41 protein-coding genes (2 of these 41 cut by a window edge) are annotated in these 57,671 nt (G+C 44.6%); 29 read left to right on the top strand and 12 right to left on the bottom strand.

Annotated features, from left to right (window positions below; all coding sequences use genetic code 11):
• Both AAE02nite_RS10705 and AAE02nite_RS10700 read left to right on the top strand, forming a co-directional pair.
• Nucleotides 1-281 carry the final stretch of a P-loop NTPase fold protein gene (locus AAE02nite_RS10705; RefSeq protein WP_146897719.1) on the top strand. It extends 715 nt beyond the left edge of the window, so the window shows 281 of its 996 coding nt (coding positions 716-996); the start codon falls outside the window, past its left edge; the stop codon is at nucleotides 279-281.
• A 155-nt stretch (nucleotides 282-436) separates the two neighbouring features.
• Nucleotides 437-1,843, top strand: a complete 1,407-nt coding sequence (locus tag AAE02nite_RS10700; RefSeq protein WP_146897718.1) for a hypothetical protein — start codon at nucleotides 437-439, stop codon at nucleotides 1,841-1,843.
• 77 nt (nucleotides 1,844-1,920) lie between these two features.
• Here the strand turns inward: AAE02nite_RS10700 and AAE02nite_RS10695 are convergent, their stop codons facing one another.
• Nucleotides 1,921-2,232, bottom strand: coding sequence for a hypothetical protein (locus AAE02nite_RS10695; protein WP_146897717.1), 312 nt, complete (start codon nucleotides 2,230-2,232; stop codon nucleotides 1,921-1,923).
• A 182-nt stretch (nucleotides 2,233-2,414) separates the two neighbouring features.
• Here AAE02nite_RS10695 and AAE02nite_RS10690 point away from each other — a divergent pair, with 182 nt between their 5' ends.
• Nucleotides 2,415-4,850 (top strand): TonB-dependent receptor, encoded by a 2,436-nt coding sequence (locus AAE02nite_RS10690; protein WP_146897716.1) that lies wholly within the window; start codon nucleotides 2,415-2,417, stop codon nucleotides 4,848-4,850.
• A 224-nt stretch (nucleotides 4,851-5,074) separates the two neighbouring features.
• A complete protein-coding gene (locus AAE02nite_RS10685) occupies nucleotides 5,075-5,461 on the top strand; it encodes an endonuclease domain-containing protein (RefSeq protein ID WP_146897715.1) in 387 nt (128 codons plus the stop codon).
• A gap of 112 nt (nucleotides 5,462-5,573) precedes the next feature.
• Here the strand turns inward: AAE02nite_RS10685 and AAE02nite_RS10680 are convergent, their stop codons facing one another.
• From AAE02nite_RS10680 to AAE02nite_RS10670, 3 genes are all read right to left on the bottom strand, one after another.
• A complete protein-coding gene (locus AAE02nite_RS10680) occupies nucleotides 5,574-7,076 on the bottom strand; it encodes a RagB/SusD family nutrient uptake outer membrane protein (protein ID WP_146897714.1) in 1,503 nt (500 codons plus the stop codon).
• A gap of 27 nt (nucleotides 7,077-7,103) precedes the next feature.
• Nucleotides 7,104-10,169, bottom strand: coding sequence for a SusC/RagA family TonB-linked outer membrane protein (locus AAE02nite_RS10675; RefSeq protein ID WP_146897713.1), 3,066 nt, complete (start codon nucleotides 10,167-10,169; stop codon nucleotides 7,104-7,106).
• An 821-nt stretch (nucleotides 10,170-10,990) separates the two neighbouring features.
• Complete coding sequence (locus AAE02nite_RS10670; RefSeq protein ID WP_170252573.1) at nucleotides 10,991-12,910, bottom strand: alginate lyase family protein; 1,920 nt, start codon at nucleotides 12,908-12,910, stop codon at nucleotides 10,991-10,993.
• A 710-nt stretch (nucleotides 12,911-13,620) separates the two neighbouring features.
• Here AAE02nite_RS10670 and AAE02nite_RS10665 point away from each other — a divergent pair.
• The 9 genes from AAE02nite_RS10665 to AAE02nite_RS10625 all read left to right on the top strand — a co-directional run bounded on the left by AAE02nite_RS10665 (nucleotide 13,621) and on the right by AAE02nite_RS10625 (nucleotide 24,785).
• Nucleotides 13,621-16,101, top strand: a complete 2,481-nt coding sequence (locus tag AAE02nite_RS10665; RefSeq protein ID WP_146897711.1) for a TonB-dependent receptor — start codon at nucleotides 13,621-13,623, stop codon at nucleotides 16,099-16,101.
• Nucleotides 16,102-16,719: 618 nt separating this feature from the next.
• Nucleotides 16,720-17,589, top strand: a complete 870-nt coding sequence (locus AAE02nite_RS10660) for a helix-turn-helix domain-containing protein (RefSeq protein WP_146897710.1) — start codon at nucleotides 16,720-16,722, stop codon at nucleotides 17,587-17,589.
• Between the two features lie 70 nt (nucleotides 17,590-17,659).
• Entirely contained in the window at nucleotides 17,660-18,448 is a 789-nt protein-coding gene (locus tag AAE02nite_RS10655) for an MBL fold metallo-hydrolase (RefSeq protein ID WP_146897709.1), read from the top strand.
• Nucleotides 18,449-18,461: 13 nt separating this feature from the next.
• Entirely contained in the window at nucleotides 18,462-18,869 is a 408-nt protein-coding gene (locus tag AAE02nite_RS10650) for an ester cyclase (protein WP_146897708.1), read from the top strand.
• A gap of 531 nt (nucleotides 18,870-19,400) precedes the next feature.
• The gene (locus tag AAE02nite_RS10645) at nucleotides 19,401-20,852 is read left to right on the top strand and encodes an MBL fold metallo-hydrolase (RefSeq protein WP_146897707.1); all 1,452 of its coding nucleotides are present in this window, start codon (nucleotides 19,401-19,403) and stop codon (nucleotides 20,850-20,852) included.
• A gap of 315 nt (nucleotides 20,853-21,167) precedes the next feature.
• Nucleotides 21,168-21,659, top strand: a complete 492-nt coding sequence (locus AAE02nite_RS10640; RefSeq protein ID WP_246150952.1) for a helix-turn-helix domain-containing protein — start codon at nucleotides 21,168-21,170, stop codon at nucleotides 21,657-21,659.
• A 364-nt stretch (nucleotides 21,660-22,023) separates the two neighbouring features.
• Nucleotides 22,024-22,236, top strand: coding sequence for a heavy-metal-associated domain-containing protein (locus AAE02nite_RS10635; RefSeq protein WP_146897705.1), 213 nt, complete (start codon nucleotides 22,024-22,026; stop codon nucleotides 22,234-22,236).
• Between the two features lie 57 nt (nucleotides 22,237-22,293).
• A complete protein-coding gene (locus AAE02nite_RS10630; protein WP_146897704.1) occupies nucleotides 22,294-23,811 on the top strand; it encodes an MFS transporter in 1,518 nt (505 codons plus the stop codon).
• A gap of 119 nt (nucleotides 23,812-23,930) precedes the next feature.
• A complete protein-coding gene (locus AAE02nite_RS10625; protein WP_146897703.1) occupies nucleotides 23,931-24,785 on the top strand; it encodes a DUF8832 domain-containing protein in 855 nt (284 codons plus the stop codon).
• Between the two features lie 289 nt (nucleotides 24,786-25,074).
• On the opposite strand, the gene AAE02nite_RS10620 is transcribed toward AAE02nite_RS10625, so the two are convergent.
• From AAE02nite_RS10620 to AAE02nite_RS10600, 5 genes are all read right to left on the bottom strand, one after another.
• On the bottom strand, nucleotides 25,075-26,133 hold the full coding sequence (locus tag AAE02nite_RS10620; protein WP_146897702.1) for an L-rhamnose/proton symporter RhaT: 1,059 nt from the start codon (nucleotides 26,131-26,133) through the stop codon (nucleotides 25,075-25,077).
• 67 nt (nucleotides 26,134-26,200) lie between these two features.
• Nucleotides 26,201-26,662, bottom strand: a complete 462-nt coding sequence (locus tag AAE02nite_RS10615) for a MaoC family dehydratase (RefSeq protein WP_146897701.1) — start codon at nucleotides 26,660-26,662, stop codon at nucleotides 26,201-26,203.
• A gap of 304 nt (nucleotides 26,663-26,966) precedes the next feature.
• On the bottom strand, nucleotides 26,967-28,229 hold the full coding sequence (locus tag AAE02nite_RS10610; RefSeq protein ID WP_146897700.1) for an extracellular solute-binding protein: 1,263 nt from the start codon (nucleotides 28,227-28,229) through the stop codon (nucleotides 26,967-26,969).
• A gap of 2 nt (nucleotides 28,230-28,231) precedes the next feature.
• On the bottom strand, nucleotides 28,232-29,395 hold the full coding sequence (locus AAE02nite_RS10605; protein WP_218033467.1) for a CaiB/BaiF CoA transferase family protein: 1,164 nt from the start codon (nucleotides 29,393-29,395) through the stop codon (nucleotides 28,232-28,234).
• Nucleotides 29,396-29,489: 94 nt separating this feature from the next.
• Nucleotides 29,490-30,641 carry a CaiB/BaiF CoA transferase family protein gene (locus tag AAE02nite_RS10600; RefSeq protein ID WP_146897699.1) on the bottom strand — a complete coding sequence of 384 codons (1,152 nt, stop codon included), beginning with the start codon at nucleotides 30,639-30,641 and terminating at the stop codon, nucleotides 29,490-29,492.
• A gap of 460 nt (nucleotides 30,642-31,101) precedes the next feature.
• Here AAE02nite_RS10600 and AAE02nite_RS10595 point away from each other — a divergent pair, with 460 nt between their 5' ends.
• The 7 genes from AAE02nite_RS10595 to AAE02nite_RS10565 all read left to right on the top strand — a co-directional run bounded on the left by AAE02nite_RS10595 (nucleotide 31,102) and on the right by AAE02nite_RS10565 (nucleotide 37,604).
• Nucleotides 31,102-31,869 carry an IclR family transcriptional regulator gene (locus tag AAE02nite_RS10595; RefSeq protein ID WP_146897698.1) on the top strand — a complete coding sequence of 256 codons (768 nt, stop codon included), beginning with the start codon at nucleotides 31,102-31,104 and terminating at the stop codon, nucleotides 31,867-31,869.
• A 179-nt stretch (nucleotides 31,870-32,048) separates the two neighbouring features.
• Nucleotides 32,049-33,254 (top strand): hypothetical protein, encoded by a 1,206-nt coding sequence (locus AAE02nite_RS10590; RefSeq protein ID WP_146897697.1) that lies wholly within the window; start codon nucleotides 32,049-32,051, stop codon nucleotides 33,252-33,254.
• A 2-nt stretch (nucleotides 33,255-33,256) separates the two neighbouring features.
• Nucleotides 33,257-34,318 (top strand): sensor histidine kinase, encoded by a 1,062-nt coding sequence (locus AAE02nite_RS10585; protein WP_146897696.1) that lies wholly within the window; start codon nucleotides 33,257-33,259, stop codon nucleotides 34,316-34,318.
• Between the two features lie 65 nt (nucleotides 34,319-34,383).
• Nucleotides 34,384-35,151, top strand: coding sequence for a LytR/AlgR family response regulator transcription factor (locus tag AAE02nite_RS10580; RefSeq protein ID WP_146897695.1), 768 nt, complete (start codon nucleotides 34,384-34,386; stop codon nucleotides 35,149-35,151).
• A gap of 60 nt (nucleotides 35,152-35,211) precedes the next feature.
• Nucleotides 35,212-36,138 (top strand): hypothetical protein, encoded by a 927-nt coding sequence (locus AAE02nite_RS10575; RefSeq protein WP_170252572.1) that lies wholly within the window; start codon nucleotides 35,212-35,214, stop codon nucleotides 36,136-36,138.
• A gap of 91 nt (nucleotides 36,139-36,229) precedes the next feature.
• Entirely contained in the window at nucleotides 36,230-36,775 is a 546-nt protein-coding gene (locus AAE02nite_RS10570; RefSeq protein ID WP_307725534.1) for a GNAT family N-acetyltransferase, read from the top strand.
• Nucleotides 36,776-36,980: 205 nt separating this feature from the next.
• The gene (locus tag AAE02nite_RS10565; RefSeq protein ID WP_146897693.1) at nucleotides 36,981-37,604 is read left to right on the top strand and encodes a TMEM175 family protein; all 624 of its coding nucleotides are present in this window, start codon (nucleotides 36,981-36,983) and stop codon (nucleotides 37,602-37,604) included.
• A gap of 24 nt (nucleotides 37,605-37,628) precedes the next feature.
• Here the strand turns inward: AAE02nite_RS10565 and AAE02nite_RS10560 are convergent, their stop codons facing one another.
• Nucleotides 37,629-38,696: a Gfo/Idh/MocA family protein gene (locus tag AAE02nite_RS10560; protein WP_146897692.1), complete on the bottom strand. Its 1,068-nt coding sequence runs from the start codon at nucleotides 38,694-38,696 to the stop codon at nucleotides 37,629-37,631.
• A gap of 113 nt (nucleotides 38,697-38,809) precedes the next feature.
• Nucleotides 38,810-39,973 carry an ABC transporter substrate-binding protein gene (locus AAE02nite_RS10555; RefSeq protein ID WP_146897691.1) on the bottom strand — a complete coding sequence of 388 codons (1,164 nt, stop codon included), beginning with the start codon at nucleotides 39,971-39,973 and terminating at the stop codon, nucleotides 38,810-38,812.
• A gap of 313 nt (nucleotides 39,974-40,286) precedes the next feature.
• Here AAE02nite_RS10555 and AAE02nite_RS10550 point away from each other — a divergent pair, with 313 nt between their 5' ends.
• The 3 genes from AAE02nite_RS10550 to AAE02nite_RS10540 all read left to right on the top strand — a co-directional run bounded on the left by AAE02nite_RS10550 (nucleotide 40,287) and on the right by AAE02nite_RS10540 (nucleotide 44,341).
• Entirely contained in the window at nucleotides 40,287-41,891 is a 1,605-nt protein-coding gene (locus AAE02nite_RS10550) for a sodium:solute symporter family protein (RefSeq protein ID WP_146897690.1), read from the top strand.
• 69 nt (nucleotides 41,892-41,960) lie between these two features.
• On the top strand, nucleotides 41,961-42,893 hold the full coding sequence (locus tag AAE02nite_RS10545; RefSeq protein WP_146897689.1) for a dihydrodipicolinate synthase family protein: 933 nt from the start codon (nucleotides 41,961-41,963) through the stop codon (nucleotides 42,891-42,893).
• 110 nt (nucleotides 42,894-43,003) lie between these two features.
• Nucleotides 43,004-44,341 carry a DUF3748 domain-containing protein gene (locus AAE02nite_RS10540; RefSeq protein ID WP_146897688.1) on the top strand — a complete coding sequence of 446 codons (1,338 nt, stop codon included), beginning with the start codon at nucleotides 43,004-43,006 and terminating at the stop codon, nucleotides 44,339-44,341.
• Here AAE02nite_RS10540 and AAE02nite_RS10535 read toward each other — a convergent pair.
• Entirely contained in the window at nucleotides 44,330-45,202 is an 873-nt protein-coding gene (locus tag AAE02nite_RS10535; protein WP_146897687.1) for an AraC family transcriptional regulator, read from the bottom strand. The genes AAE02nite_RS10540 and AAE02nite_RS10535 overlap by 12 nt on opposite strands.
• 388 nt (nucleotides 45,203-45,590) lie before the next feature.
• On the opposite strand from AAE02nite_RS10535, the gene AAE02nite_RS10530 reads away from it, so the two are divergent.
• The 6 genes from AAE02nite_RS10530 to AAE02nite_RS10505 all read left to right on the top strand — a co-directional run.
• Nucleotides 45,591-46,304: a DUF3826 domain-containing protein gene (locus AAE02nite_RS10530; protein ID WP_146897686.1), complete on the top strand. Its 714-nt coding sequence runs from the start codon at nucleotides 45,591-45,593 to the stop codon at nucleotides 46,302-46,304.
• Nucleotides 46,305-46,563: 259 nt separating this feature from the next.
• Nucleotides 46,564-49,737 carry a SusC/RagA family TonB-linked outer membrane protein gene (locus tag AAE02nite_RS10525; RefSeq protein ID WP_146897685.1) on the top strand — a complete coding sequence of 1,058 codons (3,174 nt, stop codon included), beginning with the start codon at nucleotides 46,564-46,566 and terminating at the stop codon, nucleotides 49,735-49,737.
• 17 nt (nucleotides 49,738-49,754) lie between these two features.
• Complete coding sequence (locus AAE02nite_RS10520; protein ID WP_146897684.1) at nucleotides 49,755-51,503, top strand: RagB/SusD family nutrient uptake outer membrane protein; 1,749 nt, start codon at nucleotides 49,755-49,757, stop codon at nucleotides 51,501-51,503.
• Between the two features lie 606 nt (nucleotides 51,504-52,109).
• A complete protein-coding gene (locus AAE02nite_RS10515) occupies nucleotides 52,110-53,783 on the top strand; it encodes a pectate lyase family protein (protein ID WP_218033466.1) in 1,674 nt (557 codons plus the stop codon).
• A gap of 250 nt (nucleotides 53,784-54,033) precedes the next feature.
• Nucleotides 54,034-55,710, top strand: a complete 1,677-nt coding sequence (locus tag AAE02nite_RS10510; RefSeq protein WP_146897683.1) for a pectate lyase family protein — start codon at nucleotides 54,034-54,036, stop codon at nucleotides 55,708-55,710.
• 178 nt (nucleotides 55,711-55,888) lie between these two features.
• A protein-coding gene (locus AAE02nite_RS10505) for a DUF6298 domain-containing protein (protein ID WP_218033465.1) crosses the window boundary here: on the top strand, nucleotides 55,889-57,671 show its 5' portion. It continues 1,367 nt past the right edge of the window; the window shows 1,783 of its 3,150 coding nt (coding positions 1-1,783); it begins with the start codon at nucleotides 55,889-55,891; its stop codon lies off the right edge, out of view.

Genomic DNA, 57,671 nt, shown 5'->3' with positions numbered 1-57,671 from the left:
AGTACTACTCTTCATTAGCTCACGAGTTAAGAAAATATTCTGACAAGTTAATTGCATTAAGTGATAATAATATAACTCAATCGATTAAAGCAACCGCAGGCATTCTAATAGGTGACAACTCTATAAATAGTCTTCATCAAGAAATTAATATTAAATTAAAAAAAATTGATAAGAAGATAATAATATTTGTTGATGACCTAGATAGATTGGATAAAAGCGAGATTATTGAAGTGATGCGATTAATTAGGAATACTGCTAATTTTTATAATACAATATTTTAGTTGCTTATGATAGGGATTATGCACTACAAGCAATAAGTGAATATAACCCACATAATTTCCAATCCTTTTTAGAAAAAATATTTCAACTTGAGATCAATCTTCCATACTTTGAGCCTGAAATTTTTAAGGAGAGATTATTAAAAAATTTAAAAGAATTGTTACCAGAACAGATTCATGAAACAGTTCAAAATACCCTACACCCTGTATATTATGGACTAAATAAAGATATTAATTTTTTTTACTGGATTTCAAGTATTAGAGATGTAACGCGACTTTCTAATTCATTATCCGTAACAATGAAGGCACTTTATGAAGAAGTTTTTTTTAAAGATTTTTTACATTTGCAACTTCTACGATTAAAGTTTCCTTCTGTTTTTGAGCATATCTCTAAAAACTTTTATATCTACTTTACTACAAAACCAGTCAACAAGTATAAACATCAATATATTTTAAAAACTGTTGAGAAAAGATCTAACAATAGCAAATCCAATAATTATGAACTTGGAAGTTACTTGAGTAAAAATAGAGATTGCCTTTTCATAGATGAAGAAGATATTGAAAATATTGTGGACTTATTGGTTCATATATTTGATAAACATAAATATGATAATAATGGAAAGCAAGACCATCTATCAGTAGTTTTTCCACTGCAATATAGGAAGTATTTTAGTTATAACCTTGGTGAATCAAGTATTTCAGAGGTTGCTTTTACAAAGGCTAGAACATCAACTCAAGAAGAGTTCAATTCTTTAATTCAACGTTATGTTGAAGCTGGTATGGAGCATGAGTTATTAAATAGATTTAATGATATTAGAGATTTTAATAATAAAGAAGACTTTGAGAAAGTTATTACAGCTATATTCTTCTTCGGTAAACAAAAGTCAAAGCGAAATTATAATGACCTTTACAATGTTGGTTATGATGCAAGTGATTTAATGGATAAGCTTTCAGATTATGATCATTCTATCAGTAGAAAATACTATAATTCTAAAACGCAATCGGAAGAGTATAAATCCTTTCTTGCTAAATTACTTAATGATGCTGAGTATCCGTATGCTTTTGAAAGCACAATAATAAGTGAATGGTTAAAAAAGCCTTCGGATAATTTACCGTTGTCAAAGGATGAGTTGAATAGTATTGTTGTTAATCTATTTGAAAAATATTGTAAGGTTGCAGAAAAGCTCGACGATTACTTGTGGAGTTTTTTTAATGATTGTAAAATATACAAGTATGATGCAGGGAATGAGGTAGAAGTTTTCTCTGAAAAAGCAAAAGAAGTGTTTAGAGATTTTATTCTTCAAAAAGATATTGATGCTTTTTTACGCGATCTTATTTCTGTTAATAGAAGGGAAGAAGGAAAATATACCTTAAATGACTATGTTTTAAGAATTTGGGATACTTGGGAAAACTTTATTGCTATGCTTGAAGAGAATAGAAATAAGGGCTGGAAATATATACCAGAATTTTTACAGTTCTACCAACAAGTAGCAAGCGAAGGGTTTGGAAATTACATCAAATTCAATTTTAAGACCATACCAATTAAAAGAGAAGCTATATTTTAATATTTAATTCACCTTCAGGCACAGTTCATCGCCTCATGATATTTCATTCTTCGGGTAAATGGTTTTTGTTCCTTCTGCTAAATTATTTTAGGCATTCGTTGTAATAAGAATGCTTCGTTGAAGCTTGGATCTTGCACGTCTGATTTTACATACTGCCTAACTCTTTGTCCTGAAAATTGTTTATAACAATTGGTTTTAAAACCAATAATAAGTAAAACAGCAAGCCCGAACTCCAAATTACCCCCAAAACAATTTAACCCAATTTTCCGGAATTTCACCCTGCTTTTTATGCTGTTCACACCGCTGCTTTTTCTTTTGCCCGCCCCGTTTTGCACTTTTGTTTTGTAACTATTAATAAAAACCCAAGTGCTCCTGAGTTTAATAGTCATAATATTATTTAAAGGACAGGCAACTAGCATTACCGGTTCGGCATCTATTGTTTAGCCGGGCTGGCCTACGGGTTCCGAACAGGCAGGAAACAGGAAGAGATAGCGAGCAGGAAAAAAGTTTCTGTCGGCGTGCAGTTTTGATTTACCAGGTTAAGCATTAACTAAATTATCTGCCACATACTATGAAAATCTTTTTTACCCTGTTGCTGCTACTGGTTCTGGTGGGCAACGCTGCGGCCCAAACTGCCCGGCCCGGCAAAATTACCGGTGTTACCGCCGATTCCCTCACCACCAAACCAGTGCCGTACGTAACGGTGGCCCTGAAAGAAGGTACCAAAATTATTACCGGCACCACCGCTGATGGGTCCGGCATTTTTGAATTGCCCAACCTGCCTTTGGGTAGTTTTACCTTGGAGCTTACGTTTATCGGGTACCGGGCAAAAAAAATACCCGTAAACCTGACCGCCGATAAGCCCAACCTGCATTTAGACCAGATTGGGTTAAGCCCCGCCGCCAAAATGCTAAGGGCCGTGGAAGTAACCGGCCAGAAGGCTTTGGTAGAAGACAAAGGCGACCGGCTGGTGTACAACGCCGAAAAAGATATTTCGAACGCGGGTGGTACGGCCGCCGATGTGCTGCGCAAGGTGCCTACCTTAACGGTAGATTTAGACGGCAACGTGCAGATGCGGGGCAACAGCAATATTCGGGTATTGCTGAACGGCAAACCTTCGGCCATGATGGCCCGCAACCTGGCCGATGCCCTGCGCCAGATGCCGGCCAACACCATTAAAAGCATTGAAGTAATAACCAGTCCGGGGGCTAAATACGATGCCGAGGGTTCGGCGGGCGTAATTAATATTATTACCAAAAAAGGTTTGCAGGGCTTTAGCGGCACCACCAACGTAACGGCGGGTAATTTTAACCGAGGCCTGGGCACCAGCCTGAACTACCGGAAAAAGAAAATTGGTTTTTCGATGTCGGCCAACGGCTACCAGTACCGCAATTTGTGGGAAGACCAGGTTACCCGTACTAATTTACGGGATGGCGTGCCGGTAAATATTTTAACCCAGCGCAACCACGCCGATAATACCGGCACGGGCGGCTACGGCGAAATGAGTCTGGATTATGATATTGATTCTACGAGCCGGGTTAACTTTTCGGCCAATGTTTGGGGCGGCCATTACCCCAATAACCGCACCCAAAATACCTGGCTGCGGAGCCCGACTGGAATTGAGCTAGCTGCTTTCCGGAACGAGAGCCGGTTTTATAACCCTTTCGGCAACGGCCAGTTAGATATAGGTTATACCAAAACCTTTAAAAAGCCCGAACAGGAGTTGGCCATACTGGGGCAGTTTAGCCGCATGCCCGATAATTATTTTTATGATACCGATACCTACGGCGACGACGACGTAATGACGTTCCGGCAGCACAACAGCAACTACAGCCGCAACAAAGAATATACCGTCCAGACCGATTACACGCATCCGTTTAAAATAACCGGTCGCCGCGATACCACCAGCCTGAAACTGGAAATCGGGGTGAAAGCCATTCGCCGGGACATTGGCAGCGAGTACGCCGTAGAAGAAGCCGCCGGCTCCGATGCGCCTTTATTGTTAAACCCCACGCTGTCGAACGAATTTGATTATTTTCAAAGGGTATATTCGGGTTATACGTCGGTGCGCCTCGAAACCAAAAAGAAATGGCGTTTGAACCTGGGTGCCCGGCTGGAGCAAACCGATATTAACGGCCGTTTCTTAAACATCACCACCGACGAATCGAAAATTAAAGATGCTTACACCAACCTGATACCCAGCATTACGCTTTCGAAAACTTTTGGTACCCATACCTTAAAAACGAGTTATACCCAGCGCATTCAGCGGCCGCTGGTGTGGTACCTGAACCCCTGGGTAAACCGCACCGATACCCTGAACCAATCTACCGGCAACCCTTACCTGAATCCCGAACTGAACCATGCCACCGAACTGGCCTACAGCCTGAGCACGAAGAAAAATTTATCCGTCAACACGTCGGTGTACTGGAACTACACCGATAATGCCATTGAATATTTGGGAACGGTGAACGAAGAGGGGGTATCGGTGTTTAAACCGCAAAATATTGCCCAGCGCCAGCTATACGGCTTAAACCTGAACGTATCGGGGCAACCTAACAAGAACTGGAATTTGAGTGGCGGCGGCAATTTGCGTTACGTAGACCTGCGCAGCCCCGCTTTAAACCAGGGCAACAACGGCTGGGTCTGGAATTTAAACCTGAACACGACGTATAAACTGCCCAAAAATTACTCAGTGCAGGTCAACGGCAATTTCAACTCCGGCTGGATTAGCTTACAAGGTGAAAATTCAGGTTTTTACTGGTACGGGGCGGCCCTGAAGAAAGAGTTCTGGGACAAAAAAGCCAGCCTAAACCTGGGCCTGAATAATCCGTTTACCCGGGGCGTCCGCCAAACCCGCACTCAATCCGCGCCTACTTTCGAATCCCATTCCCGCTCCATGTTTGTGAACCGCTCGTTGCGTTTAACCTTTGAGTGGCGTTTCGGGCAAATGACGGCCGGCGGCAAGCAAAGTAAAAAGATTAGTAATGATGATAAGGGAGGTAGGTAAGACCTCATCCCTAGCCCTTCTCCTCTGGGAGAAGGGGACTTGCCAGAGTAAGCTGATTTGTGACTTGAAACGTTTCTGCTTCGATTAAAGTAGAATATTTTATAAGAAGTTAACAAAAGAAAATGAAGCTCTTAACTGGAGGGGAAAGGACACAACGGAATAGCCGGGAAGTCCCTCGCCTTCAGGTGGCGTCCACCCGGGAGAGGGATTTAGGGTGAGGTGCTATGGAAGATAACCTACACAAAGGAGCAGCCAATAAATTATTCGGCTATGCCCGCGATAACCGCAAAAAGCAAACACCCGCCGAAGAAGTGCTCTGGCAACACCTCCGCAACCGGCAATTAATTGGCCATAAGTTTAGACGGCAGCACCCCCTGGGAAATTTTATCGCCGATTTTTACATGCACGAATTTAAGCTGGCCATTGAACTGGATGGCGAATACCATAACGAAGCCGAAATAAAAGAATACGATGTTGGCCAGACTTATGAATTAGTAGAGCTGGGTGTGAAAGTGCTGCGGTTCCGAAATGAAGAAGTTTTAAATAATATTGGAGGTGTTTTAGAAACTATAAGAAAGCACCTCACCCTAAGTCCCTCTCCCGGGTGGTAACCACCTTTCGAGAGAGGGACTTCCGGCCTAACTTCATTCTTTTATCTAACAGATAGACTTATCAAGTTGGACCGCTCCCTTCTCCCAGAGGAGAAGGGCCGGGGATGAGGTGCTAATACCCCGGATTCTGGTCTTCCGGACCCAAAGCCGGATTATTATCCATTTCCACTTTTGGTATTGGGAACAGCAGGAAATTATCTGTTACATCAGTTCCTTTGGCTGCCTTAATTACCTGTTTCACGGTTTTGGTCCGTACCAAATCAAACCACCGCTTAAACTCGCACAGGAACTCGTAAGCCCGTTCCTGCAGCACCAGATTTCGGAATGCCTGGGCCGTAGGAGCCGTACTTAAGGTGTAATCAACCGGAGAAGGAGACGTTGGGTTATAGCCGTAACCGCGGCGGCGTACCATATTCAGGCGTTCTACGGCCAGCGCAGTAGGGCCGTTATTGACCTGATTGGCGGCTTCAGCGTAAATTAACAAAGCATCGGGGTAGCGGTAAATCGGGAAATCGTTGCCATGGCTGGGTGCAAAACCAGCATCTTTAAATTTGCCAAACAACAAAGGCTGGTCAGGACTGGTTTGCACAATGGTGCCGGATTTAGTGGGGTAAGAAGTATAAATATTAAACTTGTACCGCAAATCGTTTTTGTCCCAATCTCTTAACAGCGGGAAAGTAGGCAAACCGTAAAAAGAACCGTAACCGCCCGACGAATAGGCACTATTGGACATGGAATATTGCTGCGCAATTTGGGAGCCGCCCAACGACCGGGAATATTTAAAGGAAAAAACATCTTCGGTGGAAGTAAGGGCCGTTGGCCCGAATATTAATTCAAAATCGTTGGGCTGGGTAACCGGTACCAAAGCGTAAGCGCCGGATTTAATTACTTCGTCGGCTTTGTCCCGGGCTTCGGGCCATTTTTCGGTATACAAATAAATATCGGCCAGCATGGTTTTGGCGGCCCACTTAGAAGGCTTACCGGCTAAGGCTTGCTTGTTCGGCAGGTGGGTTTCGGCAAATTTTAAATCCTCAATTATCAAATTATAAACATCGGCAGCCGAAGCCCGCTCCGCGGAAATGGCGCTGGCACCCAGACTTTCGGTAGGCTCGGTACGCAACGGCACGCCCCCCCAGCTCCTAACCAAATCGCGGTAGGCCAGGGCTCTTAAAAAGCGGGCTTCTCCCAGGAAAGCATTTTTTTCGGTTTCGTCCATGGCAATGGGCGGAATATATTTTAAGGCCATGTTCGCGTTCCGGATGGTCTGGTAAAAGGCCCGCCAGGCGGCATCAGTCCGCGCAATGGCCGAGCTGTTCATCACGTACTGCGACAAAGGCAAATAAATGCCGGTGCCCATGGCGTAATCTTCGGCCCCGGTAAATTGTCCGCCCCAGTCGGTACCGCTGTAGGTACTGCGAATAGGCTGGTAAATGGCATCAATGGCAGCCTGCGCGTCGGCCTTGGTTTTGTAAAAATTAACGGTGGCTAAGCGGTCCTTCGGATCTTCGCGCAGCATGTCGTCGCCGCAGGCCGTGAGCAGGAAACCGGCAAATAAAGCAACTATAATTTTCTTCTTGTCTGACAGGTTGAAAATATTAAATATTAATTTTTTCATATCTGGATTTTTATGAAAAGTGCTTAACTAAAGGGTAAACCGGACGCCGAACGTGTACATTTTTGCATTGGGATAACCGGCATTGTCGATACCCATGGAAATAGAATTGCTGCCACCCCGGGTGTTTACTTCGGGATCGTACCAGGAATATTTGGTAATGGTGAGCAGGTTCTGGCCGCTGACGTAAACATTTAAGTTTTTGAGCCAGGTAATACCCAGTTGGGCCACCGGCAAATTATAGCCCAACTGCACATTCCTTAATTTAAGAAAAGAGCCATCTTCCACAAAGCGGTCCGAAGCCGAGAAAATGGTTTTGGAGCTTACCTTCGGATATTTGGCGTTGGGATCGGGATTGGCCGGCGACCAATGGTTGTTGAAGAAATCTTTTAACTGATTTTCGCCCCAGTAAAAGCTGTTGGCCACGGCGGTAGTGTTTACGTTAAAAATATCGCCGCCCTGTTTGCCCTGGAATATAAAATTTAAATCGAAGTTTTTGAAAGACATATTCGAAGTAAAATTGTACAGAAAATCGGGGTTCGGGTCGCCGATAATGGTGCGGTCGTTGGCGGTGATGCCAGGCTGTCCATCAATGTCTTTGTACTTAATAGCGCCTTTTTCATCCAGGCCATCTTCGAGGTAGCCATAGAAAACCCCTACCGGCTGGCCCACCCGTACCAGGTTTATGGCCACGGCCAAAGGTTGCGGAATTACTTCTCCGAACACATCGCTGTTACTGGCTAACTGAATAACCTCGCTGCGGTTCCGCGAGAAATTTACCCCCAAATCCCATTTAAAGGCAGTATTAAAAATGGCGGTATTTAAACCGAGTTCCACCCCGGTATTCCGGATTTTACCAATATTGCTGATGGTGCTGGCGTAACCGGTAGAAGTAGGCAGTTGCACAAAGGCGAGCAAGTCGCGGGTATCTTTCCGGTAAACATCAAACGTCAGGTTTAAACGGTTCTGGAATAATCCTAAATCTAAACCGGCATTATACTGGGCGGTGGTTTCCCATTTTAAATCGGGGTTTGCCAGACTGTTGGCATTTGGGGCATACCCAATGTAGCGGGCATCGTTAAATACGGTCCGGTAAGAGGTTAAGCTATTCAGGGTTTGGTAAGGATCAACGGCGGTACTACCGGTTATGCCCCACGACAAGCGTAGTTTCAGGTCGGATAGTTGGGAAATATTCTTCGCAAAATCCTGGTTAATTACGCGCCAGGCAAAAGCGGCCGATGGAAAATAGCCCCATTTATTGCCTACGCCAAACCGGGAAGAACCGTCGCTGCGGATACTGGCGGTTAACAGGTAAGTGCCTTTGTAGGCGTAATTCACCCGGCCCAGGTAAGAAGCCAGTACCCATTCAGACGTACCGCTTTCGGGCGTACCGGGCACACTGCCCGATTGCAAATTATTTGTTTCCAGCTGATCGGTTAAGAAGCCGGTTACTGTACCCGAATTAAAGTTGCGTAAGCTGTTTTGCTGGTAAGTAGCTCCGGCTAATAAATTCAAATCGTGGTCCTGGTTAATTTGCTTATGATAAGTTAAGGTATTTTCATTCAGAATATTCAGCCAATCGGCCGAAGAAATAATTGCCCGGCCGGTAGGGGTATTATCCAGCACCCGGGAAGAATAATTATCCTCGCGGGTAAAAGAAGTTTCAATACCCACCGAAGTCCGGAATATGAAATCTTTATGGGGCTCGTAGGTAAGAGCGGTCCCGGCTAAAATATATTTAGTGTTAAAATCCTGCTTGCGCTCTTTGGCCATGGCCAGCGGGTTCCGTAGTTCGTTCGGACTGAAGACATAGCGCCGGACATTGCTATAACTGCCATCGGCCTCGTACGGGGCCACGGTAGGCGGCCCTACCAGCACGGCCGATAAAACGGTGCCGCCTTTCTGGCCGTTAATATCAATTTGGGATTGATCAATATTTGCTAGGGTAGAGTTGTACGACAGGTTGAATTTATTACCCAGCTTTTGGTTAATATTGGCCCGGAGCGAAATCCGCTGGTGGTCGGAATTCGGAATAATGCCTTGTTGGCCCAAATAGCTGCCCGAAATAGAATACTGGGTTTTCTCGCTGCCGCCGGCGGCATTAATGGAGTGGTTTTGCATGGGGGCCGACCGGAATAATTCTTTTTGCCAGTCGGTGCCTTCCCCAAAAGAATTTACCTGATCCTGCGTAAAGTACGGCGGAAAACCATCATTGATGGCCCGCTCATTAGCAATTTCGGCAAATTCCCGGGCGTTCATCAATTCGATGGTATTGGTTACCTGCTGAACCCCATAATAACTATCGAAAGTAACCTGTGTTTTGCCGGCTTTGCCGCTTTTGGTGGTAATCAGCACCACGCCATTGGCGCCCCGCGAACCGTAAATGGCGGTAGCCGATGCATCTTTCAGCACTTCAATGGATTCGATATCGTTGGGGTTAATGGCGTTGGGATTACCCGACAATGGAAAACCATCTATCACGTAAAGCGGCTCGTTGTTGCCGAGTAAAGAATTGCCCCCGCGAATCCGGACACTGACGTTTACGCCCGGCGCGCCGGAATTTTGCATCACGTGGACGCCCGGTGTTTTGCCCTGTAACCCCATTACGGGGTTAGGCACCGGAAATGCGGTTAATTCTTCGGACGAAACGGAGCCAACCGACCCGGTAACATCACTTTTCTTGACGGTTCCGTAACCAATTACCACCACTTCGTCCAGGGCCTTGGCATCGCCGGTTAAAGCCACGTTTATAGTGGTTCGGTTACCTACCGGAACTTCCTGTGGTACAAAACCAACAAACGAGAAAACCAGGGTGCTTTGGTCGCTAGGCACTTCAATGGTATAATTGCCGCTGGGGTCGGTAGTGGTGGCTTGGCTGCTGCCTTTAATTAAAACGGTAACGCCCGGTAAGTTGGTGTTATCCGTTGCATCGGTCACTTTTCCGCGAATTTCTCGTTGGGCAAACGCGGTGGTGGAAGCACCTAAAAGAAGCGTTAAGAGCAAGGTGCATGTTAAAAGCCGGGTTAAACGCCGGGGATTATTATTAACCAGCAGGAGGTGGTGCTGTTTTTGGATAGGGGGTATATTATTTTTCATAAAACAGATTAACAGTTGCGTTTTGTAATTTAAAAACAAGCGGAATAAATTAGCGGCATAACCAGCTAAGATAGAGAGTAGTTGAACCAGGTTAAAGAACCAGGTTAATTTCCTTGCTTCCCAGGTAGAATAGGGTTAAATGCAAGCAGCAGCGGCATTGGTGTTAAAGAAAATAGCTATTTAAAGCTATCAGGGTGGCGTAATAGTGTGGTTTTGTTTCATATAGCCGATTATAATAATTCAGTGGTATCCGAACCCCGCTAATCTCCTGAAACGCCTCACCCCCGGGTATTTAATAAACTGGGGTAAGGCTAATCAATTTAAATAAAAGTTTAGCATTAGCCAATATTTTTATAAAAAATATTATTTAGTTACAATAATAATGAGGAAGCAGCTTTAGCAGTAAGAAGCTGTTTACCATTTAAAAGTTGGAATAAATCGTTATCCTTGCGGCGGACGCACCAGCCACTAGTCAGGCGGTTATTTTAATATTGGCGGTAATAAAATAACATAACCCATGATACCAGATGCTGTAACGAACAGAAATACGAAACAGCTTCTGAATTCAGCTTGGTGGGACCTCACCCTAAATCCCTCTCCTAAAGGAGATGGACTTAGATTACCTGTCTGATAAATTAATGGTCAGGTAAACTTTCTGGGTCTTTAGATAAATTATGCCTTATTTACTTTCTGGCCAGTTCCTCTTCGGCTATAGGGAATGAGACTATGGTGTGGTCAGCCTATGTAACAGCCAATAATTAGTTTAGACTAGAAAAGCCAGGTTCTAATTATGGAAATAATCCAGCAGTACTTATCAAGGATTATTCTTTTAGGTTAAAACTAATTTTTTTAGAACGGCCATTTGCGCCTACTGTTAATCTTAGTTGGGAGGTACCTATTTCGGGGTTGCCCATTACTTTTGCTTTTACTTTAGGAAGCAAGCCGGTATAAGGCGCGACTACGGTTACAAACCGGATTCCTTTCTGGCCTGCTACTTTGCGGACCCGGTACCGGAAGGCCGGGCGAGGTTCTTTTTTGGTGTAAACGAAAGAGACTTGTCCTTCTTCCTCTTCTAAATTTATTCCGGGTTGGCTATTGGTCTGTACCAGTACATTCCAGCCTTCGGTAAAATCGGTGCGCACGGCTAATTTTTCGTTATCAAAAATTGCCTTACCAGGGGCCAGTTGAAAATGAAGATCTATCTCGCCGGCACCTTCACCCACGGCCTCATCTACAATTATAAAATATTGCTTATCTACAAAAAATACAGCCCGCCGGTGAGTTAGGTTAGGATAGCTCGCGTTCTCTACCACCAGCACATCCAAATCTTTTCCGGGTTGCCACAGCAATTGTTTGGGAGCATAAGCCGAATTGGCACCGTTTAAAGTGAGCGTCTGATGCACTTTGGTCTGCCGGAACCAGGCACGGTTTACCGGATCGCCGCTGTAAATATAGCTGCCCGCATCGGGCATTAAATGACGGCCACCGGCGTAAAGCTCAAAGGTGCCGTTGTCGGGTTGCGAATGGCCGCCACCGTTGGGGCCGCACTTCAGTACCAAACAAATATCATCCGGGCTCCAGCCACTGCGCATCGAATAAAGGCCACTTTTTTCTAAAGCAAAAGCGGTTTGGGCAGGCATGGTGCCGGCTTTGCCTTCGGTGGCTACGTACAGAAAATCTGGGCGGTTAAATAACTGGGCCCAAGTTTTTAATTTGGGGTAATATTGGCCCGGTTTGCCCGACCAGGAATCGCCGAACTGGGGGGTGGTGCCATCGCCAAAAGACAGCTTCATCGGCACTTCGCACATTTTTTGGATTACCTGGGTGTAAGCCGGTGAAAATTGCTGCTGCCGGCCGTTCAGGCCGGCCAGGTTATAAGTCCGTAAAAACCAATCGATGCAGCCCATGTGGTACCCAAAAGCCAGTTCGCGCTGGTGCCCGTCGGCGTAAACCTGGTTCTGAATTTCCTGGTTCAGGCGTTTGATGCCTTCGGCGGTCCAGTTTTCCGCCTCTTTAAACTCCGGAAAAGTAATGGCAATGAAAGCCAGCCCTTCGGCCTCCATTAAACCCCAGTTGCTGCCTTTGGTGTACTTGGTGGTTAAATATTCGGAATGGTCGTAGCAACTGTTCAGGAAGGCTACTAAAACGGCTGGGGTAAACGAAGGTGCATACAAAAATCGCTGAAAAAGCCCGGTCCAATGGTAACCCCGGATGCCGGCTTCGATGGACCGCCAGGCGTATTGGTGCGCTTCGTCACGGGGATTTTTCCGGGTCCAGTCTACTAATTGGGCGCACCATTCCTGCGCGTATTTTTCCTCGCCGGTATGCCAGTAGGCCAGCCCCATAGCGTCCCAGAAAGTCATGCGGTTTAGTTGCCAAATCCATTCTTTATCGGGGTAAGGGTTCGTAGCCCAGTTAATATCTTCTCCGCAGAAATGAGCAGGATAAGCGGGTTGGCCTACAAAAATGTGCTGCAAGGCATCGTTGGCTATTTTTAAATCTTTTTCGCTGGCGCATTTACCGAGTTGGCCGGCTTTGTCCCGGGGATTGATTGGGTGCTTTACCGAACTGCGGCTCCGATAATACGCCAGGAGCGCTTCTGCGGCTAAAAGCGGGCTTTTTTCCTGTGCTTTTACTTTTTCCAGACCGGTTGCGTTTAAATCCAGGCGGCTCAACAGCTTTTGCGCTGCCTGTAACGCCGCTTCCGGATTATTTAAAGTTTGGCCGGTTACCAGGTTCACCTTTAAAAGGCTTCCAAATAAGAATAAGCTTAAAGTCAAATAAAAATGTAATTGGCGGTAGAAACGTAGAGCCATAGCTGGTATAAAGAAAGGCTAGTATATAGGATTTAGGCAAAATATAGCCAGTAGGAAATTAATAGCCAAATTATCTTATTTCTGTTCCTGCCTTAAACACTTTTGTCGTAAAGCAGCAGTTTCGGACTAAGACAAAAAGCAGTGTTGCTAGCAATTTGTATTATTACGGTAAATTTGGAAGTTAATGCTCCACTACTTCCCGGTAAATACCTCCGGTGAGTACTCCCCAGCAACCTATTTTAATCTATCCAGCTTATTTATGACAAACTGGTAAATGCACAGAATGCCGAATGTGGAAAAGTTTTTTAAATTTTTTTATGGAAAATTCGCCACCGGCTGCTCTTATTATTTAATAGAAATGGGAGAGCACCATTCAAATTGTGCGGTATTTAACTTTATTGATTCAGTATTAAAAAACTTCTTTGAATAATTAAATTACTGTTAACCCGTTATAATCCAGAATTGCTTTCCTAATTTTGGCTTTGTTTTAGTAATGCCGCTTACCAGTTCTTTAAACTGGTTTTTACGCTTTTACCCACCCAGGTATTTTGAATTGAATTTTTCGTGGCTTACCCTTACCGAGTAAATGGTTACCAAAAATTGTATCTATTTTATTTTCTGACTAAATCTACCCTATGAAAAAACTTTTTCTGTTTCTACCTTTCTGTTGTATTATTTTAACTCACGTAGCCGCGCAGGTACCAGCCGGCAACGCTGTCATTAAAGGCGTTGTCATAGATTCAGCTAAAGTAGCGCCGCTGGGGTATGTTACGGTTGGGGTACGCGAAGCCGGCAAAAAAGAACCTATTAAAAGTACTTATACCCAGGACAATGGTTCTTTTGAAGTGACCGGTTTACCGCCCAAAGCCTATGAAGTAGTGATTAATTACGTAGGCTTTAAAAGCCGTATACTAAAAGTTACAGAGTTTCCGGTAGGTAACCCGGTGGTTAATTTAGGCCGGATACAACTAAGCCCCACTTCGAGCCAATTGAAAGAGGTTGAAGTGGTAGCCCAAAAACAACTCATAAAACAAGACATTGATAAAATTACTTACGACGTAGAAGCAGATCCCGAAAGTAAAACCATGACGGCCCTGGACATGCTGCGCAAAGTGCCCCTCATTACCGTAGACGCCGAAGATAACATCCAGTTGAAAGGCAGCGGCAGTTACCGGGTATTGGTAAATGGCAAAACCTCGTCGTTATTTGTGCGGGATCCCAAAGAAGTACTGAAAAGTATGCCGGCCCACACCATTAAAAATATAGAGGTAATTACCAATCCGCCGGCTAAATACGAAGCCGAAGGAGTGGGCGGAATTATAAATATTATAACGGTAAAGAAAACCCTGGGTGGCTATAATGGCTCCATTAATTTGGGTGCCCGTACGCCCGTAGGTTATAATGCTGGGGGCTACTTAACGGCCAAAATCAAAAAATTTGGTTTTTCGGGATATTACGGGCATAACTACAACGAGTCGCCGTCTGCTGAAAATAATTTATTCCGCGATGATTACATTCGCAAAATACGCCTGAACCAAAGAGGCATTAACAATAACCACGGCACTTTTAATTATTTAGACGGCAACTTGAGTTACGAGCTCGATTCTTTGAATTTAATAACCGGTAACTTCAGCTTCAACGTCAGTAACAGCCGGAACAACCTAACGCAACAGGTTTTAAATACCAGTTATACCGGCGAGCCGGGATTGTCTTACAACCGGTACAACAAAGGAGCCTTTGAGTGGCACGGGTACGATGTAGGCCTCGATTATCAGCGCAGCTTCCGGAAAAACAAAGAACAACTTTTTACATTGTCGTATAAATTTAACAACGGCGGCAACGACAGCGACACTGATTTCCGGCTGGAATATACCGATCGGCCCCTGGTGTACAGCACCACGCAAAACAACGGCACCTCGGCCGAACATACCGTGCAGGCCGATTATGTGCACCCCATTGGGAAGAATAACCTGGAAATGGGCCTTAAAACGATTACCCGCCTGAACAGCAGCGATTATTTTTATGCCAACCTGAATCCTGATAATGGGCAATACGAAATAGACCCGGCTCAAAGCAATAATTTTGATTACCACCAGGATATTTTTGCCGGTTATACTTCGTACAGCTTTAAGAAAAAAGACTGGGGCCTGAAACTGGGTGCACGACTGGAACAAACCCGCATCAACGCCGACTTTGCCTCTTCGGGTACCGTGGCAGACCAGGATTATTTTAATTTAATTCCCTCCATTGCTTTGTCGCGGAAACTGAAGGAGATGAAGACCATGCGGCTAAGCTATACCCAACGCATCGAACGGCCGGGCCTCTGGTACCTGAACCCTTATGTGAACCGCACCGACCCCCGTAATATCTACTTTGGTAATCCCAATTTAAGAGCCGCCACCAACCACTCCTTCGATTTATCCTATAGCACCTTTGTCAAAAAAACATCGGTGAATACCAGTTTGTTCTACAATTTCACGAACAATTCTATTCAGCTGTTCACTACCTTGGGCGCCGATTCGGTTGCCCGCACCACTTACGGCAATATTGGCAAAAATCAGCGGCTGGGCTTATCGTTCAACACTAACATGAATTTAACCAAAAACCTGAACCTGAGTTTGAATGCCAGTACCAATTTTGTACAGCTTAACGGCGTAATTACCGTGGCCGATACCGTAACCAAAACCAATACCTTAACGCCCGTGAGCAATAATGGTATTACGGCCAATGTTTTTGGCTATGTGAATTATAAGTTCGGGACTAAATGGCGGGCCAGCGGTAATATCGGGTACAATTCGCCCCAGATTTTGCTGCAAGGTACTTCTGCGGGTTGGGCCTATAATAGTTTTTCGGTTACCCGGATGCTCTTTAAAAAAGACAAAGGCAGTCTCAATTTATCTATCAGCAGTCCTTTCCAACGTAACCGCCGCTTTTTCAACGAACTTCAGGATACTCGTTTTTACCAGAATTCCGAATCGTTTTACGTGATGCGCCGGCTGAGCCTATCGTTTAACTACCGTTTTGGCAAATTGCAGGGCGATATTGCCCGGAAAAAACGCGGTATTAAAAACGATGATGTTTCCGGCGGAGGCCAGGGAGGTGGGGCTACCAATTAGCAATTGGTTTGTTTTAAAACAGCACGACCAACCATTTGCTTATTGCCAGCGGTAAATAACAGATAGTAAAAAAGCCAGCTTTGGGTGAGGAGCTGGCTTTTTTATTTTAACTGTTTGTGTGTGAACGGAAAGAAGGAATTGCTAATATCTGAGCACATTAAATATTAGCCTATCCTCCATAAGCATGTGCTTGCTTACCGCGACTTTTAACAAATTCTAATTGAGTGTGCTATCAGCGGCCTCTCGGTCGCTAAAAATTATCACCATTACCGCTCAACCTCGAATTTGTGTAGCCAATATAGAAATAAGTTTTTAAATACAATATAATGTAATAACTATATTTTTAAAATTAATGGAACCCTACACTATACTGGAATCGTTAGGATAAGCTGGTGTGAAATTGGAGAAAGTAATAGCTGGTAAGAATATAGAAGATTGCTTAACTAAACCAAAAGTCCTTGGGCAGAGCTTTATACCATCTTTCCTTTCAAACAAAACAAGCCATGACGCTTCACTCACGAAACTGCCGTAAGTCCTAATTTCGAAACAACCCAGTAAAAGCAGCAGGGCCAGGATTAATGACACTTAAACCTTTCATGTAAATCAGAAAACCAGAAATTGAAAACGATTAAATTTGATAAGGCGGCGTGTGGCGTAGATGTTTTACTCAGAGTCGGTTTAGGCGAGGACCTAAAGGAAGCTTATATAGACACAGAAGTATACAAAACGGATTATTTTGAAATCCTATTTTTCAAAAAAGCTAGTGGCTATCTGGTATTGAACGGAGGAAAGATTGCTATAACCTACAATACGATTGTTTTTATTTCTCCTTTTCAGAAACGACAATGGAAATTAAACCCTCTCGACTTAGATTTCACGTTTCTTATTTTTCAGGAAGACTTCTTGAATGACTTTTTTGCCGACAAGCTATTTACTTACCGTTTATTATATTTTTACCAACTGGATTACTCCTTGAGCCTGCTAGTTTCGGATGAAGCTATTCAGAAGGCTTGCGGCATTCTTTCCGAAATCAACGTTGAACTGAAAAAAACAAAGTTAGACAGTGAGCATATCATCCGTTCTCTGCTCTATTACTTATTGCTTACCCTAAACCGGGATTATGCCCTGCAAAACGAGCTGCCCCTCGACAAACCCGAGAACACCTATGCTTACGAGTTTAAGAAGCTGATGGAAATTCATATTAAAGAAAAGCAACGGGTGAGTGAGTATGCTGCGCTGCTGGGCATCAGCCGAATTACGCTGAATAAAGCGGTACAAGCCCAGTTTGGTGTCACGGCCACCCATTTATTAAAACAACGCTTGCTGTTCGAAATCAAGAATTATCTCCTGCACGCTAAACTTACTGTTGCCGAAATAGCCCACGAACTCAATTTTTCAGAGCCCAATCATCTGATGCGGTTTTTCAAAACGCAATCCGGCCAGACAACCACTGCATTTGTGGCTGATTATCAAAATGGTAGTAATTGAGTGATAACGGGTAGGGAGCTCTTTTAAAGGATTAAGGAACTTTGCATTTATAAATAAAAATAGCAAGGTTATGCCATCAAATATTCAGTTTATCAGAAATGCAACTGTAGTTTTAAACTATGCCGGCAAAAAATTATTAATTGACCCCATGTTTGCCGAAAAGGGGAGATATCCTGGATTTCCAGGTACAGCTAATTCACACTTGAGCAATCCCCTGGTGGACATGCCTGTTAAGCCGGAGAGCCTGCTTGACGTGGATGCTGTTCTTGTTTCACACTTGCATCCAGATCATTGGGACGAAGTGGCCGTGCAAACCCTCCCCAAGGACATAAAGATTTTGGCACAGAATGAAGATGATGCCCAAGTCATCCAATCACAAGGTTTTACTAATGTAGAAGCATTAGGAACGGACGCAAACTTTGAAGGCCTGAACTTCAAGAAAACTTATTGCCAGCACGGAACAGATGTTGCCTATTCCATTCCAGAACTAGCTGAGGTGTTAGGAAAGGCTTCTGGCTTCTATTTCAATGCAGAAGGCGAAAAATCAATCTACTTTCTAGGTGACACTATCTGGATCGATGAAGTAGAGAGCAACCTGAAAACATGGCAGCCAGATGTTGTAGTGGTGAACGCAGGTAATGCAAGCTTTGAGAATGAAGCTTTAGGGGCTGTCATCATGGGTAAAAATGACATTCTGAAAATCAACAGGATATTACCTAATGCTACCATCATCGCCATTCATATGGAAACTGTAAACCACAGCATCCTGAGCAGAAAGGAACTTAGCGATTTTGTTACGGATCAAGGTATTCAGGATAAGGTTATCATTCCCCAGGACGGTCAGGTAATTTCACTTTAAGCCTTCACTTCCTATGAATATTGAGGAGAATAAAGAACTGGTTCGCAGGTTCTATGAAGCTATTGACCGGGAAGATTATGATACCGCTGCTGAGTTCTTACACAAAGACTTTGTGTTTTATTTTCAGGTGGATAGCCCTTTACCAGGAGCTGATGGCTTTGTAGCTTCAGAGAAGAAAAACTTTGATGCATTTGAACCCTTCTCCTTCCGTATTCAGGAAATCCTGGCCGAGGGGCATAAAGTGGCAGCTTATATGATCTTTGAAGGTCAGCATACTAAAAGCTCGGTTTTTGGGATTGAACCCAAAGGAAACTTCGTGCGCTTTTCCTTATTGATGTTGCTAACCATACAAGATGGTAAGATCATAGAAAAGCGTGCACATTTTGACCAGGCCGATATTCGAGCTCAAGTAGCAAGATAACTTCTATGATAAATAAAGTTTCAAAAGACAGCAATCAGCACACAGGTGTTTTATAGAAAATAACAATCGCCTCTTGTTGGGGCGATTATTGTTTTCAGTAAGATTATGGCCTGTAAAAATAATCTAAAATTTTCGGATAAAGGATTATACAGGTTAAGGTGTATTTCTTCTTCGCCTTTGAAACCGGCAGACCAATTTTAGGTAATTGTATTTTATTTGAACAATTGGATTTCTTTTGCTCCCCAATTCGGCAATCCTTATCCCTTAGGTGTAATAGTTAGATTCACGATTGGAGAAGCTTGGCTATGCCAATAAAAGCAAAAAGAAAGATAGGATGATTATTTTATTATTCCAGCAGGCAAGCTGATACATTTTTAAATGCTTTAAAACTAAATCATATAAAGCTTTGTCAGAATTATATAATACCTTCCCAGTTGGTACCGAGTAATTTTGCATTCAAAATAAAATGGGATGTAATTCTGTAACCCCGAAAAATGTTAAACCGGCAGAAATAAAGCAAATTTATAATTAATGGAAAGAAGGAATTTTATATTTAACCTGGCAGGCTTAGGCATCATGTCATTGGTTAATGCCAATCAATTGTTTGCCAAAACAGTTGCTACTACCGGCAATTATGAAATCGAACAATTTGAGGATAAAGGACTAGCCCATTATTCTTATGCAATAAAAGCGGGTAATAAAATTATTGTCATTGACCCACAAAGAATTCCGCAGATATATTATGATTATGCGCAAAAAAACAATGCGGTAATTGTAGGTATTGTTGAAACGCATCCCCATGCGGATTTTGTAAGTGCCCACCTGGAAATGCACCAGAAACTCAAAGTGCCCATTTATGCCAGCAGCCTGACAAAACCCAACTACCCGGCCACAGCTTACGACGATGGCAAAATTATCAAGCTATCGGACCAGGTAAGTCTGAGGGCCATGTATACACCAGGTCATGCCCCGGACCATATAGCTGCGGTATTGGTGGAAAACGGGAAAGATATTGCCGTGTTTTCGGGAGACTCTTTGTTGATTGGAGACGTTGGTCGGCCCGATTTGCGCGATTTCTCCAAAAATGTGGAGGCACAAAGACAACGCCTGTCCGAAATGATGTACCATACCATTCATATGCGATTTGCCAGCCTAGCCGATGATGTGATTGTTTATCCGGCCCACGGAGCCGGCTCTTTGTGTGGTAAGTCTATCCGGAAAGCAGCCAGCTCTACTATTGGCTACGAAAAACAGCATAACTACGCTTTCGAAAAAAGAACCAAAGCGGAGTTCGTCAGCTTGCTGTTAAGTGACCAGCCTTTTATTCCCAAGTACTTTCCGTATGCCGTGGGCCTGAATATTAAAGGAGCGCCGGCAGTAAATGCAAGCCTGGCCAAAATAAAATACTTACCCAAAAATTACCGGTCCGAAGAAAAAGCTTTGGTGATTGATAGCCGCCCGGCCACAACTTTTAAAGCATCTTATATACCCAATGCAATTAACATTCAGGACGGAGACTCATTTGCCACCTGGTTAGGTAGCCTGGTAGCGCCCGAATCGGAATTTTATTTGGTAGCGGGTGACGAGGAAGGCTTACAAGCGGCTATAAAAAAGGCGGCTGCTATTGGCTATGAATCTAAAGTAAAAGGCGCGTTTGTTTATGATGCTACCAACGGCAAACAGTTTGCAACTTTTGATAAAAACACCTTTAATCCGGAAGAAAACAAATACACTTACCTAGATGTAAGAACCGCCAAAGAAGTAAAGGAGACAACTGTTTTCCATAACAGCATCCATATTCCTTTACATGAACTAAGTCAGCGCATTTCCGAAATTCCGACGAACAAACCAATATTGGTGAATTGCGCTTCGGGGTATAGGTCGGCTACGGCCAGCAGTATGTTAAAAAAGCTTTTGCCGGCTGCCCAAATATATGATTTAGGTGCAGCGGTAGAGGAGTACAAAAAGCCAGCGGCTAAATAACCGAATCAAAAGTGCTTGCAGCTTTTAACGTAAGTAACTAATAATAAATCAGCACGTCAGTTAGAAATAAATCTGGCTGCCTTGCATTTTTATAAACGAAATACTTTAGGTATCTACTTTATTTTTCAAAAACTATGAAAGAGGCCGGTAAAGCCTACTTACTAATATTTTAGTTTGTCTTTAAACCTTCCGGCTTTTTAACTTTTTGAACAACGCACCTACTACTTTCAATCTGGTTCTATGCATCTTATTATTAAAAATATGGTTTGCCCCCGCTGCGTGACATCCGTGGAGGAAATCTTTAAGAAAAATAAAATGCCGATAAAATATGTTAGGCTAGGCGAAGCGGAACTAAGTGAAGAACCAAGTAAAGACCAATTGCAACAGCTTGGTGAGGACTTGAAGCAAACCGGCTTTGAACCGCTGGACGACCAGAAAACGCAATTGGTAGAACAAGTGAAAAGCTTGTTAATTCAGAAAGTGCAATCCGGCAGTGTGGAAGAGCATTTCAGCGTCAGCAAATATTTGGGCGAGCATATTTACAAAGACTACTCGGCCATCAGCCGGTTATTTTCGGAGGTAGAAGGCATTACCATTGAGCAGTTTTTTATCCTGCAAAAGATAGAGAAAACAAAGGAGTTGCTCGTTTATAACGAGGAGTCACTTAGTCAGATTGCTTTTAACCTGGGTTATAGCAGCACCCAACACCTTTCCAATCAGTTCAAGAAGGTTACCGGCATGACGCCATCCCAGTTCAAGCAACTCGGCATGTCGCACCGTAAACCAATCAATAGCGTAAGGCCTTAGCCCTAAGCGTTTTTCGGATTCCTTTTATTTCTTCTGTACAATTATCTGTACATCTTTTCCAAAAGGATGTAACGGTTACCCTTTGTCCTCCTGGTAACTTTATAGTGTTAAAATATAGGAAAAATTCAGGAGATATTAGAAAAAAGTCATTCCATCAACCTTCCATTAGCCGGTGTAGAAAGCGAGCATTGTGCTTTGATTGTTGATATAGGCACCACTGGGCTGACAGACAAACAAAAGAGAAGCTGAAACGGCTGAAGCTGTAACCAACAATTAAGTATAACTCTTTTCCAGAATAGTGTAACACCCACCAGTCGCTTACCAACTAATTTTGCATTATCAAATTCAAAACAAACAACTAAAGATGAAAACGATAGAATTAAAAACAAATATTATGTGTGGTTCCTGTATCGCCAAAGTAACACCTACCCTCAATGAGACAATAGGTGAAAACAATTGGCAAGTAGATACCCAGAATCCAAAGAAAGTACTGTCGGTAACCACTGAAAACCTAAGTGAAGCTGATGTGATTAAGGCGGTAGAAAAAGCTGGTTACAAAGCAGAAAAACTTTCCTAAACCAATGGGTCAGCCTTAACAGAGGCTGACTCATTAAACCAAATAATAATTTTAGATATGTCAAATACAACATCAATCAATAGTAAAAGTGTGGCAACGAATGAGGGTAAGTTTGGCCTGGCACTCCTGGTAGTAGCCACGGCACAATTGATGTTGGTTTTGGATGATACCATTGCCAATATCGCTTTACCTAGCATTCAACGGGATTTGGGAGTCTCCGCATCAACCTTGCCGTGGATTATTAATGCCTATGTGCTCGCTTTTGGTGCTTTGTTACTCTTCGGTGGTCGTGTGGGAGACCTTTATGGCAGACGCCAGGTGTTTCGGATTGGTCTGGTCATATTTATAGTTGCCTCTCTACTGGGCGGTTTAGGCTGGAACGCAGAGATGTTAATTGCTGCCCGTAGTCTTCAAGGTATTGGCGCAGCTCTGGTAGCACCAAACGTTTTGGCCTTAATTGCTACAACATTCCCAGTAGGGAAGCCTCGTAATAAAGCAATGGCTGTCTATGCGGCTATGTCTGCGGTGGGCATGACCATCGGGGTGTTGCTGGGTGGAGTACTGACCGGCTTTTTGAGCTGGCATTGGGTCTTTTTCATCAATGTTCCAATCGGATTAGCGGTCCTACTAGGTACCAAGACCTTAGTAGAGGGGCATCGAAACCCCGGTAAACTCAATAGCCTGGATGCTGTTAGTGGTGCGGCCGGGATACTTGCCTTGGTTTATGGTATTACCCGAGGGGGCGAACATGGCTGGAACGATACCATTACTTTAGCGTCATTTGCCATAGCGGTTGTATTGGTGGCGGTGTTCCTATGGTTTCAGAGCCACCGTGAACACCCGATGTTGCCCTTAGGGCTGTTCCGTGAAAGCAGCCGTTCAGGCTCGTATGTTACGATACTTTTCATAGGTGGGGGTCTAATGGCTACTTACTATCTTTTAACGCTTTATATGCAGCAGGTACTGCAATTCAGCCCCGTAATGGCGGGTTTAGCTTCTCTTCCTGTCAGCTTTGGTATTGTCTTCGCGGCAGGAATCAGTAATAAATTACTCGAAAAAGTTGCGCCCAGGGTAGTGTCTGCTCCTGGCTTGCTACTAGCAGCGATGGGAATGTACTGGCTTTCCACTTTAACCGTAAACTCATCATACGCTGGGCACGTTCTACCTGGCCTCTTCATCACCTACTCCGGTTTAGGCATGGGCTTCCTGCCATTAACCCTTACCGCAGTGCATGAAGTAGCGGAAGAATGGGCTGGTGTGGCTTCTGCTGTGCTGAATACGTCCCAGCAGATTGGGGCAGCACTCGGAGTGGCTGTATTAGCAACGATTTCGACCTTCATAACCAATCAGCAATTACCGGAAGCAGCAAGAATTCTTCAGGAAGGCTTAGCAAACAATAACCAAAATGCTGTGGTAAGCGCCACTGATGCGCTGACGGCAGGCTATACAACAGGTTTTCTTGCCGGGGCCGGAATGCTGTTATTTGCGGCTCTCATTGTTGCTTTAACTGTTAAAACTGGTCGAATTCAGGCTGCCGCCGAGGCAAGTCTTGAAGGTCAGCCGGTTGGAGTATGATGCTGGTTAGAAAGATGGGATTGATAAGCAGGGCAGATTAAAAAATAAAATTATAGTAACCGGCGCTTTATTGCCTGCTTAGCACACACCCTTAAATAAACATCATTTAATTTTTACCTATGCAACGAATTGCTATTAGTGCAGTTAAGATAACTGCTGCTGTATTCTCCTGTTTGGTATTATTTACCGCCTGTGAAAATAAAGAACAAACGAATCATTATTCGGAACAAAAAAATATAGAAAATATGAAAGGGCATAACCATAACCATTCTCATACTGGTACTGAGAAAAAATATGATATAACGTTTAAATCTGAGCCATCTAACATGGAGGCCGTGAAACCAGCCAAGCTCTATTTCAGACCAGAAGAAGTTGGAAACAGTAGCTCTGTTGTAACACTTGACCTGGTACATGAAATGAAAGTCCATTTGTTTATTATGAGCAAAGACCTTTCCTATTTTGCCCACGAACATCCGGATATTGTAGCAGATGGTAGTTATGTATGGGAACACACTTTTCCAACCGGAGGAGAATACATCTTGTTTCAGGATTATACCCCTTCCGGTTCCGGACATCAATTAGGTAAACAAGAAATTAAAGTTAGTGGGGAAGAAGCCCCTGCTAGAAAATTAGGTGAGGAGAATTTGACCTGGGAAAGCAGTGGCTATAAAGCTATCTTGTCAGCTGAGCAGCCAGTTAAAGCAAACGCATCCATTGAACTGAAAGCATCTGTTTACAAAAATGGAAAACCAGTGACTGACCTTGATGATTATCTTGGAGCACTAGCGCATGTGGTTATTGTTAGTGAGAATGCAGACGAATTTGTGCACGTTCATCCCATGGAATCAGAAACCAGTGGACCTGATATCCTACTACATACCAACTTTCCTAAAAAAGGAAAGTACAAGGTATTCATGCAATTTAAGCATGAAGGAAAAGTTCATACATCTTCGTTTGTTATAAATGTTGTTTAACTACAGTTTATTCAAGATAACTCAAGAATAACTCTAAAAGGCTCTCCCGATATTGCTTTTATTTAATCGTTAATTAATAAAATGGAATATCGGGAGAGCACTCCATAACAGCCTTCTGAATGAAAAGATATTATAGAGACAGCGGTAGTACCAGCATTTGCACCTGCTTTCCTTAATGGTCTATATGAGGTGTTCAAGCCGAGGATGATAAAAGCCTAAATTCTGCTAATAATATTAAAACACTTTAATCCCCATTGTTTTTAAAATACCAACTACATAGAAGCGAAATTTAATGCCCCGCACTCATAGCAGCTTCACCAACCACACTACCGTAAGTCATAATAACAAAAGAACACAGCAAAAGCAGCAAGGCAAAAAGTAAAGTAATGTAGGTGCCGCGCGAAACGTTATTCCATTCTTTCATGATTACCCCCACCATGTAACTGAAAAATATCAGCATCGACATGTGGATGACCCAGGAAGCAAACTGGAAATTGCCCATTTTAACGTGGCCCAAGCCGTAGAAAAAAAACTGAAAGCACCACATAGAACCCGCTAGTCCGGCCCACATAAAATTGCGGGCTAAATCTTTGCCCGTGAGGCCGGTTTTAAAAGTAAACTCCTGTAAGCTGTTGTCTTTAATGCCCAATATTACAAACCACACCAGGTTTACCAGAAAACAACCGGCCGTAGAAACAATGAGTTTAGCGTTGCCTTCAAAATGACCGGCTCCGCGTTCGGCTGCTAAATCTGCAATGGGTTGGCCTACTTCCAGCGAAATATTAAATACGGCGGATAAAACGCCGGCAATCAAGGTCAGAAGTAACCCTTTGCGCATGTTGAAGCCGGAAGAACCGGCTAAATTCTTTTCTTTTTTAAAGCCGGCCCAGCCGCAGAAAAACACCCCCAACAGCGATAGCACCATGCCCGTTAAAATATAATCGCCGCCCGGTCTGGTGAAATATTCAACCAGGCCACCTTTCAACAGCAACGGAACCAACGTACCCAACAACGCCGATAAGCCTATAGATATAGTAAATGTTAACGAATAGCCAATATTGCGGATGGCAAAGCCAAAAGACATGCCACCAAAGCCATAAAGCGCGCCCAACAAGAAAGCCTGGAGCACCACATCCGGAGGCGAATCCTGTAAAACCGAGAAGAACTGGGGTACTGTAGCAATTCCCAAAATTAAAGGAACCAGAATCCAGGCGAAAAAAGCTTGCACCAGCCAAAACGGTACCCACGACCAGTTTTTGGTTTGATGATAAGGTAGGTAACAGGTAGAGGCGGAGATGCCGCCCAAGGCGTGCAGTCCCGTCCCGATTAAAGGGTTGGGGGTAATCATGTGGTGGAGTTGTAGTACTTTAGTTGGTAAAAGTCGTAGTAATGGTTGATTTTGGCAACCTAAATATTTAAAGCTCGCTCAAAACCGGGGTTTTCTTTTTGGCCAGCAGCAGGTGATCGCAGGCCAGCACAATTTCGCCGCGCTGGTTAAAAACCTCCACGTGTTCTACTACTTTCCCGAACTCCGGTTTTTTATCGTCCGACTTTTCTGAAATGGTAACTTTGGAGCGGATGGTATCGCCAATAAAAACAGGTTTGATAAACCGGAGCCGGTCATAGCCTTTGGAGAAAGCCTCGGGGTTTATTTCGGAAGCAGTCTGCCCGATGGCAACGCTAAAAATAAGCGTACCGTGAGCGATTCGTTGTTTAAAAGGCTGGTCTTTGCACCATTCGGCATCCATGTGGTGCGGAAAAAAATCGCCGGTCTGGCCCGCATGAATGACAAAATCCGTTTCGGTGATGGTGCGGCCCAGCGTTTCACGGGTATGGCCTAAAGTATAATCTTCGTAGAACTGTGATTTAAAATGCATAAAACCGGTTAAGGATTTTCGGGAGATAAATTTTAGTTAAAACTCAATTAGTAAAAATATTCAATAGCAACTCTTTGCTGTTCTAATATATTGTAAAGTCCCTCTTTAGGGTGGGTAGGGTGAGAGCCAATGTTGCTGGAACTCCCAAAAAGCTTGTTCAAAATTGATAGACAGTAAATAAAAATCGTCCTATATATGTTTTAAGTCACCTAATCCTCCCCCAACCCCCTCTAAAGGGGGACAAAAAGGTAAGTTGGTTCTCATGCAATAATTAACCTGAGTCGGTATCTCGTTTAGCTCCTATTCAGTTTTCTATTCCAGAATATGACTTGGTTACAAGTTCATTTATTTTCTTCTGGCCCTCTTGTAGCAGTTGTTCTACTTCCGTATCCGAATTCATTACCTGTAAAACTACTTCGTCCAGGATGGTGGCAATTTGGGCCCAATCGGAGCGGCGGGGTAATTCCCGGGCGAGTTGGTGTAACCCTTCGAGTTTGTGATAATAGGGTATAAGCCCATTAACTTCGGGGTCTTGCCACGTCGATTTACGGCAGCCAATTCCGCCCTCCATGGTTAATAGTTTATCGTTTTGTTTATTTAAGGCAAATTTAAGGAAATCGTAAATGACAGCCTGGTGTTTGCTGCCGGAGCCAATGGCATAAAGCCAGTAAACATTCAAGGACACAGCTTGCCCATTTGGCCCTTGGGGAACCGGTGCAATTTGGACCTGGCCTTTCACTTTCGATTTCACAGCTACTTCGCAATAAGAGGCAAACCCGAACCAGTTTACCATCATCGCCACTTCGCCGCGGGCAAAAGCCATTCCAGCCTGCACCGAATCGTAATCGGCACAATTTGGATGTACCGCCCATTGGTCTCTTAGTATTTCTCGGTAAAACTCCAGCCCTTCCTGCGCGGCTGGGGTTTGTATATTTATACTCCCATCCGCATCGGTTAAAGTGCCGCCGCGCGACCATAATTGCAGACTAAAATCAAAAACGGTGTTATGTCCATCGGGGAAAGCGGCGAAGACCGAGCCATAGAGGTTTTGTTCGGGCCGTTGAAAAAAGCGGGCTATATGCCGGAATTCTTCCCAGGTAGTCGGAGGTGCCAGTTCCATACCGTGTAATTCCCGGAAGGCGGTTTGTTCGGCTGGGTCGGAGAATAAATCTTTGCGGTATATTAAGCACTCGGGCCCATCGTGAAAAGGCAGGCCTACCACCGCCGAACCAAAAGTTTGCATAGCCAGCAAGGAGTCAGTCCAGCCTTGCGAATAATCTTCGGGCGGGCTCTTTTGCAGGAAAGGAGCTAAATCGAGCAGGGCGCCGGTTTCGTAGGCTTCCGTAATCCAATCGGTGTTGATGTGGGCCAGGTCCCAGTTTCCATTTTTCAAGCCGGCTTTTACCAGAATTTCTCCGTGCAAATCGTGTAACTGCAACGGCACCATTTCCATCTGGTAGGTACAACCGGTTTGTTCCTGGTAAGCCGCCCAGATTTTAGCTAAGGCCGTTTCGAAAGGCCCAAAAGCCCGGACCGCAAACCTGATAATACTATTTTCCTCCGGCATGTTTATTTCGGCACCGTATGTTTTGCTAATATTTCTTCCAGAATAGATTCGGTATGTTCGCCCAGCTTAGGTGCACCTAACGGCGATACCAGACGCTTCCCGTCTATGGTAATGGGGCAACGGGTGGTTTTGTACCGATAGCCGTCTTCCATCCGAACCTCCTGAATCATATCTAATACTTTAAAGCCTTCGTGGTCCATCAACCGGTCCCAGGTGAGCACGTCGGCGCACCAGATATCGGCCGGTTCCAGAATCTGCAGCCAATGGGCTGTATTTTCTTTTAGAAGATGATCAGCCAGCATATCTTTTATTTCATCGCGCCGGGTAAACCAACTATCAATATTCTGATAATTTATTAAACCGGCGCAGCCCAGCAAGGAACCTAACTGGGGCACCGAAGCCATGGCCAAGGCAATATAGCCATCTTTTGTTTTATAAATTCCGTAAGGCGCGCCCAAATAAGCGTGGGCATTATTTTTATCGGAACGAACAGTGGGTTGGCCGCCATCGCGGTAAAAAGTGGTGATGGTCTCGAACTGAAAATCAATAATGGATTCGAGCATGCTTACTTGCACCAGACCACCCCGGCCGGAGATGCCTTTGCGTACCAGGCAGGCTAGAATGCCCTGGGCCAGATGCGCGCCCGTCATAATATCTACCACGGCTATACCCATCGGTACGGGGCCTTTGCTGCCGTTGCCACTCAGCCAGGTTAAACCCGAGAGAGCCTGCACGAGTAAATCCTGACCGGGCTTGTCTTTCCAAGGGCCATCCGAACCGTACCCGGATATTTCGCCGTAAACCACCGTTGGGTTTATTTCCCGTACCGATTCATAATCGAAGCCCAACCGTTCCATTACACCGGGCCGGAAATTATGCATCACCACATCGGCATGCCGGATTAATTCCCGGATGTCTTTCCGATCAAGCTCATCTTTTAAATCGGCTACAAAGCTTTCTTTGTTCCGGTTAATGGCATGGAAAATAGACGAAACGCCATTCATGATGGCTTCCGAAACATATAAGTGCCGGCAAATATCGCCGGTTTGTGGTTTTTCAACTTTAATCACCCGCGCTCCCAGGTCCGCCAGCCGCAAACTGGCCGAGGGGCCCGATAGAAACTGGCTGAAATCAACTACCACAATATCTGCTAAAGGTTTTATCATAAAATACCCGAATGGCGGGATTTAATATTCGCTACTAGTTTTAAACAAACCATTTTACCGGCATTTGCCGGCAGCTGGTTAATTTGGCCAAGGGCTAAGCTGTTGCCAGGTTAAATTCCAAATCAATGGGTAAAGTATGCTGGCCCAGGAGTGGACCGGGTTTGTCCGATAGAAGTTTCCCGCCATCTATGCGGATGGGACAACGGGTGGTACGCAGTTTTTCTTTGTTTTGCAGCACTACCTCCTGATCCATTTGCAAAACTTTATAACCGTCGTGGTTCAGGAATTGCTGATAATTAAAAATCTCAGCGCACCAGATATCGGCCGGTTCCAGCAAAGAAAGCCAGGCAGCCGTGTCTTTTTCCTGCAGAAAGTTGTTCAGAATAGCCATAATCTCGTCCCGGCGGGTAAACCAACCTTCACTATCCGGAAAAGCTTTTAAAGCTTCGCAGTCCAGAATAATGCCCAGCCGCACCAGGTTTTCCATGGCCAGCGCCAGGTAGCCGTTGCGGGTTTGGTATACGCCATAGGGGGCGCTCAGGTACGCATTGGCATTACCGCGGGCAGCCCGTACGGGTTCCTTTTTTCCGTCGTTCAGGTAAGTGGTCAGTAGTTCAAACTGTAAATCCAGCACCGATTCGAGTAAGCTTACCTCTACCAGACTACCGGTTTGGGTTTTTCCCCGGCGAACCAGGGCGGCTAAAATGCCTTGGGTTAAATGAGCGCCACAAACAATATCCGCTACCGCAATCCCAAACGGGGTAGGATCATCGGCTTTATCACCGGATAAATAGGTTAGGCCCGACATGGATTGTACCAATAAATCCTGGCCAGGTTTAGCCGCCCAGGGGCCTTTAGAACCGTAACCTGTAACCACCCCGTAAACCAGCCTCGGATTAATATTTTTTACCTCTTCGTAGCCCAGCCCTATTTTTTCCATAATGCCAGGCCGGAAGTTATGCGTCAGCACATCGGCCTTCTCGATTAGCTTTTTTATTTTATCCAGGTCCGCCGGGTTTTTCAGGTCGGCTTCGTAAGATTCTTTATTGCGATTAATGGTATGAAAAACAATGCTGTCGTCGCCGGCAAAAAGATTTTTAATAGCTATTTTCCGGCCACCTTCTCCGGTACCGGGCCTTTCAATTTTAATAACCCGGGCGCCCAGGTCAGCTAGTCTTAGACCAGCCGAAGGGCCTGCCATATACTGGCAGAACTCCAGTACGATAAGATTCTCTAATGGCCTCACAAATTTCTTTACAATTTAAACCTTGCGGCTGGTTTCTGGTATGATGTAATCTTTTAATAAAGCCTCTTGGTTGTAATAAATCGCCGGCTATTATTTTTTATAACCTTACAATTAACTTTTATAAAACCAGATGCGAATCATTTAATTCCGTTTACTCTAAAATTTAGGATTAGTTAAGCTGTAATGGCTTGGTAAATAAATATTTAAAATATTAAATCTGATTTTTGTATCTGGTAATACCAGCAATAAACTCAAATATTTTATTCGAATATAAATTAAATATTCATAAATAAAAAATATTGATTCAACATTGAAGAAAAAAGTGTGCTATTTTGGTCCGGAGAAAGAAAGACCAGAATTTTATTTTTAAATTGTCCGGAGCCGGACTGCGGTAAGCTGCCCAGCTAAGAAAATAGATATTTATATTTATGCGCTTTTAGTTAAAAAAGTAAAGAATCACGTGGAAGAAAAAGTCAGTAAATACCAGGCGCCGGCCCTGGAAAAAGGATTAGACATTCTGGAATATTTGTCGCAGAAAGCAACGCCGTTATCACAAACTGAAATTGCCAACGGCATTAATAAAAATCCGAACGAGATTTACCGGATGCTGGTTTGCCTGGAAGAGCGGGGTTACCTGGTGCGGGAAGAGCACTCGGCCAAATATATGCTTTCGCTGAAGCTGTATAATTTATCGCACCGCCACTCACCGGTCGACGAAATCCGACGGGCCTCGCAGCACCCCATGCATAATCTGGCCGCCAAACTGAAGCAATCGTGCCACCTGGGCGTGCTGTACAACGACCAACTGATGGTTATTTTTCAGGCGAAGAGCCCCAGCCCAATTGCCTTGTCTATAGAAGAGGGTAGCCTGTTCCCTTTGTTGCTAACGGCTTCGGGACGGGTATTGCTGGCTTTTTTAGAAGAGACAGAACGGCTGAATATATTAAACCGGATACCATTATATAAGAGCTACTCCGCCCGTAAGCAGAAAGCATTTTTGCAGGAACTGGAAGAGGTGCAGCAAAAGGGCGTTTATTTAGGCACCAGCGATTTATCCAGGGGGGTAACCGATATTGTAATGCCCATCGGCAACATGGAAACCGGTGTTTTTGCTTCATTAGCCGTTTCTATCCTGACCACCGAGTACGATGAACATTTTACTTCCGAAGAAATAATCGAAGAAGTGCAGGCCTGTACCCAGCATATTCTGAACCGGTTAGGTTTTTAGTAGAAAGAATTTACCAGGTTAAGAATAGTATTATACCTTCCCAGTTGGCCCAAGGCCCGATTGGGCACTAGTGGGTTGTGCCGTACCGCTGGGGTAGATACCTTTATTCTAAACTATTCGCTTGCTGTATAATGTCCTGCCGGTTCTTTTTTTTATTTAGTTGGCTGAGCCTTTTGGTATTGGCTTCTTGGCAGCCGGCGCAGGCCCAGCACGAAGGCTTAATTTATGGCCGGGTGCAAACGCAAAGCGGCGAAGTGTATACCGGCCAGATTAGGTGGAGTGCCCACCAGGTTTTTTGGGGCGATATTTTGCTTGGCGTAAAAACCGAGGTGCCGGTATTGCAATATTTAAACGAAGAACAAATTAGTCAGCTTAGCCCCGCGGAACCGGATGCGGGCTTCGACTGGCAATTTATTAACCTGTGGAAATCGAAATATCCGGCGCGCGATTATGATTTAAAACTGCGGTTCGGCGATTTGGCAGCACTGCAAATAACCGGTGAGCAAACGGCAACCATCTTATTAAAGAACAACCGTCGCATCAAAATAGCCAGTCACCCCGACGACAACCGCCACCTGGGCAAAGACATAACCGTTTACGATAACCAGAAAGGCCGCCTTACGGTTAATTGGGACAACCTGAAAAGCGTTAATTTTCTGCCCACGCCTGCCCAGTTGCCGCATATTAAAGGAACTCCTTTGTACGGCACGGTGCAAACTGCCAACGGTCCGCTTACCGGCTTTATAAAATGGGACCAGGACGAATATTTATCATCGCACCAACTAGATGGGCAATTAGACAGCAACCCACAAAACCTTCGCTACGCTTTCAGCCAAATTCATTCTATTCAGGTTAGAGATAAAGGATCTATTGTTAAATTTTATTCCGACGACAAAATATTCCTGAAAAATAACCGTGATGTAAATGCTACAAATCGCGGTATTGTGGTGCAGCACCCGGCCTGGGGCCAGGCCATTGTTAGCTGGGAAGCCTTCCGTTCGGTTACGTTCGAAGACAAAGTGCCGGCCAATCTAGGGTACGAAAGCTACGGCAAACTCCAAAAAATACGCGGCACCATCCGGACAACGGATAACCATAATATCAAGGCCGAACTGGTTTTTGATTTGGATGAGGAGTGGACCGCAGAATTATTAGACGGCCGGTTTGGAAATACTATTCGGTATACCATACCTTTCGGGCGAATCGTTAACCTGAAACCTTTACCGAACGGACGGTCCGAAATACAAATGGCCGGTGAAAAAAAGTTGACTTTAGAAAACGAAAACGATGTGTCGGGCCAAAACTGGGGCCTGATGTTACTGCTGCCCAATAAGCAACACCGGTATATTCCGTGGGCTAAAATAAGCCAAATCTCTTTCTTTTAAACATGCCGATAGCGCTAAAAGACCTGTTTGCTCCCGATAATGCTAAAGACCAAAAGTGGCTGCGATTACTGTTTATACTGGGGTTAGGGATATTATTAGCCGGGTTGTACCTGCTGCGGCGGGCCAATCCCGAATTGGTTTATTTGGTGGCGCTGCTCTGGATTTTTACCGTAATAATGCTGCTGTGGTTTGGCAACGGATTTATTTACAGAATATTAAATTATAAGTTTCCTTGGGCAAAGCATACCACGGCCCGCTTTTTCCTGCAGCTTTTTCTGAGTACCCTTTACTCGCTCTTGTGCATTAACCTGACTTATTATTTTTTCCGGGCCCAAACTACGCAGCGCCCTCCAGATCTAGAGCAGTTTCTGGTGTTAAATGTTTACGGCTTGCTGTTTATTATTCCGGTGCTATCCATCAACTTCGGAATATTTTTTATGGTGCAGTGGAAAAAGGCGCACGAGCAATCCGAGAAATTTAAGCAGGAAAACCTGCGCACCCAACTGGAGTCGCTGCGCATGCACCTGGACCCGCACTTTTTATTTAACAACCTGAATGTGTTATCGGCCCTCATCCAGAAAAATCCGGAGGATGCCCAACTTTTTCTGGATCGTTTCGCCGATGTGTACCGCTACGTGCTGCAATATAAAAAAGAAGAACTGGTACCGCTGGCCACCGAGTTAGAATTTATTCGGGCCTATTATTTTTTATTGCACCAAAGGTTCGGCGACCAACTGCAACTAACTATTAATATATCAGAAGCGTTGTTAGAAACTGTTTGTCTGCCGCCTTTAGCTTTGCAAATGCTGCTGGAAAACGCAATCAAGCATAATGTTATTTCGGCCAAAATACCTTTGATCATAAATATTGCGACCGAAGCCGATGGTTGGTTAATAGTCCGGAATACCCGGCAGCCTAAAATACAGGAAAGCACCCACCTCACCGGAACCGGCCTCGAAAATATTCGCCAACGCTACGGCTATTTATCGGACCGCGAGGTACAAGTAACGCAAACCCCGACTAGTTTTGCCGTAAAACTGCCGCTGCTCGAAATAGCCGATTAAGCGAGTGGTTAATTTTAAGTTAAACTTTTAACTTGCCCACCGGAAGACAAACGCTGAATTCAAACATGAAGGTGCTGATAATTGAAGATGAAGCCCTGGCCGCCGAGCGATTAGGAAAACTATTATACGAGTACAACCCGGCTATTCAGGTGTTGGCTGTTTTAAGTTCGGTAGAAGCCGCGGTAAAATGGTTGCAGGAGCACGACTTGCCCGATTTATTGTTGCTGGATATTCACCTATCAGACGGACTTTGCTTCGATATTTTTAAACAGGTGCGGGTAAAATGCCCGGTAATCTTTACTACCGCTTACGACCAGTATGCCCTGGAAGCTTTTCAGGTTCACAGCATCGATTATTTGTTAAAACCGGTGCAGTTTAGCAAACTGGTGCAAAGCCTGGATAAAATGCAGGAAATACGGCATACGTTGGGGCCAACTCAGGCCGAAATACCCATCAACGAAGTGGTACAGATGATTCGGCCCAAGGAGGGAAGCTATAAATCCAGGTTTCTCGTAAAAATGGGAGCCAAAATTAAAGCCATTAAGACCGCCGATATTGCTTATTTCTTTTCTTCGAATAAACTTACCTTACTCGTAACCCGCGAGAACCAGAAATTTCCGGTTGATTATGCCCTCGACGATTTAATTCAACTGCTCGATCCCAGCCAATTTTTCCATATTAACCGAAAGTTGATAATATCCTTTGATGCCGCCAAAGAAATTCACCCGTACTTTAAAGGCCGCCTGAAACTAGTCTTGCATCCGCCCTTGGACGAAGAAATTGTTATCAGCAGCGAAAAAACCCCAGCTTTTAAAAGTTGGCTGGATCAGTAAGGTTAATAATTTTTGAGAACTCATGGAACGATAAGTCTGTGTAAGCCAATTTAATTTTAAATGGCCTATATTTTAGTTAATAAATTTCGGAGTTGTAATTTTATAGCAGAAGTACAGCCATTAATAATGCAGATAACCGTTAGTTGTGTACCATTTATGAAAATTAATTTTACTTTAATAATTTTTCTCATGCTGGAGCTATTTGGGTGTAAAAAGAAGGAAACAGACATTGTGTTTGAGAAGTTTAGAACTCAAATTGAAAGTCAAGGTTTAAAAATTGACACAATTGATGATGAAGGACTAATTCATATTTCCAAAGGAGATATTGATTTAAAAGTTAATCTTGATAATCTTAGAAAGAATTATGAAAGAGATCACGATGATTCATTAATAATTGACTTTGTAGAAGTTATTTTCTCTCAGTTAGAACCTTTTCCAGTGTGGGAGACAGCTAGAAATAATATTTTTATTTCCCTTTATCCGAGTGACTTCGATTTTCAGGACTTCTTAAATAAGCCAGTTACAGATGATTTTAGCAGAATATTTATTCATAGTGGCAATAATAAATTTACCTGGATTTCTAAAGACGATCTAACTGGATGGAAGATTACAGAAGATGAATTAGAAAAGGCTGCTTTGACAAATGGGCAACTTGAACTTAATAAAGCAACCTTACAAATTGACACTATTGAGAATCATAAATTAGGATTTCTCGAAACGGAACACGAATCATTAAAAGCATCACTACTTTTCTCACCTAACTTAATGGAAAAAGTAAAAGATGAGTTAGGTTGGCCTGTTTATGCAGTTATACCTGTAAGAGATTTCTGTTATCTATTTTCCGAAAATGATTTTGATTTCTTTTCTGGCAAACTTGGGAAGACAGTGATAGAAGAGTATAAAGAATCTGGGTATCCAATTACTACCGAATTATTGAAATTTAGTGACAAAGGAATTGAAGCTGTTGGGAAATATCCAAGAGAGTAAAATAAAAGCGACATATAATATTGTTTGTTCTCTATACTCTGATCGATTGCCTCACCTGCTGTTTACATTTGAACGTTATTGAAAATATTTAATGGCGCACAAAGAGAATATGCAAAATATCAACATAAAGAAAGCTTCACTAAACGACATTGACCAACTGCAAAAAATTAGCAGACAAACTTTTTCAGAGACCTTTTCTGCCGGCAATACAGCGGAAGATATGCATAAATATTTGGAAGAAGAATTTTCTGTTGAAAGATTGACGGCTGAACTTAATAACACAAATTCCCAATTCTATTTTGCGGAGCTTGACAATACTGTGATCGGTTATTTAAAACTGAACACAGGTCCGTCACAAACAGAAATAAAAGATGATACAGCTCTTGAAATTGAACGGATTTATGTGTTAAAAGAATATCACGGGAAAAAGGTAGGTCAATTGTTGTACGATAAGGCCATGCAAATTGCCAGGCAAACAAATGCCGATTACGTTTGGCTAGGTGTTTGGGAAGAAAATCCCAGGGCCATAAATTTTTATAAGAAAAATGGTTTCGTGGAGTTTGACAAACACATTTTTAAATTAGGAAATGATGCGCAGACAGACATTATGATGAGACTGCAATTGAAGAACAAATAAGAAATTATAAAAAGATTACGATTAACATAGGTTTGGCAATAGTGAAGCTAACCGTACTGGATTCAGTATTAATAGTACAATCGAGCTTTTGTACTTACTTTGTGCTGGCGATTTTCAAGGGTTCTGACAGCACCAAGCCTAAAACCGCTATTACCTAAATTTACAAAACATCAAAAAAACTGGTATAAAGCCAAAAGATTAAATTATGCAAAAAGGACGACTCGAAGCTTTTAGTGATGGGGTATTAGCCATTATTATCACGATTATGGTTTTAGAAATAAAGGTGCCCCATGGGGTAACTTTGCAGGTATTACAACCCTTAATTCCGATTGTGATTAGTTACATTCTGAGTTTTATTTACGTAGCAATTTACTGGAACAATCACCACCACATGCTGTTTACCGTTAAACACGTAACCGGTGGTATTTTGTGGGCTAACCTGCACTTGCTTTTCTGGTTATCGCTGATTCCGTTTGTAACCGGTTGGATAGGCGAGAACCATTTTGCTCCTGTTCCGATGGCCTTTTATGGCGTAGTCCTGTTTATGGCTGCTTTGGCGTATTGGATTTTACAAACCCGTATTATTAAGAATCACGGCGAGGAGTCTATACTGGCCAAAGCAATCGGAAAAGACATTAAAGGCAAGATATCTCCGGTTCTATATTTTATCGCTATTTGTTCTACTTATTTCGGCCCTTGGATTGCCGGCAGTATTTATGTTTTAGTTGCTTTTATGTGGCTGATTCCGGATAAACGGATTGAAGTTATTCTGAAACATAAAGCGGAGGATGAAAGCAATTCAATTTCAAAAAAAGCCATACATACTTAGCCAACCTTTAACGGTAATATTCTACTAAAACTTATTTGAAATAGAAATACCACCTTGCTTACTCGAATCGTAAGCTGCTTCTACGCAAGCCATGGTATAAATACAATCTTCTACCGAATTGTCGGGCTGGGCAATAGAACCTTCGGCAGCCAGCATTACCTGGGCCATAGAGCCAATAAAAGCGTGCGGAAACCAACTGCCGATTATGGCCATGGTTTGCCATTGTGGTTCCTGATTTGGTTCCAGCACTACATACTCAAAAGCGTCGGGTACGCCTTTAGGGTAATCCATTAGCAGGCCCAACTTCATTTTTACCGCGCCTTTGGTACCTTCCAGTTTTATGTAAGATTGCTGGTTGGTGAGTCCGAATTGGTGACAATGGTTCGTTAAAATATTGGCCCGCACGGTATCGCCGTAATCCATAATAATATTGCTGCGCACCGATGCCAGTTGGGACATGTGCGGATGCTTGGTGGCTTTGGCGTAAATGCCTTGCGGGTTGCCTAAAAAACTTCGAACTAAATCTACGTAATGAATGCTGTGGTATAATATTTCGGTGCGTGGCAGCTTAAATAAAAAGTCCCATAAGTGCCACGGTGTGTACACATTTACATTAATTTCAATATCAACCAGTTCGCCCAGTAATCCCTGGTTTAACAAGTGACGGGCCGCTAAAATAGCCGGCGCATACCGCAGCTGAAAATTAATACCGGCCACCAGTTTTTTGGCGCGGCACAACTGTAATATTTCTTCGGCCTGGGTTAAATCTTCGCCCATGGGTTTCTGAATCAAGCAAGCTGAACCGTCGGGTATTAAGCGGAGCGTAGCTAATATTTCGGAAGCAGGTAAGGCAATATCGAATATTGCTTTGGGTGGTGCTTGGACAATCAATTCCAGTAAAGAGCCATATACCTGCGGAATATTAAACGCCGATGCCAGATTTTGAGCTTTCTCCTGGTTTAAATCAAAGATGCCGGCCACCGGAAAGTTAGCTGACTGGTACGCGGGTAAATGAGCATCTTTAACAATGCCGCCGGCCCCAATTATGAGAATAGGCTGGCGGGTTTGCGGTAAAGGAAGTGGTGGAATCATAGTAAATTTAAAGCCAGCTGGTATTAAGGGCAGGACGAAAATAAAAGAATATTTTTAACTGCTTCTCTATTTGGGGTACTGATTACCCAAAGGTGTCTTAGCAAGCCTGAATATTAAACCGTTAAACTTTTGGCCTGCAGGCTTTCCTGGTAAATCCGGTTCATTTCCCGGAGAACGTTTTCGGGCTGACCGCCATTTCTCAAATATTCCTGCAACGGGTTCCCGGCATGGTCCTGGAAGTGCAGGTAACCGTTGTAGCGGGGCCGGATATATCCCCGATCCATAACAGGTAACAAATCTTTAAAGAAATTCTGGCAAAGCTGGTTGGCGCTTTCATTCAGCCAGGCCAGCCGGTGGCCGGGTTGTCCGCCGTGCTGCACGTAAAATGTAGCCTGTATTTGAGGCGATACCAGCCATTGGGCAAACTGCAACGCCGCTTCGGCCTGCTCTGAAAATGCCGAAACCGCTAAACCCGTGCCCCCCACGGTTGTTCTCAGTCGTCCGTGGCTGCCAAACCGGACGGTATCGGTGTAAGCCAAAAGGTGGGGAGCATAGCCCACCCGGGCATAATTAGAGTAGCAATAAGCAAAAGGGCAATATAAATAATCATTTGTCTGGCTCATGATTTCGGCCACGGCAATGGGGTTAAACCCAAAAAACTGCCTATGAATCTGGCTATACAAATCACGCATGGTGGCTAGCGCCTTCAAACCAATTTCCTTCGTAATTACTTCAGATTTGGATAAGAAAGGCTCTTGCCCGTGCGCCAAGCAAAAGGTATAGAAGTTCATGAGCAAATCGATGGGGATGGCCGGGACCGCTACTTTCCCTTTTTTCGCCAAAGCCAACACATCTTCCCAGGTATCTGGTAACGTTTGGTTGTGCTTAGTTAAAAGGTCTGGGCGATAACTGGCCGCCGGCGTGGCTGCATCAATAGCCAAGGCCCACTGGTGCCCATTATAATTATAGCTTAAATGCGAATACCCGACCGAATGCCGCTCCTGTTCGTCTAAATATTCCGCCGGCAAATATTTATCCAGGGGCAAAACGCTTTTACCGGCGGCGGCCCGGCCAACCCAAGGGTGATCAATGATGAGCAGATCGTAGGTTTCGGTTAATTTTTCAATGGGGAAATCGGCAAATTCCTGCAAAGTTCTTTTGCGCCAGTTTATTTCGACGTGGGGGTATAATTCGGAATAGCGTTGAGCGGCGGCTAAAAGAGGTGTAATGCCCCGGCTATGGCCCCAGGTAATGCCCTGTAAAGTGATTTTATTCATTTATATAGGTGATGTAATGAAATAAATTAGTAAATTTTAGCTATCCGGCTGCGCTGGCGCAGCTCTGGTAAAAGATCATCCGGCAAGTCCATTTCAAACAAAACCGGGTTAAGAAATATTAGGTAAATTCTTTCTATGTTTTTAGTATAACCTGAATTTTACTAAAACACCAACCAGATAAGATGCTATAATAGCTGGCTAAAATGGTATAGCGTAAATTTACTAATAAATATTAAATTTGTATTTGATGATTGATAAAAACTTCCTACATTAAGTTTTTATCGGAACATTCTAAAGCTACGCACACCACCACATGCATAACTTGCCCATTTTTGACCTGGCTATTATCCTGATTTACCTCATTGGTATGGTGGTGGTGGGTATTTATTTTTCCCGGAAAAATAAAAGTGCCGAGCAGTTTACCAAAGCTTCGGGTACGATTCCGGGTTGGGCCATTGGGCTTTCAATTTACGCCACTTTTCTAAGCAGCAATACTTTTTTAGGCGTGCCGGGCAAAGCTTACGGCAGCAACTGGAATGCGTTTGTTTTTAGCCTGTCGATGCCGTTAGCGGCTTGGGTAGCTTCCCGCTTTTTTGTGCCATTTTACCGGCAGACCAGCGAAGTTTCGGCTTATACGCACCTCGAAAAACGCTTTGGTCCGTGGGCCCGCACCTACGCCGTTGTTTGTTTTTTGCTGACGCAACTGGCCCGCATGGGTTCTATCTTTTTTGGCATTGCCCTAAGTTTGCAGGCTTTAACTGGTTATTCCATGGAAACGGTAATGCTGGTTACGGGTATTTGTATTATTATTTATACCGTGCTGGGCGGCATGGAAGCCGTAATCTGGACCGAAGTGGTGCAAGGCGTCATCAAAACGCTGGGTGCGGTTTTGATTATTTACCTGATTGTAACGGATATGCCGGGCGGCTTTGCTAAAATAATGGAAATCGGGCAGAGCGATAATAAATTGAGTTTGGGCAGTTACGCGCCCGATTTTACCCAGGCTACGTTTTGGGTGGTGTTGCTATACGGCTTTTTTATTAACCTGAACAATTTTGGCATGGACCAGAATTACGTGCAACGCTACCACACAGCCAGGTCGGCGAAAGAAGCAGCCAAATCGGTGTGGTTGTGCGTGGGTTTGTATTTGCCGGCGTCTTTGCTGTTTTTTATTATTGGCACCTGTTTGTACGCCTACTACGATCTGCACCCGGAGCTCATCCAAAGCATTAAAAACCAGGTTGCGCTGGAAAGGCTACCCGCTACTGCTTCTACCGCCGATATTGCTCAAATGGCCGCTTCGCTGCAGCCCGCCGATTACGGCGACAAAGTAATGCCGCATTTTATGGTTACCAAAATTCCGGCGGGGTTAGTCGGGCTGATTGTCTCGGCCATATTATCGGCGGCCATGAGCACTATTAGCTCTGGTATGAATGCATCGGCCACGGTTTTTTCCGAAGATATTTTCAAACGCTACATTAACCCCGACTTGAACGACAAAAAAGGCTTGCTGGTATTGCACCTGGCTACCGTTGTGTTTGGTTTGCTAGGCATGGGCACCGGCATTGCCATGATTGGCGTAAAAAGTATATTGGATATCTGGTGGGAGTTATCCGGAATATTTGCCGCCGGTATGCTGGGCTTGTTTTTGTTAGGAATTATTAGCCGCCAAAGCCGCAACGCGGAAGCCCTAACGGCTACTATTCTGGGCGTATTGGTTATATTATGGATGACCTTTTCGCACCTGCTCCCAGCCGAACTGGAGCAGTTTCGCAGCCCCTTGCATAAGAACATGATTATTGTAATCGGCACCCTTACCATATTCCTGGCCGGCGTAATTTTAACCAGGTTCCGGCATAAAACCCCTGTAACAGCCACCATTCCGCCGGCCTATAAAAAAGAAAAAACCTTGCGGTAAGCATCCGGATTAAAAAAGAAAGCAGCCCCGGGCAGCAACAGATACGTAATATTTTACCCTTCATAAAAAATGGAACAAAAAACAAAAGGCTTTATTCCGGTTATGCTTACACCATTTCAGGAAAATGGCAAAATTGATTACCGCGGCTTAACCGAACTAACCCGGTTTTACCTGGAGGCCGGTGCTTCGGGTTTATTTGCCAATTGCCTCTCCAGCGAAATGTTTGAATTAACTCCCTCCGAAAGGTTGCAAATTATCAAGCATGTGCTGGAGGTATCAGATGGCACTGTACCCGTAGTAGCAACCGGTACCTTTGGCGGACCCGTAGCGGACCAAGCCGATTTTGTAAAAAAAGTTTACGACCTAGGTGTGCAGGCAGTTATCTGCATAACGGGCTTACTGGCCGAAGAGGCGGAATCAGAAGCTGTATTTGCCGAGCAGGCTTTTGAATTATTCGATTTAACGCCCAATATTCCACTGGGCTTTTACGAATGCCCGGTGCCCTACAAAAGAGTAATTTCGCCTCAAACCTTAAAACAATTTGTTTCCTCGGGCCGGGTTATTTACCACAAAGATACGTGCCTAGATATTGACCAGGTGCGGGAAAAACTCCGTCTGGCTGATAATCCGTGTTTTGGTTTGTACGACGCCTATATGGTACACGCGGTAGAATCTTTAAAGGCGGGTTCGTCGGGTTTGTCGTGTATTCAGGGTAATTACTTCCCGGAGTTGGTGGTTTGGCTTTGCGAAAATTACAACAACCGCAGCTTAACCGAGGAAGTAGACCGGGTGCAGCAGTTCTTTATCGATAACATGGATGTGATGCACGCGGTGTACCCAATAGTATCTAAATATTACCTGCAAAAACGCGGTTTAAATATTTCTACTTTTACCCGCCGCGATGTGGGTGTTTTTACGCCGAAAGTTAGAAAAGACGTGGATGAACTTTATCTAAAATATCACCGCCTGCAGGAAGAATTAGGCGTGAAAGTAGAAATTTAAACACGATAAATTTACGCCTAATCGTCAAACCCTTTATGGTTTTATAAAGAATTAAAATAGAATATCAAAGAACCAATATATTCACTTACTTTGGGCCATATCCTAAAAATATGGCCCAAAATCTTTCTCTTTCCCTTCCCGAGCACCAGTTAACCTACCAGCCTTACGGCCACACCTTGCACCATACCCAATGTTTTTCCCCTGACGACCAATGGCTGGTTTTTGATACGCGCAACGACGATACTCAAATATTATCAACCGGTAGTATTAGGGTGGTAAATGTGCAAACAGGTGAGGTACGGGAGCTTTATCAGGTCCCTAACCAAACGGATTACGGCCCAGGAGTAGGGGCTGCCACTTTTTCACCAAAGTCCAATCAGGTAATTTTTATTCACGGTATTCGCAACGCCAGCCAAAACCAGCCTTACAGTTTTACCCGTCGCACCGGTGTTTCTGTTTGGGTAGATAAACCCCAGGAACCTATTTTTATGGATGCCCGGCATATTTTGCCCCCTTTTACGCCGGGTGCTTTGCGGGGTGGTACCCACGCGCATTCCTGGAGCGGCGATGGCGCCTGGATTAGTTTTACTTACAACGATTACATTTTAGAACAACTAAGTAAAACGGACCCAAGCAAACAGGATTTAAGAACGGTGGGAGTAATGATGCCGGGTAAAAAGGTATTGGTGCCAGACGATGAAACCTTGGAAAACCACAGTGGCGAGATGTTTTCGGTAGTAGTGACGCAGGTGCAGGAAAACCCAACGCCCGGCAGCGACGAAATTGATAAAGCCTTTGATGAAACCTGGATTGGCCGGCACGGCTACCAAAAACCGGATGGCACCCGGCAGCAGCGGGCTATTGCTTTTCAGGGCAGTGTGCGGGATGAATCTGGCGAATTGAAGACCGAAATATTTGTAGTGGATTTACCCGCAGATATCACACAGGCAAACCCGGGTAAACCGCTGGAAGGTACTTTAACTACCCGCCCCAATGTGCCTGCCGGCGTATCCCAACGTAGGATAACATTCACCAAAAAAGGTGTGCGGGAACCGCGGCATTGGCTCCGCACCACGCCCGACGGCTGCAATATCGGTTTTCTGGCGCCCGATGTGAAAGGCTTAACCCAAATATTCAGGGTATCGCCGATCGGTGGTAAAATCAAGCAGGTTACTTTTAATTCTTTTCCGGTGCAGGGGCAGTTTAACTTTAGTCCCAAGCAGCCGCTGGTAGCTTATGCCGCCGATAACAGTATTTATATCACCCATCTCGAAAGCGGAACTTCAACCCGCTTAACGGAGCCGCGACCCGAAGCCGAAAAACCCATTGGTGCACCGGTTTGGTCGAATAACGGCAAATTGCTAGCGTATAACCGCTATGTTGGCGATGGGGCCGAAAGATTTCTGCAAATATTCCTGCTTGATTTACCGGGTTTATCAGGTATTTAGGTAATGGCGTTTGTACAAAAGCGGGGTTAAGCCGGTTACTTTTTTAAAGTGCCGGTAAAAATTAGATATATTATTAAAGCCGCATTCAAAACAAACCATTTCGGTCGGCAATTTATTTTCTACCAACAACCGGCAGGCGTGGCTTACCCGAATCTGGATTAGAAAATCGTAATAAGTTTTGTTAGTTAAAAGCTTAAAGTACCGGCAGAAACTGGTAACGCTCAGGTTGGCCACCGCCGAGATATCTTCTAAAGAAATTTCTTTTTTGTAATGCGTCAGGGTATAAGACCATACTTTATTCAGGCGGATATTATCAGGTTCGCTGGTATTGGAAAGAATCTGCTGGACCGAAGCAATCGGTTTATAATCATCCGTCTCGGCCAGTAGCTTCAGCATCGTCAACAGAATAATCAGGCGGTCGAGGTTCGTGGCATTTACAGCCGAGAGCATCAGAGGTGCTAAGTTGTCGCGGGTACTACCACCCATTAACATCCCGGTTTGGGCTTTTTGGAATAAGCGGGGCAACAGGTAAGCTTCTGGTAATTGCAACAGGTGTGGGCCCAAACAGTCCGGTAAAAAATGTATAACTACTGCTTCCACCATCAGGTCGGGGTTTTGCCCAAAATATTCTTCTTCACATCGCCAGGTGTGCGGCAGATTCTGGCCAAGTAAAATTATTTCGCCGGAAGAAAAATTGCTGATATTATCCCCAATTAAGCGTACTCCTTCGCCTTTAATAACATAGTGCAGTTCCAGCTCCGGATGGTAATGCCATACCGTACCGAAGTTGGGCAGCTTGTCGTACCGGGCACTATAAGAGTTCTGAATACTGGTTGGAACTTTATGAAATTGGGGCTTCATCTTGATTTTAACTTACTTTTCCACTTTAACCAGGTCAATGTTAGTTTAAACTGGCATTTCTCTAAGCGTGCTTAAATCTGCTCTTTTGCTATCCTTATTTTATCTATGGACTACCCTGACAAAATAAATTATGAAGTGTTAATTATACATTAATTTTATAGAAACCTCTTACCAGATGCAAGGGCATGTTAAGATACTACAAAAAATAGATAATATTTAGGATTATCAATTTACTTTTTTCATTTATATTTGAAATAATTATTTATATTTGAAAACTCATTAATAAACCAGGCAGAGTTGTTTATCTAAAAGAGGTTAAAGCAGCATGGGTTACAAAAAGTACAGGACCAGGATTATTTCGTAATTAATATATAATATTCACCACCGCATGACATTAATTAAAAAATCATCCCGGTTTATTTGCTTTGCCTGCATAGGCCTGCTGGTCAGTACTGTTCCAGTACTGGCCCAGGAAACCAAGCCAGCTGCTGCCAAAGAATCTGCCGCCGATAAAGAAGCGGCTTATACCCGCACCATTACCCAGCGGGCCGATAAAATTGTAAAAACTTTGAATCTGCCTGACGAAGCTAAATCTGCGAAGGTGCGGGATATTATTGTGCAGCAATATCGCGACCTGAACGAGATTCACAGCGAACGGGATGTTCAGGTGAAGGCAGCCAAAGCCGGCGAAGACAAGAAGGCGGCCGAAGCCCAGGTGAAGAATATTGAAGAAAAAGCAAGTACGCGTTTAGATAAACTACACGGTAAATATTTAGCTAAACTAAGCGGCCACCTGACTACCACTCATGTAGATCAGGTGAAAGACGGCATGACTTACGGGGTGCTGCCTATTACTTATAAAGGCTATTTAGCCATGTTGCCCGACCTGACTGAGCCGCAAAAAGCTTTTATCATGACCAGCCTGGTTGAAGCCCGGGAAAAAGCCATGGACGCCGAATCATCGGAGAAGAAACACGGCTGGTTTGGCAAGTACAAAGGCCGCATCAATAATTACCTCTCGGCGGCCGGTTACGACCTGAAAAAAGCCGGTGAAGAATGGGATAAAAGATTAAAAGCCGAAGCGGCGGCTAAAGCAAAATAAAAAATTTGGGTGGATAAAGATGGGTGCCTTGCGACTTTGAAAATCTGATTTTTTTGTCTTGGGCGCCCTCTTTTTACCTGTCGACTCCTCTTACGGCAGCCTTTAAAAGCCCGGAATAGTCATTGTACTTGTTTAACGGGCCAACCTGCTAAATCTGTTTGGTTGCCTTTAAAATGTGCATCAGCTAGGCTATTCTATTTTAAAGTGCATCTTACCGCATTAGCTCACCACACATAATCAAATTACTAATTTAACCTCTATGAAATCAGAGTTACTTTTTAAAATCCTCAGGAGACAATGGCAGCAAAAGTTTTTGATGACCTTCTGTCTGCTTTTAACGGTGGCTACGGTAATGCACGCCAAACCAGTCAGAGACATAACCGGCCGCGTCACCGACGAAAAAGGAGAAGGGCTTCCGGGTGTAACCATTCTGGTAAAAGGCACCACTGTTGGTACTACCACCAATGCTGAAGGTAATTTTACCATTGTCCCGCCAGATGATGCGCAGACTTTAATTGTTTCCTTTGTTGGTTTTATGTCGAAAGAAGTAGCCATTGGTAACGCTTCCAGCCTAACTATTAAACTAACTGCCGATGCCCGTGCCCTGGAAGAAGTAGTGGTGGTAGGCTATGGCGAGCAAAAAAAAGCGCATTTAACCGGTTCGGTAGCGCAGGTAAATGTGGCCGATATCGAAGATTTACCGGTTGGTAGTCTGGCCACAGCTTTGTCGGGCCGCATGGCCGGTGTTGCCGTAAGTGGCGGAACCACCCGTCCGGGCCAGGCGGCGTCTATTGTGGTACGTAATCCTTTGTTGTACAGCAAAGACGGCGGTACCCTGGATCCTTTATATGTGATTGATGGGGTAATACGGAGTCTGGAAGATTTTAACCTGTTAGATGCCTCCGAAGTAGAAACGATTTCTTTATTAAAAGATGCCTCTGCTGCTATTTACGGGGCCCGTGCGGCCCAGGGTGTGGTGCTGGTAAAAACCAAACGGGGTAAAGAAGGCAAGCCTAAGTTTAACTACAGCGGTTCTGCCGGTTTATCGGATGCTACTTATATGCCGCAGGTAATGAATGGCTACGAACATGCTAATTTATTAAATACCATGACCCGTACGCGGCGCAATTTCGTAGCTGACGGGCCCAATGGCTACCTGACCGACCCGAATTATTATACCGATGCCGAATTAGAACATTTCCGGAATAATAATTATAACTGGCTGGAACAAGCCTGGAAGCCATCCTACACGACCCGCCATGCCCTTAATGTAAGCGGCGGCGGCGAAAGAGCCACTTTTTTTGCGGGAGCTTCTTACTACCAGCAGGACGGTAACTTCGATAACATTAACATGAACAAATGGACGTTCCGGGCCAACACCGATGTAAAAGTTACTAACTCCTTAAAGTTGGGCGTTTCTTTGGCCGGCGACCTTTCCGGCACGCGCAAATACAATTCCAAGCTTAATTCTTCGGAAGAAGCCGATATGATTTCATTATTGAAAATTCCGCAGTGGACGCCGCCATACATTAATGGTTTGCCGGTTAGTGTGGCTTCCGACAAAGGATATCACTTTTTCGAAATACAAAGATTAGATAATTATAAATATGCCCGGACCACTGGCTTAAACATAAATGCTAACTTAGAATACGAGGTACCCTTTATCAAAGGCCTGAGAGCGCGGGTACAATACAGCAAAAACCTGGATAATAAATATAGCAAAGAGTTTGCTACTAAATACCGGGTATACAACTTCCGAAACAACGGCCATATTTATACCGATCAGTTAATGACCACCGGGGTTGGTCCGTTTACTACTTTAAACAACGGCGACCGGGTATTTGTAAATCCGGACTATACCGACAACTATCAGCTTAACGGCTTTTTAAACTATAACCGCCAGTTTGGCAAGCACGATGTTGGCGCTTTGGTGCTGGTAGAGCAGGCCGAAACTTACTGGGAAGAAACGCGGTCGATGAAAGAAGGCATTGTGGAAGGCGGCCGTGATTTTATGAATATGGCTTTTGGTGCCATGGATGCTTCTACTAGTGCCAAAGAATCAGGCAATTTATCGTATGTAGGCCGGGTAAATTACAATTATGCCGGCAAATACCTCCTCGAAATAGCTGCGCGTTACGATGCCTCCACTAAGTTTGCTCCGGAATACCGGTGGGGCTTATTCCCGTCTTTATCGGCTGGCTGGGTAATTTCCGAAGAAAATTTCTTTAAGAATAATGTGCCGGCTATTAATACTTTAAAACTGCGGGGTTCGGTTGGTTTACTGGGCGGCGATCAGGCCAAGCCCTGGCTGTGGCGCCAGCGTTACACCTTTAACTCCAACGGAGCAGTGTTCGGCGGCAATGGCATCCGCATGCCCGGTTTAAAACTTGAGGCTATGCCTAACCCCGAAGTGCGTTGGGATGATGTTACCAAGATTAACGTTGGGATAGATGCCGGATTTCTGGAAAATCGCCTATCCGCTACATTGGATGGTTTCCACGACCACCGCTACAATATGCTGTATACCCGCGGGGCTTCTATTCCGCTCACCGTAGGGGGTACCATGCCCGACGAAAATTATGCCACGGTAAACAGTTTTGGCTACGAAATATCCGTTGGCTGGAAAGATAACGTGGGCAGCGATTTTAATTATTATGCCAATAGCTTTTTATCCTGGAGCGATAACAAAAGAATCTTAGTAGATTATGCTCCCGGAGACGTAGGTACTTATTTATACCCCATCAACCAATCCACCGACCAGGGAATCGAAGGTTACCATTATTTAGGTATGTTCCGGACCCAGGAAGATGTAGACCGATTCCTGGAAACCAACCCAAATTACACCATAGATGGTCAGGCACCTAAGCCTGGTATGTTATATTACCAGGATATCAGAGGTCCCCGGGATGCAAATGGTCAGTTTACCGCCCCGGACGGAAAAATTACCGAGGATGAAGACAAAGACTGGATTTCGCCGAAAGCGAGCAACCACTACGGCTTTGGTTTATCTTTAGGCGCTGGTTATAAAGGATTACGTTTAGATATGGTATTGGCTGGCGCTTTCGGGGGGCAAGCTTTGGTAGAAGGTAACGCCCGCAAAGCAGCAAGTGCCAGCGAAAACCGCCCGGCATTCTGGGCCGACCATTGGAGCGAAAATAACACGAATGCCGCGTATCCGAATCCATTTTACGACAGCAATACCTGGACCTCCGATTTCTGGTTCCGCAATTCATTCAGCTTCCGGATGCGCAGCTTTAACTTGTCTTATGCCTTGCCCAAAAGCTTTACCCGCAATACCAATGCCCGGGTATTCCTGAACGGTACCAATCCATTTAACTTCTTTAATCCCTTCGATTACAAAGATCCTTCCACCTCGTTTGATGCTTATCCGAACGTGAAGACTTTTAACCTGGGTGTAAACTTTACTTTATAATTTAAAAGTCGACCAAGATGAAATTATATAAAATTTTAGTGCTGGCAGGAACCCTGGGTATGTTCACTGGCTGCGAAGATGTGTTGGATAAGCGGGATTTATCGGGTTTAAACGAAGAAGTGTGGAACGACTCAACACTGGCCCGGGTGTACGTTGATTATGTTTATGACCAAAACCTGCCAGGTTGGGGTGGCAACAGCAATTTATCCGACGAATCTTACGGCGAATCGGTTTATTTCCAGGGAACTGTACAAGTAAACACAGTTTCAGATTTTGGAACCAGCATCAACGTTAATAATAATTACGGTAAAATCAGGAGCATTAACCAGGGCATACAGGAACTGGAAAAAGGTACCATCCCGCCGTACATGCGCAACCGGCTGAAAGGCCAGCTTTATTTCTTCCGGGCCTGGCGTTATTTCGATTTAGTAAGGTTGTACGGCGGCGTTCCCTTGGTGCTGGAGCCGCAAAATGCGGTAGGCGAAAGCAAAGAATCTACCTTTATGGCCCGTAACAAAACCTCCGAGACTTTTGCCCAAATTGCTTCGGACCTGAATTTAGCTATCGAAAACCTGCCCGGCAAATGGATGGGCGCTGATTGGGGCCGGGTAACCAGTGGTGCGGCGGCGGCGTTGCAAGGGCGAGCTTCATTATACTGGGCCAGTCCGCAGTTTAACCCCGGCGATTTAGCAGAGCGGTGGCAAAAAGCCTACGATGCGAATAAAAAAGCAAAAGAAATATTAATGGCCAACGGCCATAAACTACATGCCAGTTTTGAAGATATGTGGTTTCAGGAGGTAAATAACCCCGAAGCGGTTTTTATTACCGGCTACAACAACAGTACTAACGACCAGCAGAAGAAAAACAACACGTACGATAACAGTACGCGGCCCAAGTATTTAGGCACCGGCGGGGGTTCTAATCAGCCAACCAAAGAAATGGTTGATGCCTTCCCGATGAAAGATGGTAAAAAGATTGATGATCCCTCTTCTAAATATACTTACAACCCTAAGCTGTTTTACAAAAACCGGGATCCGCGGTTCGACAAAACGATTGCGTACAATGGCGCCACCTGGTCTATCAACGGAAATAATAGCTACAAGCTATGGACTTATCTGGTTAACAACAAAACCGTGGAGCCCACCGCTACCAATACCGGTTTTTACACCCGTAAAGCCATCGATAAGAACGTAGCCGCCGGTAATGTGCAATACGTTGGCACCGACTGGATGGAAATCCGGTTCGCGGAGGTATTGTTGAATTTAGCCGAAAGTGCCACCGGTTTGAATAAATTAGAAGAAGCTTATGCTGAACTGAAGGAGATCAGAAAAAGAGCTGGTATTGAGGCTGGTGCCGATGGTCTCTTCGGTTTAAAGCCTACCATGACCCGCGAGGAGATGTTCCAGGCTATTCTGGACGAGAGACAGGTTGAGTTTGCTTTTGAAGGTAAGCGTTATTGGGATTTAAGAAGACACCTGTTGTTTGAAGAAGTACTGAATGGTAAAAGAAGAACAGGTATTAATATTAGCCTTAATACTACTGCTATACCAGCTGCCGAATTTGAGAAGAACCGGGATAATATTAGCCTGGATGAAGCTTATTCTAAATATTTCACCATTGGTACCAAAGTGATGGATACCCGGTACGAGATAAACTGGAAGCCCGAATATTATTTCTTTGCCCTGCCGCAACAGGCTATTTCGAATAACCCTAATCTGGAACAAACCAAAGGCTGGAACGGCGGCACGTTTGATCCGTTGCAGTAAGTATATTTTAATATCGGGGTTTAGAATATTCATTAATAGAATGTCTTATTTATTTTATTTTAAAAAATAGTTAGTTTCGATATTAGTTGATTACCGGAACAAAATAAAGAGGAGATATTATTTATCTCCTTTTTTATTTTATTCCGGTTTCCTGCTAATTATCAGGATGTCTGTTTAAACTCCATTAACAGCCTGCTCTTTGAACTAACGTAATTGAATGCAGTCTTTGAAAGGGTAAGCGGTAAGACAAATCACAGATGTTTTTTGCTCTACTTAGTTGAAAAAACACAGATAATCAACAAGGTCATTATCTTTTTAGGCCCCTATTTTATTTAGCTTTAATGATTTTTCAATGTCTTAATTATTTATAATTGAAGTATATTTTTATTAATAAATAAAAATTATTAATTTGGTAACTACTTTTTCGGCGGTATATAATCCCGGTTGGTCTGGATTAGGTCAGGATTAAGCCGGTTCTGGTTGGTTTAACCGGTTAAATAGGAGAAATTTAAAGTAAAGAGTTACATCAAATAGAGATACTTATTTAATTCTGTTTGATATAGCCGGTTTGGATGATAAACCACAGAATATAAAAACAATAAGCTAATGAAAAAAACGCTATTCCCTTTATTGGTTTCGGCCGTGATGCTTTCGCTAGTACAACCAGCCATTGCCCAGTACCCCGATGTGCCTAAAGACGTGCAGCAAGCCAGCAATGCCATGATGAAAGAGGCGGAGCGGAAATCGGATGAGGCTTGGGCCAAAGCGCTGCCGATTGTGGAAGCCGAAGTCAAACAAGGCAAGCCCTATATTCCGTGGGCAGCCCGTCCAACCGATTTGCCGCAAGCTGAGATTCCGGCCTTTCCAGGAGCCGAAGGGGGCGGTGCCTTTTCGTTTGGTGGCCGCGGGGGTAAAGTAATTGTAGTAACCAGCCTGGAAGATAGCGGACCGGGAACCTTGCGCGAAGCCTGCGAACAAGGCGGCGCCCGTACTATTGTTTTTAACGTAGCCGGAATTATCAAATTAAAAAGTCCATTAATTGTTCGGGCACCCTATATTACCATTGCGGGCCAAACCGCTCCAGGCGATGGCATTTGCGTAGCCGGCGAATCTTTCTGGATCAACACCCACGATGTGGTAATCCGCTACATGCGTTTCCGGCGGGGCGAAACCAACGTGGGCCGTCGCGACGATGCTATTGGCGGCAACCCGGTTGGCAATATCATGATCGACCATGTATCGGCCAGCTGGGGCTTAGACGAAAATATGTCGATGTACCGCCACATGTTTAATCCCGGCGACGGCACCAAAGAGCAGAAATTACCCACGGTAAATATTACCATTCAGAATTCTATTTTCTCCGAAGCCCTCGATACCTGGAACCATGCTTTTGGCAGCACGCTGGGCGGCGAGAACTGTACCTTTATCCGGAATATGTGGGCGAATAATGCAGGTCGTAATCCTTCTATTGGTTGGAACGGTATTTTTAACTTTGTAAATAACGTGGTATTTAACTGGGTTCATCGCTCTACCGATGGCGGCGATTATACGGCTCTGTATAACATCATTAATAACTATTACAAACCCGGACCCCTAACCCCTAAAAACACGCCCATAGGCCACCGCATTTTAAAACCCGAATCGGGCCGCAGCAAGCTGGGTTACCTGGTATTCGGACGCGCTTACGTAAACGGCAATATTGTAGAAGGCAACGAAAAAGTAACCCGCAACAACTGGGACGGTGGCGTGCAGGTAGAAGACGAACCAAATGCCGGTAAGTACACTGACAATATGCGCTCGAACAAACCTTTCCCGATGGCACCAATAAATATTATGCCTACCCAGGAAGCTTACAACTACGTGCTGGCCAACGCCGGCGCTACTTTACCTAAACGCGATGCCGTGGATGCCCGCGTGGTGGAACAGGTACGCACCGGTGAAATTAAGTACAACAAAAACGTGAAGGTACCGGAAACCCAGTTTAAGCACCGCCGCTTACCCATCGATTCTTACAAGGGCGGCATTATCACCGACATCAGCCAGGTAGGCGGCTACCCCAACTACAAAGGCAAAGCCTACAAAGATTCGGACAACGACGGCATGCCCGATGATTGGGAAAAGAAATATAAACTAGATCCAAAAAATCCGGCGGACGCGGTGGCCGATCTGAACGGTGACGGCTACACCAACATCGAAAAATATATTCACAGCATCGACCCAACCAAAAAAGTAAACTGGAAAGACCCGAAAAATAATACCGATACTTTTGCCCGCAATTAAAAAGAGCATTTGTCAAGTTATTGAAAGTCCCCCTTTAGAGGGGGTAGGGGGAGGTTTAAATATTAAAGAACTTCTCCAAAGTACCATAGCTATTAGAAGCCTGCTTCCGGAAAGATAAAACCTGATTATCGGAAGCAGGCATTTTAACAAAACCATTACCAATTTACACCCGGCCACCTTATTCCTGTTAAGCCATTCAGGACTAAATGTAAAACCGGTTTCCACCACAAAAATTAAAATACAAGGTAAAATGAGGAAATCTTATTTACTGGGTTTTACGCTAATGTCCCTTTTGGGTGTAGTCCCAAAATCGTTTGCCCAATACCCCACCATTCCGCCGACTTTACAGGCCAAAGCCGATGAAGAACTCAAGGAAGTAGAAAGAATATCGGATCTAGCCTGGGCCAAAGCCAAACCTATAATAGAAGCAGAAGCTAAAAAAGGCAAACCCTATATTCCTTGGGCAGCAAAACCATCGGATTTGCCGCAGGCTAAAATACCAGCTTTCCCGGGAGCCGAAGGGGGCGGAGCCTTTTCGTTTGGTGGCCGTGGGGGTAAAGTAATTGTGGTAACGAGCCTGGCCGACGGCGGACCGGGAACTTTGCGCGAAGCCTGCGAACAAGGCGGTGCCCGCATTGTGGTATTTAACGTGGCTGGTATTATTAAATTAAAAAGCCCCTTAATTGTACGGGCTCCTTACATTACCATTGCGGGCCAGACCGCACCCGGCGACGGGGTTTGCGTAGCCGGCGAAACCATTTGGGTAAATACCCACGATGTGGTAATCCGCCACATGCGCTTCCGGCGCGGCGAAACCGAGGTTACCCGCCGCGATGATGCCATCGGCGGCAACCCGGTAGGTAATATTATTGTGGATCACGTTTCGGCTAGCTGGGGACTCGATGAAAACATGTCGTGGTACCGGCACATGTACGATCCGGGTGATGGCTCTAAACCGCAAAAATTACCTACCGTAAATATTACCATCCAGAACTCCATATTCTCCGAGTGCCTCGATACTTATAACCATTCTTTTGGTAGTACCATTGGTGGTTTAAACAGTACCTTCATGCGCAATTTGTGGGCCGATAATATTTCCCGGAATCCCTCTATTGGCATGTACGGCGACTTTGGTTTTGTAAATAACGTAATATTTAACTGGTGGAACCGGTCGGCCGATGGTGGTGATCACCGCTCGTTGTTTAATTTTATTAATAACTACTACAAACCCGGGCCCATTACGCCCAAAGATAAACCCATTGCTTACCGCATTTTAAAGCCGGAATCTAACCGGGACAAGAACGCCGTTAAAACTTTTGGTAAAGCTTATGTAAACGGTAATGTGGTGGAAGGCTTTGAGAAAGTAACGAAAGATAATTGGGCCGGCGGCGTACAGGTAGAAGACGAAGCTGATGCGGGTGGATATTTAAACCAAATCCGGGTAGATAAGCCTTTCCCGATGGCCCCGGTTAAAACCATGTCGGCTACCGAAGCTTACAGCTATGTACTAAATAATGCCGGCGCTACCTTGCCTAAACGCGACCCGGTAGATGCCCGCATCGTAGAGCAGGTAAAAACCGGTAAAATTAACAACAAAGAAGGCGGGGTTACCGGCGTAGGTAAAGAATTTGTGAAGCGCCGCTTACCCGTAGATTCTTACAAATTGGGTATTATCACGCACATCAGCCAGGTAGGTGGCTACCCCGAGTACAAAGGCACGCCTTACAAAGACTCTGACAAAGATGGCATGCCCGATGACTGGGAAAAGAAATACAACCTGAACCCAAACAACGCGGCCGATGCCATAGCCGACCTGAACGGCGACGGCTATACCAACATTGAGAAATATATCAACGGCCTTGACCCCAAAAAGAAAGTAAACTGGCAAGACCCCAAAAACAATATTGACCCACTAGCCAAAAGATAAGGTTTTGTTATCAACTAAAATAACTAACCAGGAACAGTCCCCCTTTGGAGGGGGTAGGGGGAGGTTTTTCACCACTAAAGAATTGGTATAGTTTACAGAGTTGTATTCTAAAAAGTAAAACAGATCAATCTCGACGATAATAAAAAGCCTTAAGCCATTGCGTAATTTATTTAAAATATTGCCTAAGCCTAAAAGGTATTATTTCCTGACAGGTCTGCTCGTTAGCTTGTTAAGCCTGCACTTCCCGGTCCTGGCGCAAAATAATAAACCGGCAAAACCCGCTTCACCAGTAGCATTAGGCAAAGACGGCCGGTTGGTTTATAGCCCCGATGCAAAAGGTAACCGCATTCCGGATTTCTCTTTCTGCGGTTACGCGGCCAGCGAAGCGCCTATCCCAAATGTGCCCATTAAAATGGTAGTACTAGTTCAGAAAGAGGATGCTACCCGCCGGATTCAGGCGGCCTTAGATTATGTAGCTGGTTTGCCTTTAGACAAAAGTGGTTTCCGGGGAGCAGTTTTATTACAAAAAGGAATTTACGAAGTAAGTGGGAGCTTAAATATTAAAACTTCCGGGGTGGTACTGCGTGGCAGCGGCATGAGCGAAGATGGCACAATATTATTAGCCGCTGGCAAAGATCGCCAGACTTTTATTACCCTAAACGGAGTGAACGATAAGCAACTGGGAACACCTGTAAAAATTAAAGATGCTTATGTACCCGTAAACGCCAACCAGATGCGGGTAGAAAACAGTCAAACGTTTAAAATAGGTGACCACGTCCAGATTCAACGCCCGAGTACCGCTGCCTGGATTAAAGCTTTAGGAACGGACCATTTTGGTGGCGGCATTACGGCCCTGGGCTGGAAACCGGGTCAACGAGATTTATTCTGGGATAGAAAAGTAATGGCGGTAACCGGTGAAACCCTGACCTTGGATGCGCCGATAACTACCGCTTTAGATGCCAATTATGGTGGCGGAACCGTAGCCAAGGTTAACTGGCCCGGCCGCATCAGCCGAGTAGGAGTAGAAAATCTGCGTCTCCGTTCGGCTTACGATAAAACTAACCCCAAAGACGAAGACCACCGCTGGATGGCAATTACCCTGGAAAATATTCAGGATGCCTGGGTGCGCCAGGTAATATTTGAACATTTTGCCGGCTCGGCCGTGGCGGTTTACGAAACAGCGAAGCGAGTTACCGTAGAAGATTGCAAATCCTTGGCACCCGTTTCCGAAATTGGCGGACAGCGCCGTTATACTTTTTTCACGAACGGTCAGCAAACGCTTTTTCAGCGGAATTATGCCGAACAAGGCTACCACGATTTTGCCGTGGGTTTTTGTGCCGCCGGCCCGAATGCTTTTGTGCAATGCGAATCCGTTTTGCCTTACAACTTTAGCGGAGCGATCGATAGCTGGGCCTCCGGCGTTTTATTCGATATTGTAAATGTAGACGGCCACGCTTTAAGTTTTAAAAATCGAGGACAAGATGGTATGGGTGCCGGTTGGAGTGCCGCCAACAGTGTTTTCTGGCAATGCGCCGCTGCTCGCATAGATAATTATTCTCCGCCAACGGCTCAGAACTGGGCATTCGGTACCTGGGCCCAATTTTCCGGTGATGGGCACTGGGAAGAATCAAACAGCCACATCAAGCCCCGCTCCTTATTTTACGCGCAATTAACCGACCGGCTGGGCAAAGAGGTAGGTGAGCGGGCACAACTGCTGCCCATGGAAACCGATGCTTCCAGTAGTCCGCCGGTAGCAGTAGCCATGGCCCTGACGGCCGAGGCCGTAAAGCCAGCGCCCCGCCTGGTTGATTGGATTGATGGCGCCCCGCAACGCAACCCCATTCCTACGCAGGCTGCCAAAGTAAAAACAATTGACCAATTAAAACTTAAAGCACCTATTGCGGCAACATCGGCGGCACCGCTGCACCTGGAAAATGGCTGGCTGGTGCGCGGCAAAGAAG

Origin of the sequence: Adhaeribacter aerolatus, assembly GCF_007991635.1 — a bacterium.
Lineage (GTDB): Bacteria > Bacteroidota > Bacteroidia > Cytophagales > Hymenobacteraceae > Adhaeribacter > Adhaeribacter aerolatus.
This window is presented reverse-complemented; position numbering and strand designations above follow the sequence as displayed.

Excerpts from the sequence above, each read along its gene's own strand:
- AAE02nite_RS10695 (WP_146897717.1), bottom strand. The coding sequence starts at position 2,232 with ATGACTATTAAACTCAGGAGCACTTGGGTTTTTATTAATAGTTACAAA.
- AAE02nite_RS10690 (WP_146897716.1), top strand. The coding sequence starts at position 2,415 with ATGAAAATCTTTTTTACCCTGTTGCTGCTACTGGTTCTGGTGGGCAAC.
- AAE02nite_RS10685 (WP_146897715.1), top strand. The coding sequence starts at position 5,075 with ATGGAAGATAACCTACACAAAGGAGCAGCCAATAAATTATTCGGCTAT.
- AAE02nite_RS10680 (WP_146897714.1), bottom strand. The coding sequence starts at position 7,076 with ATGAAAAAATTAATATTTAATATTTTCAACCTGTCAGACAAGAAGAAA.
- AAE02nite_RS10675 (WP_146897713.1), bottom strand. The coding sequence starts at position 10,169 with ATGAAAAATAATATACCCCCTATCCAAAAACAGCACCACCTCCTGCTG.
- AAE02nite_RS10665 (WP_146897711.1), top strand. The coding sequence starts at position 13,621 with ATGAAAAAACTTTTTCTGTTTCTACCTTTCTGTTGTATTATTTTAACT.
- AAE02nite_RS10655 (WP_146897709.1), top strand. The coding sequence starts at position 17,660 with ATGCCATCAAATATTCAGTTTATCAGAAATGCAACTGTAGTTTTAAAC.
- AAE02nite_RS10650 (WP_146897708.1), top strand. The coding sequence starts at position 18,462 with ATGAATATTGAGGAGAATAAAGAACTGGTTCGCAGGTTCTATGAAGCT.
- AAE02nite_RS10645 (WP_146897707.1), top strand. The coding sequence starts at position 19,401 with ATGGAAAGAAGGAATTTTATATTTAACCTGGCAGGCTTAGGCATCATG.
- AAE02nite_RS10640 (WP_246150952.1), top strand. The coding sequence starts at position 21,168 with ATGCCGATAAAATATGTTAGGCTAGGCGAAGCGGAACTAAGTGAAGAA.
- AAE02nite_RS10635 (WP_146897705.1), top strand. The coding sequence starts at position 22,024 with ATGAAAACGATAGAATTAAAAACAAATATTATGTGTGGTTCCTGTATC.
- AAE02nite_RS10630 (WP_146897704.1), top strand. The coding sequence starts at position 22,294 with ATGTCAAATACAACATCAATCAATAGTAAAAGTGTGGCAACGAATGAG.
- AAE02nite_RS10625 (WP_146897703.1), top strand. The coding sequence starts at position 23,931 with ATGCAACGAATTGCTATTAGTGCAGTTAAGATAACTGCTGCTGTATTC.
- AAE02nite_RS10620 (WP_146897702.1), bottom strand. The coding sequence starts at position 26,133 with ATGATTACCCCCAACCCTTTAATCGGGACGGGACTGCACGCCTTGGGC.
- AAE02nite_RS10615 (WP_146897701.1), bottom strand. The coding sequence starts at position 26,662 with ATGCATTTTAAATCACAGTTCTACGAAGATTATACTTTAGGCCATACC.
- AAE02nite_RS10610 (WP_146897700.1), bottom strand. The coding sequence starts at position 28,229 with ATGCCGGAGGAAAATAGTATTATCAGGTTTGCGGTCCGGGCTTTTGGG.
- AAE02nite_RS10605 (WP_218033467.1), bottom strand. The coding sequence starts at position 29,395 with ATGATAAAACCTTTAGCAGATATTGTGGTAGTTGATTTCAGCCAGTTT.
- AAE02nite_RS10585 (WP_146897696.1), top strand. The coding sequence starts at position 33,257 with ATGCCGATAGCGCTAAAAGACCTGTTTGCTCCCGATAATGCTAAAGAC.
- AAE02nite_RS10580 (WP_146897695.1), top strand. The coding sequence starts at position 34,384 with ATGAAGGTGCTGATAATTGAAGATGAAGCCCTGGCCGCCGAGCGATTA.
- AAE02nite_RS10575 (WP_170252572.1), top strand. The coding sequence starts at position 35,212 with ATGGCCTATATTTTAGTTAATAAATTTCGGAGTTGTAATTTTATAGCA.
- AAE02nite_RS10570 (WP_307725534.1), top strand. The coding sequence starts at position 36,230 with ATGGCGCACAAAGAGAATATGCAAAATATCAACATAAAGAAAGCTTCA.
- AAE02nite_RS10565 (WP_146897693.1), top strand. The coding sequence starts at position 36,981 with ATGCAAAAAGGACGACTCGAAGCTTTTAGTGATGGGGTATTAGCCATT.
- AAE02nite_RS10560 (WP_146897692.1), bottom strand. The coding sequence starts at position 38,696 with ATGATTCCACCACTTCCTTTACCGCAAACCCGCCAGCCTATTCTCATA.
- AAE02nite_RS10555 (WP_146897691.1), bottom strand. The coding sequence starts at position 39,973 with ATGAATAAAATCACTTTACAGGGCATTACCTGGGGCCATAGCCGGGGC.
- AAE02nite_RS10550 (WP_146897690.1), top strand. The coding sequence starts at position 40,287 with ATGCATAACTTGCCCATTTTTGACCTGGCTATTATCCTGATTTACCTC.
- AAE02nite_RS10545 (WP_146897689.1), top strand. The coding sequence starts at position 41,961 with ATGGAACAAAAAACAAAAGGCTTTATTCCGGTTATGCTTACACCATTT.
- AAE02nite_RS10540 (WP_146897688.1), top strand. The coding sequence starts at position 43,004 with ATGGCCCAAAATCTTTCTCTTTCCCTTCCCGAGCACCAGTTAACCTAC.
- AAE02nite_RS10535 (WP_146897687.1), bottom strand. The coding sequence starts at position 45,202 with ATGAAGCCCCAATTTCATAAAGTTCCAACCAGTATTCAGAACTCTTAT.
- AAE02nite_RS10530 (WP_146897686.1), top strand. The coding sequence starts at position 45,591 with ATGACATTAATTAAAAAATCATCCCGGTTTATTTGCTTTGCCTGCATA.
- AAE02nite_RS10525 (WP_146897685.1), top strand. The coding sequence starts at position 46,564 with ATGAAATCAGAGTTACTTTTTAAAATCCTCAGGAGACAATGGCAGCAA.
- AAE02nite_RS10520 (WP_146897684.1), top strand. The coding sequence starts at position 49,755 with ATGAAATTATATAAAATTTTAGTGCTGGCAGGAACCCTGGGTATGTTC.
- AAE02nite_RS10515 (WP_218033466.1), top strand. The coding sequence starts at position 52,110 with ATGAAAAAAACGCTATTCCCTTTATTGGTTTCGGCCGTGATGCTTTCG.
- AAE02nite_RS10510 (WP_146897683.1), top strand. The coding sequence starts at position 54,034 with ATGAGGAAATCTTATTTACTGGGTTTTACGCTAATGTCCCTTTTGGGT.